Raw genomic sequence first — 56,505 nt, 5'->3', positions numbered from 1 at the left:
GGACCGGCCCGGGCGCCGCCGCGCGGACCGTTCGCCGGATCTCGGCCACCAGGCCCGGCCGGCTCCCCGCCGGGCCGCCCAGCAGCACCAGATCCGGGTCGACGATCGTGCAGATCGCGGCCACGGCCCGCCCGAGCGTCGCGCCGAGCAGCCGTAGCCGTTCGGCGGCCACGGCGTCGCCGTCCGCCTGGCCGAGCGTGGTCAAGATCGCGTCGACGTCCAGCGAAGGCGCGTCCGGCCTGCCGAAACCCTGGTCGGCGAGCGCCGAGGCGAGCGTCGACCCCGAACTGTCCAGGTACCCGATCTCGCCCGCGAGCCCGTGCGCGCCTCGCACGAGCTGGTCGCCGACATAGAGACTGACGCCGAGCCCCGCGCCGACGTAGACGTAAGCGAAGCTCTTCGCCTCCCGCGCGGCGCCTTCACGCCGTTCGGCGAGCGCGGAGAAGTTGACGTCGTTGTCGAGCAAAACGTCACGCCCGATATCCCCGGCGCGGAGCCGCCCCTCGGGAAACGGCGACCCCGGCAGCTCGACGACCTCGTGGGTGACGGGGTCGACAGGGTTGGCCACCGAGATCGCGGTCGCCCGCACCGGCCCCGACCCGGCTCCGCCCGCCGCGGCGACGGCGTCCCGGACCGCCACGGTCATCGGCCGGTCGTCCTCCGGGGGATGGTCGCCGGTGGCCAGGACCGTCCCGGTCAGGTCGGTCGTCACCGTCCGGATGCCCTGCTGGTTGACCTCCGCGGCGACCACGCGCCCGGCGTCGGCGGCCAGTTCGTAGAAGGTCGCGATGCGACCACGACGACCCGTCTGGTCGGTGCCGGTGGCCCGCAGCGCGCCCGCTGTCTCCAGGCGGCGGACCGACTCGGAGATCGTCGGCTTCGAGATCCCGGTGGTCGCGGCGAGCTCCGCGCGCGTGGTCCGGCCGTGGACGAAAACGTGGTCGAGCATCGCGCGGTCGGTCATGGCCCGCAGCATCGCCAGGCGCGGAAGCGGCCGTTCGGGGTGGGACATCGCACCTCTTGTGGCGGGAGACGGACAGGGGTTACCGTAGCCGGGACATTCTAGTAAGGAGTCCTAACCAAAAGATCGCGAGGGACACCGATGACGACCACAGAGCTGCCCGCGAACATGTCCGAGGCCGTCTCGCGGACCAAGCACGAACTGCGTGCGAAGATCGGCGACGTCGCCGGCGCGTTCGCCGGCGTCCGCGATCGGATGCGGCGCGAGGTCGACGCCGTCGCCGCTGACCAGGACGCCTTCCCCGTCGTCCGTTATCGGGACATCGCCGACGGCACCGTGCCGCAGCGCACGCTCGACGCGGTCCGGCGCCGCGGCTGCGCCGTCGTCAAAGGCACCTTCGCGCGCGAAACGGCCGAGACCTGGGACGTCGAACTGGCCGCCTACCTGGAGCGCAACGACTTCGCCGCGACCTACCAAGGCCCGGCCGACGACGTCTTCGCCGGTCTCGCGTCGAGCCAGCCGCAGATCTACCCGGTCTACTGGTCGAAGCCGCAGATCCAGGCCCGTCAGCACGAGCACATGGTCGCGGTCCGGCGGTTCCTCAACTCCTTCTGGCGGCACGAGTCCGAGGGCCGCGTCTGGTTCGACCCCGATCGCGACACGGCCTACCCCGACCGCATCCGCCGCCGACCGCCCGGCTCGGCGTCGCTCGGCCTGTCCGCGCACACCGACTCCGGCTCGGTCGAACGCTGGCTGCTGCCCGCCTACCAGCAGGTGTTCCGCCACGTCTTCGCCGGAAACTGGCAACAGTACGACCCGTGGGACGGCGCCTACCGTACCGAAGTGGACGAATACCCGTCGACGGTCATGTGCTCGGCCTTCCGCACCTTCCAGGGCTGGACGGCGTTGTCGGAAATGCGCCAGGGCGACGGCGTGCTGCACGTGGTGCCGATTCCGTCGGCGATGGCGTACGTGCTGCTTCGCGCGCTACAGGACGACATCCCCGACGACGACCTCTGCGGCGCGGCCAACGGCCAGGCGTTGCCGGTGAACGACAAGTACCACGACGACCTGCTGCCGGCGCTGACCTCGATCCCCGACATCGAACCGGGCGACACGGTCTGGTGGCACGGCGACGTCATCCACGCGGTCGCCGACGGCACCAACCCGGACCGCTGGGGCAACGTCATGTACATCCCGGCGAGCCCGCACTGCCCGAAGAACGCGGCCTACGCCGAGAAGTGCGGCCGCGCGTTCCTGACCGGCGCGAGCCCGGGAGACTTCGCGCCCGAAGACTACGAAGTGACCTGGACCGGCCGCGCCACGGTCGACGACCTCACCGCGATCGGCCGCGACCAGCTCGGCCTGTGAACGGCGCCGCGCCGGGCCCGAAAGCCCGGCGCGGCCGGATCACGCCGGGAGCGCGGCCTCGATGGCCTTGACGACGTTCTCGTCCTCGGGCTCGGTCCGCGGCCGGAACCGCGCGAGGACCTCGCCGTCCGCGCTGACCAGGAACTTCTCGAAGTTCCACTGGACGTCGCCGGTCTCGCCGTCGGCGTCGGCGGTCTTGGTCAGTTCCGCGTACAACGGGTGCCGGCCTTCGCCGTTGACGTCGATCTTCTCGAACAGCGGGAACGTGACGCCGTAGGTCGTCGAGCAGAACGTCTGGATCTCCTCGGCGCTGCCCGGCTCCTGCCCCGCGAACTGGTTGCACGGAAAACCGACCACGGAGAAGCCCTGGCCGCCGAAGCGCTCCTGCAGCCGCTCGAGGCCGGAGTACTGCGGGGTCAGGCCGCACTTCGACGCGACGTTGACCACGAGCAGCGCCTTGCCCGCGAGCGAGCCCAGCGAGCTGTCCTGCCCGTCGAGCGTCTTGACCGGAATTTCGTGGATCCCCATGAAGGTCCCTTCAGTCGTGCTTCAACGCCCGGGCGTCGAGGTGCCCGAACGGTCCGTCGTCGGCGCGGTAGGCAGCGGCCAGCCGCTCGGCCCGCGCGCGGTCGCCGCGTCGCAGCGAATCGGCCAACGCGTCGAAGCGCTCGGTGTGGACCGCCGCGCGACGACGCGCGTAGTCCGCGGCCGAGTCCTTGGTGACCATGAACGCCCAGTCGCTCTCCAGCGCCAGCATCGCCTCGGCCACGGCCTGGTCGGCGACGGTGTCGCGGGCCGTAGTCGGCAGACCGGCAACGAGGTCGAGCAGCCGTCGCTGCAGCGCCGTGTTGGCGTCGACCATGTCCTTGACCTGCTCGCCGTCCCAGACGCGCCAGTCCTTGCCCGATCCCCACGAGGACGCCGGCAGGTCGATCGGCTCGCCGACGAGCCCGGCGTCGAGCGCGCCCTTCAACGTCGTCACCCGCACGCCGGCCTCGGGCAGCGCGCGCAGCACGCCTTCGAGCCACGCCGGGCCTTCGTGCCACCAGTGGCCGAACAGCTCCGTGTCGTACGCGGCGACCACGAGCGCCTCACGCCCGTGTTGTGCCTTCAGCGACCGCAGGCGCGTGACCACGGTGTCGACGAAGTCCTTGACGTGCAGTCCCAGCACGTCCGCGGCCAGCGACGGGTCGTACGGCGCCTTGTCCACCGGCTCGACCGTCTTGCCGGTGACGCGCGACGCCTTGAGCCCGACTTCGTGCGCCCAGGTGTGGAAGTCGCGGTACGCCGCGTGGCCGGGGTAGCCGGCCTTCGGCGACCACACGCGGTAGGTGACCTCGAGGTCTCGTCCGAAAGCGACCACGTCGCTGTCGCCGACCGGCCGCGCCGCCCACGTCTCGCCGCGCAGCGACGGCCCGTCGACCATGAACCGCCGCACGCCGGCCGCCGCGTAGTCGTTTTCCATACCGGGCGCGTAGCCGCACTCCGGCGCCCAGATCCCCTCGGGCCGCGACCCGATCCGCAACGCCGTGTCGGCGAGGCCCGCGGTCAGCGCGAACTCGCGCACCCGCGGGTCCAGCAGCGGCTGGAACGGGTGGGCCAGCGGGCCGCCGAGCAGCTCGATCGTCGAATTGTCGACCAGCGAACGAAGGAGGGGCGAGAAGCCGTGCCGCCAGCGCGTCCCCAGCTCCTCGGCCGCGCGGACGGCAGTCCGGTGTTCGGCCGCGGCCAGCTCGCGCAAGGTCGGGTCGCCCCGCCACAGCGTCGACGCGTGCTGGGCGCGCAGCTGCCAGTGACCGAGCCAGTCGTGGAACGCTCGGATGCTGTACGGGTCGTCGAGCTGCGCGGCGAGCACCGGTGTCACGCCCAGCGTCAGCACGTCCTCGCGGCCTTCGGCGGCGAACCGCTCGAGCAGGTCGACCATCGGCAGGTACGAGTGCGCCCACGCCTGGTACAGCCATTCCTCGCCGACCGGCCAGCTCCCGTGGTGCGGCAACCACGGCAGGTGACTGTGCAGGACCAGGCAGAAGGTGCCTTCGTTCATCGGCGCACCGCCACGGCGACCAGGTCGAGGCTCGCGTCGAGGTCGTCGCCGTGGATGGCGAAGCCGGTGGCCTCGATCGCGGCGACGTCGGCGAGCAGCGCGGGCGGCCACACGGCCTGGCCGGGCAGCGAGCCCATGACCACGTCGAGCTGGGCGTCGATGATCGAGCCGCCGTACCGCTCGTCCAGGGCGCGAACGGCGTCGCCGTGGTGCAGGCCGTGGAGCGATTCGACGTCGAATCCGGCGTCGGTGAGCAGCCCGGCCAGCTCGGCCGGCGCCAGCTCACGCGTGTGGAACGGGTTCAGCGGCGTGTCGCTGTCCGGGGTGAAAGTCAGCCGGTTCGGGGTCGTGACCAGCAGTTTGCCGCCCGGCGGCAACACCCGCCGGCACTCGGCGAGGAACCCGGCCTGATCCCACAGGTGCTCGATGACCTGGAAATTGGCCACGACGTCGACCGCGCCGTCCCGCACCGGCAGGAACGCCAGGTTTGCCCGCGCGACGGCGACGTCGGGGTAGCGGCGGGCGACGTGCTCGGTGGTCGGCACGTCGTAGTCCAGGGCGAGCACCCGGCGGGCCGTCGTCGCGAGGAGGCTCGCGCCGTAGCCCTCGCCGCAGCCGGCTTCGAGCACCGTCGCGTCCGCGCAGTGGGGGAGCAGGGCGAGGTACGCGGCTTCGTGGCGGCGGAACCAATAATTTTCCTCGGCGATGCCGGGGACGGTCCGTTCGCCGGTCAGGTGCAGCGCCTCGGCCCGGGTGGCTGGGGTGGTCACCTCCGCGACCCTAGCGGGTGTCACGTCCGGCCCGGCCGTCTCGTTCCGTGGGCATGCAACGGACAATCACCCGCGTTCTGCTGGTCGTCTTCGGCTTGGTCGAGGCCGTGGTCGGAACTTGGCCACTGGTCTCGCCGACCGGCTTCTACCAGGACTTTCCCGGATTCCGCACGGGCTGGGTCGCCATGGACGGGCCGTTCAACGAGCACCTCTTGCGCGACTTCGGCGGCCTCAACCTGACGCTCGCCGCGCTGCTGGTCGGAGCAGCCGTGATCGGCACCACAGCCGTGGCGCGCCTGGCCGGCGTGGCGGGGCTGCTGTTCGGCCTGCCGCACTTCCTCTACCACCTCGGCCACGTGGCGCACTTCGAGCGGATCGACCAGGTGCTGATCATCGTGACGACCGGGCTCGGCGTCGTCGTGCCGCTCGTGGTCTTGGCGATCCCGGGGCGGCGGGTCAGTACACCGGCGACACCGTGATGCCGAGCGCGCCGGGGCCGAGGTGGGCGCCGATGACCGTGCTCGCCTCGACGACCATGCTCTCGGCCATCGCCGGCACCCGGCGTTCGATCTGCCGGCCGATCTCGAGTTCGTGGTCGCTGGCACCGAAGCGGGTCACGGCGATGTCGGCGCGGAAACCGCCGGACTTCTTGACCGCGAGGTCGACCATCTTGGCCAGCGCGCGCCGCGTGCCGGGGACGCGGGCCAGTGGTGCGACCTCGCCGTCCTTGACCGTGAGCAGCGGCTTGATCGAAAACGCCGTGCCGAGCATCGCCTGCGCGGCGCCGATCCGCCCGCCGCGGCGGAGGTACTCCAGCGTGTCGACGTAGATGAACTCGGTGCTGGTGAAGCAGCGGCGTTCGGCGGCTTCGATGACCCGGGCGGCGTCGGCGCCCGCGGCGGCCGCCCGGGCCGCGGACACCGCGGCGAAGCCCAGGCTCATCCCGGTCGTGCGGCTGTCCAGGACGTGCACCGGGATGCGGACCTGCTGGGCGGCCTCCCGGGCCGCGCGGACGGTGTCGGACATGCGGCCGGAGATGTGGATGCTGACGATCGCGGTCGCGCCGGACGCGGCCGCTTCCTGGTAGGTCCAGAAGAACGCCCCCGGGTCCGGGGGCGAAGTGGTCAGGACCTGGCCGGCTCTCAGCGCGTCGATCACGTCGCCGCGGTCGAAGCGGTTTTCGTCGTCGAAGTGACCACCCAGGTTCAGCTGGATCTGGACGACTCCGATGGCCCAGCGGGAGGCGACGAGGTCGGGCAGGCAGGAGCTCGAGTCGGTGATGACGGCGATGCGCGCGGGCATGGTGGGGGAGGTTAATGCCTTACACCCACTGCGAGTAGGCCGTGGTTGGTCCGATCGGACGAACGGCAGTTCAGGCGGGGTAACCGGTCGACTACCGGGACGATAGTCCCATTAGATTGCGCATCCAGGTGAATGGCGTCACCTCGACGGGTCCTGCGCGCCGATTGGCCCTAATCTACCGGCCAGTAGAGCACTGTCCCGTGGTCTTCCGCGGGCCACGAACCGGGAGGTCGAAGCAGACCCATGACCAACATCGTCGTCCTGGTCAAGCAGGTACCGGACACCTACTCGGAGCGGAAGCTCAACGGGTCCGACCACACCCTTGACCGCGAATCCGCCGACGCCGTGCTCGACGAGATCAACGAGAAGGCCGTCGAAGAGGCGCTGAAGATCAAGGAAGCCGGCGAGGGCGAGGTCACCGTGATCTCGGTGGGCCCGGACCGCGCGACCGACGCCATCCGCAAGGCGCTGTCCATGGGCGCCGACAAGGCCATCCACGTCTCCGACGAGGCGCTGCACGGCTCCGACGCGATCGCCACCGCCAAGGTGCTCGCCGCCGCGATCTCCAAGGTCGAGGGCTTCGACCTGGTCATCGCCGGCAACGAGTCCTCCGACGGCCGCGGCGGCGCCGTCCCCGCGATCCTCGCCGAGCTGCTCGGCCTGCCGCAGGTCACCTACGCCCGTGAGGTCACCGTCGACGGCACGACCATCAAGGCCGTCCGCGAGACCGAGGACGGTCTCACCCGCCTCGAGGCGACCCTGCCCGCGGTGGTGAGCGTCGGCGAGAAGATCAACGAGCCGCGCTACCCCTCCTTCAAGGGCATCATGGCCGCGAAGAAGAAGCCGGTCGAGACGTTCACCATCGCCGACCTGGGCGTCGACGCGGGCGAGGTCGGCCTCGGCAACGCGTGGTCCACCGTGACCGAGTCCTCGCCGAAGCCGCCGCGCACCGCCGGCGAGAAGGTCGAAGACGAGGGCGACGGCGGCACCAAGGTCGCCGAGTACCTGGTCGGCCAGAAGCTCATCTGACAACGGCTCTTCGAGGAGGAATCAAGAACATGGCTGAAGTACTCGTCCTCGTCGACCACGTCGACGGTGAGGTCAAGAAGGTCACGCTCGAGCTGCTGACCGCCGCCCGCGCGCTCGGTGAGCCGTCGGCCGTCGTCGTCGGCCCGACCGGGACCGCCGCCAAGGCGAAGCAGGCGCTGGCGTCGCACGGCGCCGCCAAGGTGTATGTCGCGGAAGGCGACGACGCCGCGAACTACCTGGTCACGCCCAAGGTGGACGTGCTCGCCGCGCTCGCGCAGCAGGCGTCCCCGGCCGCCGTGCTCGTCACCGCCAGCGGTGAGGGCAAGGAGGTCGCCGCCCGCCTGGCCGTGCGCCTGGGCTCCGGCCTGATCTACGACGCCGTGGGCGTCAACGGCGACGGCGTCATCGACCAGTCCATCTTCGGTGGCGCGTTCTCGGTGAAGTCGAAGTCCGCGAAGGGCGCGCCGGTCGTCTCCATCCGCCCGGGCGCGGTCGAGGCCGAGCCGGCCGAGGGCGCGGCGGCCGAGGAGACCGTCGAGATCCCCGCCGTCGACGCGGCGAAGTCCACCCGCATCACGGGCGTCGAGCCGGTGACCGGCGGTGACCGTCCGGAGCTGACCGAGGCCTCGATCGTGGTCTCCGGTGGCCGCGGTGTCGGCTCGGCGGAGAAGTTCGACGTCGTCGAGAAGCTGGCCGACTCGCTCGGCGCGGCTGTCGGCGCGTCGCGTGCCGCGGTCGACTCCGGCTACTACCCGGCGCAGTTCCAGGTGGGCCAGACCGGCAAGACCGTGTCGCCGCAGCTGTACATCGCGCTCGGCATCTCCGGCGCGATCCAGCACCGCGCCGGCATGCAGACGTCGAAGACGATCATCGCCGTCAACAAGGACCCGGAGGCGCCGATCTTCGAGATCGCCGACTTCGGCATCGTCGGCGACCTGTTCAACGTCGCGCCGCAGCTGACCGAAGCGGTCGAGAAGCGCAAGGGCTGATTGCCTCTTCCGAAGGGCCTTCCGGGACTTCCCGGAAGGCCCTTCGCGCGTTTTCGGGACCTGAGAGGAGCCTGAGAACCCGCCATTAACTGAACGTGCACTAATCGGTCATCGGATGGCACTCTCCGCGGCTTCCAACGCGCAGGTAAACCTTGACCATGACGACGTCACAGCTCCTCGTCAGCACTGATCAGGCGGGTGCCGACCTCCCCGCGGACGCTCCCCGGTACTCCCTTCTCGTCGCCCACGCGAACGAAGAAGTGGTCGCCGCGCAGAAGCTCCGGCACCGGGTTTTCGCCGAGGAGATGGGCGCGCGGCTGCACTCGCCGGTCGCCGGTCTCGACGTCGACGAGTTCGACGAGTTCTGCGACCACCTCGTGGTCCGCGACGACAACACGGGCGAAATCGTCGGCACCTACCGGATGCTGCCGCCGGACCGCGCCGCCCAGGCCGGGAAGCTCTACGCGGACAGCGAGTTCGATCTGAGCGCCCTCGACGCGCTTCGTCCGTCCCTGGTCGAAACCGGCCGGTCGTGCGTGCACCCGGACCACCGCAGCGGCGCCGTCGTCAGCCTGGTCTGGGCCGGGATCGCCCGCTACATGCTGCTGTCCGGCCACCGCTACCTCGCCGGCTGCGCGTCGGTCCCGCTGGTGGACGGCGGGTCCTTCGCCGCCGGCGTCTGGGACGTCCTGCGCACCAAGCACTACTCGGACGAGGCCAAGCGCGTCTCGCCGCTGATCCCGTGGGACGCGTCGGCGATCGAACGTCCCGGCCGCTCGATCCTGCCACCGCTGATCAAGGGCTACGTCCGGCTCGGCGCCAAGGCCTACGGACCGCCCGCGCTCGACGCCGACTTCGGCGTCGCGGACTTCTTCGTCGTCCTGGACCTGCACAACGTCGACGAGCGGTACCTGAAGTTCTTCCTCGGGGTCCAGGTATGAGCCACGCGTGGATGCCGACGTCGCCGTGCGGCGACGGCTGCCTGACCGAGGGCGACCCGGTGGTCGGTTTCCCGCGACGCATCCTGCGCGTCACCGCGGCGATCCTCGTCGTCATGGCGGCGCTGGCCTCGGCGCCGTTGCTGCTGGTGTCGTGGGGACGTGAGCGCCGGGTGCGGCTGATCTTCCGCGGCATGCTGCGGGCGTTCGGCGTCCGCCTGGACATCCGGGGCGGCGCCGACTTCCTGACCGCGCCCGCCGGCCGTGGCGCGCTGGTGGTCAACAACCACATCTCGTGGCTGGACATCGTCGCGATCAACGCGCTGCGGCCGATGCGCGCGCTGGCCAAGAAGGAGATCGCGGGCTGGCCGGTGCTCGGCGGCCTGGTCCGCCGCGGCGGCAGCATCTTCCTCGACCGCGAACGGCTGACGACGCTGCCGGCCACGATGGCGTCGCTCGCGGACGCGCTCCGGACGGGCTCGCTGGTGAGCGTGACCCCAGAGGGCACGACGTGGTGCGGCCTGGCATCCGGCCGGTTCACGACGGCGACGTTCCAGGCGGCCATCGACGGCGGCGTCCCGGTCCGTCCGATCGCGCTGAGGTACCGCCTGGCCGACGGCCGCGAGACGAGCCGTCCCGCGTTCATCGGCCCGGAGTCGCTGATCGCGTCCCTACGCCGGGTCGCGGCGTTGCGCGGGCTGGTGCTCGAGGTCCACATCTGCCCGGAGATCGCCCCGGGCCGCGCGGAGAACCGCCGCGAACTGGCGGCGCTCGCCGAGGCGGCCGTCCATTCGGCGCTGGGGACGGTGCAGATCCCGGCCCAGCAGCGGCGCCGGAGCACCCAGCGGGTCCCACTGGCTTCGCCTCCCGCGAAGTGATCCGGGCCCTGTCGCCGCGATCCGGCGACAGGCCCGGGTCGGGAGGCTTTCGCGGTTTTGCGAACACGGGCCTGTCATCGTCATCCGATGACAGGCCCGTTCGCCAATCTTCCGCATGGAGTTCGACGGCGGCTTGCTTGGCCGGCTCGGCTCGGTCCAACCGGCTGGTTCGGACTCGCCCAGCTGACTCGGCGTGTCGGCCTGGTCGGTCGGTGGGGCGTCCGGCGCTCCCGTTCAGCTGATGGCGAGCGTGAGCTTCCCACCGGGGTGGCCGTCCTCGCTCTCGATCTGCGCGGCGGCCGCGTCCTCGAGCGCGTAGCTCTTGCCCTGCGCGATCCGGACCCCGCGGTCGGTCACCCAGCCGGCGATCCCGGTCAGCACCTCCCGCGACTGCTCGCCCCCGCTCGAGAACGGGATCCCCAGCTCGAAGGCGGCCCCGTCGGCGATGGTGACGATCCGGTCCTTCGTGCCCCGCAGCTCGACCGACCCGGGCAGCACCCCGTGCCCGGCGGCGTCGAACACGGCGTCCACCGGTCCCGGCGCGGCCTCGCGAACCCGCTCCTCCCAGCCGTCGCCGTAGAGGACGGGCACGACCCCCAGCGACTTCAGGTCGTCGAGGTTCCGGCTGCCGGCGGTGCCGATGACGGTGGCGCCCTGCGCGACGGCCACCTGCGCGGCGAAGCGCCCGACCGTGCCGCTGGCGCCGTGCACCAGCAGCGTTTCGCCTTCGCGGACCTTAAGCAGCCCGAGGACGCGAAGCGCGGTCTCGCCGGCGACCGGCAGCGCCGCCGCGTCCGCCCACGAAAGGCCGGCGGGCTTGGGCGCGAGCGTCTTCGCCAGCGCGTACTCGGCGTAAGCGCCGGTCTCGGACCAGCCGAACACCTCGTCGCCGACGGCGAAGTCCGCGCCCTCGCCGACGGCGTCGACGACACCGGCGACTTCGGCACCGGGGGTGTGCGGGAAGGAAACCTGGAAGTTCTGCTGCATGTAGCCGTTACGGATCTTCCAGTCGATCGGGTTGATCCCGGCGGCCCGGACGGCCAGCCGCACCTGCCCCGGGCCGGGTTCCGGCACCGGGACCTCGGACAGCTGCAGGACGTCCGGCCCGCCGTAGGCGGAGAAGGTGATCGCTCGCATGGGTCCTCTGCGCTCCTCGAGTTGTGACTTCGAATGTCCTCCCCAACGAGTCAACGCGCGTGGTATTCCGGCCGAACCACTCGGACGAGCAGTGTTCACTAGCCGGACGAGCAGGCCGTCGCGCCGCGCTCGCGCCTACGTTGGACGGCATGGATGCTTCGTGGTCGGATCCGCGACACGTGCTGGACGTCGTCGAACGGCTCCTTTCGGCGCCGCGGCCCCACCTGCTCGGCCGGTTTTCCGACGAGCTGGACAAGCTGATCCCGCACCACGCGGCGGCCATGCAGACCGGCGACTGCCCGCGCAGCCCGTTGAAGGTCGTCGGCGACCAGGCGATCGCGGACGCCGTGACAAGCGTCGAGCTGCAACGGCTGGTCGACCGCAGCGAGCCGGGCAAGGCCTTGGTGGTCGACGGCGTGCTGGGCGGCGTCGAGCGCCGTCTCGTCCTGTTTTCGTCGATGCCGGCGGTCGGCAAGGGCGCCGTGCTGGTCGTGGTGCCGGCGAAGGGCGAGCTGCCGACGCCCGAGCTGGAGCTGGCCGCGCAGCTGTGGCACATCCTCGGCACGGACGCGGGCCAGCGCGCGACCGACCCGGGCCCGAACGTCCTGGCCAGCAACCTCGCGGCGGCCTCGGCACGGGCCCAGGCGATCACGGACCTCGGCCAGACCCACGCGGCGACCCTGACCACGCTCCTGTCGGTGCTGCGCTCGGGACGTCTTTCCGACGTCGTCGCCCGCCGCACGGCGGCAGACCTGGCCCGCGACGCGTTGCTCGAACTGAAGGGTGTCGTCGATCGCGACCAAGCCCTGTCCGAGGAACGAGCGGCCGCCGCGTTCGCCCTGCTGAGGACCCAGCTCGCCGACCTCGTCCGCCACACCGACGTCGACGTCGACCTGGTCGACCCGGTCGGCGAAGCCTCGCTTCCGCAGGACATCGCCCACACGGCGCGGACGATGACCCGAGACCTGGTGCTCGCGGCGTTGGACCGCCCGGCGACCACGCGGCTGCGGGCGTCGTGGCGGCTGGACGGCCCGGTGCTGCGCATCACGGTCCGCGACGACAGTCCCGAAGTCGCCGACGCGATCCCGGCCCGCGGCCTGACCGAGCGGCTCACGGCCCTCGGTGGCCACTGGGAGGTCGACGCGGTGCCCGGCTGGGGGACGACGGTCACGGCGGTCCTCCCGCTGGGCGTGGCCGACCCGCCGGAGTTGCGTCCCCTCGACCGGCTCAACCCGCGCGAGGTCGAGGTCCTGACGGGGATCTCGCAGGGCCTGCGCAACCGGCAGATCGCTGAGCATTTGCAGCTCAGCGAGCACACGGTGAAGTTCCACGTCCGCAACATCCTCGACAAGCTGGACGTGACCTCCCGCGGCGAGGCCGCCGCCCTGGCCCGCGACCTGCGCCTGGAGCCGGTGGCCCACCGCACAGCCTGAACCGGCTTGACCTCCAGCGGGCTGGAGGTTGCACGCTGCTGATCATGGCCTCGACGCTCGACTCCTCGCCCCGTCGCCGCAGCGTGCTGTGGAGCGCGGACCACCGCCTGACCACGATCGCGCTGCTGCTGGTGGTCACGTTGGTCGCGTTCGAGAACATGGGCGTGGCGACGGCGATGCCGACCCTGGTCGCCGACCTCCACGGGCTGTCGCTGTACTCGTGGCCGTTCACGATCTTCCTGATTTCGAGCGTGGTCGCGACGGTGCTGTCGGGCCGGATCGGCGACCGCCGCGGCCCGGCACCGGCGTTGCTGGCGGGACCGATGCTGTTCGCGGCGGGCTTGGTCGTCGCGGGGACGGCGACCGGGATGCCGACGTTCCTCCTCGGCCGCGCGCTGCAGGGCTTCGGCTCGGGGCTGCTGCTGGTGTCGGTGTCGTTGCTGATCGCGCTGACGTTCACCGACCAGGAACGCCCGGTGATCTACGCGGCAAACGCGGCGGCGTGGGTCCTGCCGGCGGTGATCGGGCCATCCGTGGCCGGCGTGGTGACGGTCAGCATCGGCTGGCGCTGGGTGTTCCTCGGCTTGGTCCCGCTGGTGGTCGTCGGCGTGGCGATGCTGGTGGTGGTCGTCCGCCGTCTGCCTGCGCACTTGCCGTCGACGGGCGGCCGCCGCGCGGGCGTCGTCCAGGCGATCATCGCAGCCCTCGGCGTCGCGGCGTTGACGTGGGCGGCCCAGCACCAATCGCTGCTGGCCCTCGTCTACGGCACGGCCGGTCTCGTGGCCCTGAGGTACGCCCTCCGGACGCTGCTCCCGACCGGAACGCTGACCTCTCGCCGCGGCCTGCCGACGGTGGTCGCGTCCCGCGCCCTGATCGCCGGCGCGTACGCGGGGATGGAGGCGTACCTCCCCCTGACGATGACCGCGGTCCACGGCTACAGCCCAGCCCTCGCGGGACTGCCGCTGACCATCACGGCGCTGGGCTGGTCTGCCGCGTCGGCAGCACAAGGCCGGTACCTGAACTGGTCTCGCGAGGCATCGCTGCGCACGGGGTTCTGGCTGGTCGCGGCCGGTCTGGTCGTCTTCGGCCTGGTCTCCCAACCCTGGTTCCCCGCCTGGCCGGCATTCGTGGCCTGCGCGGTCGGCGGCGCGGGCATGGGGATCGCCATGCCCGCGATCTCCGTCCTCCTGCTCCGGTACTCACCCGAGGGCGAGCGGGGCTTCAACACCTCGGCGGTGCAGCTGGCCGACTGGGTCGGGTCGGCGCTGCTCATCGGTCTCGGCGGTGTCCTGCTCAGCGTCGTCGGTTCGGTTCTCGCCCCGTCGCCGGCGATGGCCCTGCTCACGGTGGCCTTGGTGGCTCTGGCGCTGCTGGGGGTCCGGCTGACCGGACGCTGGCCGTCGAAGGTGTGACAGCCCACTTCCAGGACCAGGGTGGGCTTCGTCACGCGGTGGAGCGGACTACCCTGAAGAAGCGATGACCTATCTCGACCACGCGGCGACCACTCCGATGTTGCCCGAAGCCGTAGCGGCGATGACCGAGGCGCTGTCCAACGTGGGCAACGCCTCTGCGCTGCACTCTTCGGGCCGCCGCGCCCGTCGGGTGGTCGAGGAAGCCCGCGAAACCATCGCCGACGCCCTGGGCGCCCGTCCGTCCGAGGTGATCTTCACCGGCGGCGGCACCGAGAGCGACAACCTCGCGCTCAAGGGCATCTACTGGGCCCGCCACGATGAGCAGGAGCAGCGTCGGCGCATCCTGTGCGGGGCAGCGGAGCACCACGCCGTGCTCGACACCGTCGAATGGCTCGAATCTCATTGCGGCGCCGAGATCACGCTGCTGGAGGTCGACAGCCAGGGCCGAGTCTCGCCCGACGTCCTCCGCACCGCCATCGCCGCGGATCCCGAGGCCGTCGCGCTGGTGACGGTGATGTGGGCCAACAACGAGGTCGGCACGATCAACCCGATCGCCGAACTGGCAGCGGTCTGTGCGGAGTTCGACATCCCGCTCCACACCGACGCGGTTCAGGCCGTCGGCGCCGTCCCGGTCGACTTCGCGGCCAGCGGTGCCGCTGCACTCACGTTGACCGGGCACAAGCTCGGCGGCCCGTACGGCGTGGGCGCGCTCCTGCTCGGCCGCGACGTGACCTGCGTGCCGCTGCTGCACGGCGGAGGCCAGGAGCGCAGCGTTCGCTCCGGCACTCTCGACGTCCCGGCGATCGTCGGGTTCGCGGCGGCCGTCCGAGCCAGCGTCACGACCCGAGCCGAGTACGCCAAGCGTGTCGAGGAACTTCGAGACGGACTTGTCGAAGTCGTCCAGCGCGAGGTACCCGACGCCATCCTCAACGGCGGCGACGGCGAGCGGCTGCCCGGCCATGCTCACTTCACGTTCCCCGGTTGCGCCGGCGACAGCCTCTTGATGCTGCTGGATGCCAAGGGCATCGAATGCTCGACAGGCTCCGCGTGCACGGCCGGCGTTGCCCAGCCCAGCCACGTGCTGCTCGCCATGGGCGCCGATCCGGCGGCGGCCCGGGGCTCTCTCCGATTCTCCCTCGGTCACACGTCCACTGCCGCGGATGTCGAGGCCGTCGCCGCCGAGATCGGCGGAGTCGTCACACGCGCACGACAGGCCGGCCTGGCCGGAATGCGCAAGCAGACCCAGAAGCAAGAGGTGTAAGGCAATGCGGGTTTTGGCCGCGATGAGCGGAGGAGTGGACTCGGCGGTCGCCGCCGCGCGTGCGGTCGACGCCGGGCACGACGTCGTCGGCGTGCACCTGGCGCTGTCGGCCAAACCGGGCACCTTGCGGACCGGTTCGCGCGGATGCTGCACGATCGAAGACTCGCATGACGCCCGGCGGGCCGCCGACATCCTCGGAATCCCTTTCTACATCTGGGATTTTGCGGAGCGCTTCACCGAAGAGGTCGTTGAAACCTTTGTCGGTGAATACGCCGCCGGGCGCACGCCGAATCCCTGCGTCACCTGTAACGAGAAGATCAAGTTCGAAGCTCTTCTCGAAAAGGCGATGGCTCTCGGCTTCGATGCGGTCGCTACAGGCCACTACGCGCGCCTTTCCGTGGTCGACGGCGTGCCGGAGTTGCGCCGCAGCGCGGACAGCGGCAAGGACCAGTCCTACGTGCTCGCCTCCCTCACCGCGGAGCAGCTCAGCCACGCCATGTTCCCCTTGGGCGGTTCTTGGAAGACCGAGGTCCGGGCGGAGGCCGAGCGGCGCGGTCTGTCCGTCGCCAACAAGCCTGACAGTCACGACATCTGCTTCATCCCGGACGGCGACACCAAGAAGTTCTTGGAAGACCGCCTGGGGCAGCGTCCTGGCGAGCTCGTGGACGCGGAGACCGGCGCTGTGCTCGGCCAGCACACCGGAGTGCACGGATTCACGGTCGGACAGCGCAAGGGCCTTGGGATCGAGGCTCCCGCCCCTGACGGTCGTCCTCGTTACGTCCTTTCGCTCGAGCCGGTTTCGGGCTCCGTCAAGGTCGGTTCCGCCAACGGGCTCGGGGTCAAGGTGATCGAGGCCGATCGCGCCATCTGGCCCAGCGGCGAACCGCTGACCGAACCGACCGAATGTGTGGTGCAGGTCAGGGCCCATGGAGGCATCGTCGACGCGGTCGCCGACGTGGACTCCGACGCGATGACGCTGCATCTGCGCGAACCCCTGCGCGGGGTAGCCCCGGGCCAGGTCGTCGTGCTCTACCGGCCGGATGCAGACGGCGGGGACGTCGTCCTGGGCAGCGCGAAGATCTCCGGCACGCGCTGACCGTCGGTCATTGGCGTGACTTCTTGCGAGTACGGTTCGTTCGCCGTCGGCCGGAGTGAATCGACGGCGGCTCCGTCGAGTGCACTCGGCCGGCGGGTGTCGCGACGTTCACCGTGCCGTCCGGCGTGACTTCATAGTCCCAACCGGGCTGGCTCTTCAGCCGGCGGTGCCGCGTGCAGTACGTCACCGGCTGATCTGCGGCTTCCTCGGACTGGCCGTGTGCCCGAGTCGGTTCCACCCCGCAGTTCTGCGCGGGACGGGTGCATCCGGGCTGCCGGCACTCGCGGTCCCGGACTCGGATGAACTCGTCGTGAGCCGGGTCCAGGGGATACCGCGTCGGCGACAGTTCGATCACCTGGCCGTTGCGCGGATCGGTGAGGACTCGCCGGATCGTCGTGTCGGACCCGCTGATGATGCGGCGGGCCATCGACGCCGCGATGGGTCCGCGGCCGGCCAGGGCCGCCGGCAAATCGTTCATGCCGAGGTAGGTCGCCAGGTCGACGTGCAGGAAGACCTCGGCGCGACTGTTCGGGCCACCCGTTCCGCTGAGCAGCAGATCCATGGCCACGTCCGCGCGGAGCTGGTCCAGCGTTCGAGCCTCCTCGGGCGTCTTCAACGCTCGAGCGGCTCGATCGATACGGTTGTAAGCCGCGGTCGCCTTCTCGGTGGGGACGTTGTTGACGGACAGGCTGGTCACGCCGGTGTCTTGGTGGTGCAGGGCAAGGCGTCGTTCGACGAGACTCCGGTCGGTGCGTTGCGCAGCGCCTTCCGGATCCACCTTCGCGGCCGCGTAGACCGCGGCTCGGCGGACCTGGGTGGCATTGCGTCCCAGCACGCGGCTTTCGAGTTTCGCATCGACGAGGCGTACGTGGTCTCTGGACAGCCATGCCGTCGCGTCCGTGACTTTCATGGCGCGGTACAGGTCGAGCCGGCCGTCGTCCATGAGGTTGAGCATGCGGGGAAGCCGGGCGATCAGTGCGTTCGCAGCCGAAACGATGGCGCCGGCGCGGTGTTCCGTTATGGAGAGCGCCAAAGCCACTTCCGAAGCTGCGCTGGGTGCCCGTCTCCGGCGCACGCTGAGGTTCGCGATCGCCCGTAGCTGAAGGGCTTGCAGCTTGGAGATCTCGGCGTCGGTGTGACGGATCAGATCGACGACTTGTTCGTCTTTCATGTGCTGCAACGTCTCCGGGTCGGTACGGACCGTCCTCAGTGCGGACGGAAGCTTGTCGCGGGTGTTCCGGGGATCAGCCGCAGGGGCGAGCTTGCGGAGTGGTTGTGAAGATGCCATGAACGCGACCGTACGGGGCCTGCGCAAGAAATGTCACCGAGGTTCGTAGGAATGGGTGACAAGGGGAGCGAACGGTCCTTTCGCGCCCTTCGCGACTTGACTTTTTCCCGATTGTTTCGAGATGGTCGCGTGTGTGTACGCGTGCGTCGCCGACTTGGGAAGGATCTCCGGTCATGAAAATGTCTGATGTAGACAGACGAAATGCTGTTTTGCGCCAACGTAATCGGCGCTCAGAGCTTGAGCTTGAAGCCGGTGTGACTTGGAACGAAGCCGAGGCGTTCATAGAACCGGTGCGCGCCGGTCCTCGCGACGTCCGAGGTGAGCTGGACGAGCGCGCATCCGCGTCGTCGAGATTCGTCGATCGCCCAGCGCACGAGATCCGCACCGAGTCCGGACCCCCTGTGCTCGGCGTGAATCCTGACGGCCTCGATCTGCCCGCGAAGCGCACCGCGCCTGGCGAGACCGGGAATGACCGTCAGCTGCAGCGTCCCGACCGGTTCGTCATCGAACGTCACGACTGCAAGGAACTGGTTCGGGTCGGCGTCGATGTCTGCGAAAGCCCGCTGGTAGGGCTCGAGGTCGCCGGGATCGTCACGGGTCGCGCCGAGTTGGTCGTCCGCCAGCATGCGCACGATCGCGCCGATGTCGTCGCGCCGTGCCCTGCGGATGCTGTAGTCGGTCACGGCGCCAGTATCACAGGACGCGGGTGAATCCTTGATAGCTGTGCTCGAATCCGAAGCGCGCGTAGAAGTCTCGCAAGTCGGCGCGGGCAAGACCGGAATCGAGGTGGACCCGGCTGCAGCCGCGGCGGCGGGCTTCGTCGATGCCCCAGGTCAGGAGCGCGCTGGTCACTCCGCGTCGAGCTGCGCGGATGCCTTCGAGCAGGCCGCGGGTAGCGCCTTCCCACATGAGCCCTTGCAACACCGTCAGTTGCGCGGTGCCGACAACGCCATTGTCGTCTTCGGCGACCACCAATGTGACGTGCGAGGTGTTCATGAGCTGGCGCAGCGCGGTGGCCAGCGGCTCGCCCGGTGCGCCGAACAAGCGCCCGAGCGCCTCGATGTCCGAAGCCCTGGCGCGTCTGATGACATCCATTACGCCCAGTATGCAGGAAGCCGTTCGCGGACCGTAATTTGCCACGACGCGACTACGCGCGGTACTGACGGCGATGGTGCTCAGGTCGTCGTGTAGTGGCGAACGCCGTCGACGACCTGGGCGGCCAGCTTGCCCTGAGACACCAGGAGATCGAGGTGTGCGGCTGTCTCGAGAACGGCCAGCATCTGGTTGAACGAGTCCATTTCGGACAGTTTCCGATTGCGGCGGGTCCAGCCGATCCGATGCGCGGCCTCGTATGCCGTGCTCGCACCGGCAGTGATCTGGGAGCCGACCGTCTCGAGGCGTTGCCGGTGGTGGTCCAACAGTTCGTCGACCCGTGTGTGCACGCTTTCGGATACCGGACCGTGCGCGGGAAGCATGCGTCGGTCCGGCATCGCCCGCACCAGGCGCAACGAGTCCATGAAGTCGTTGAGCGGCAGTTCGGCCGGCACCGGCTGGAAGCCGATCGAGGGCGTGATGTGCGGCAGCACGTGGTCACCCGAAAACAGCAGATCGGCGGTGTCGTCGACGAACACGACATGGCCGGCCGTGTGCCCGGGAGTGGCGACGACGTCGAACTGGCGGCCGGGCAGGATCGGGCGCGGTCCCGGCGTCAACCACTCGTCGGGCGCTTCCCAGAGATCGGCCTCCGTGTGCCGGCGGTTCGTGCCGAACTCGCGGGCCAGGGCTTCGACGACTTCGCCGGCGCCTGCCTGGGCCAAGAGTTCGACCTGAGCTTCCATCGGCAGCCGGTCGGGGTTGCCGGAAGCCTTGAGCGACGGCTCCTCGTCCAGCCCCAGGGCGATTTTGGAGCCGAATTCGCGACGAAGGACGACTGCCTGCGAATAGTGGTCACGGTGGACGTGGGTCACGAGGAACTCGCTGACGTCGGCGAGCACCGCGCCGATCCCGCCTAGCGCGTTCGCGAGTTGTTGTCGCGCGACGGTCAAAGCCCAGCCGGAGTCGACCAGGACCAGCTTTTCGCCATCAGTGACTGCGTAGACGTTGACCGCGCGCAGAGCGTCGTTGGGCAGCGGCAACGGGATCCGGTAGACGCCGGTCGAAACCTCGTAGATTCCGGGCTCGGTCCAGTTCCTGTCGCTGCTTTCCGGCAACGGTTCCACGATGACCTCCCGTCCCGGCGAGACTCCGGCGTCCCGGCCTTCATTCACCCTGAGCCGTGCCGGGCTCGCTGTCCACCGGGAGGAGCTGAGACACCGGTCACTCGCTCAGTCGGTGTCCTGCTTCAAGGCGGTGTCGATCGTGAGGGCCGCGGCGACCACCATGCTGGCCAGCGGATCCGGTAGCGGGTGAGGGATCTCCACGACGTAGTTGTCGGCGGTAGTGAAGGCGGCTTTGAGAAACCCGCCCCAGGTCTTGGTCACCCGGGCAACCTCGGTGCCGGCGTGGTCGCGGATCGAGAAGTTCCAGGCGCGCCAGTTCTCGGCGAAGATCCCGCCGACCGAATGGCCGTCGACGACGAAGCCGAAACGGATCTTCCCGAAGACGTTCTCCTGGACGATCTCGCCGATCGGGGTCTCGTCGGCCCTCGTGACCAGGAACCGTGACTTGAACACCTTGGCGGGGCGGGTCACCTTGAGCACGGTGCTGTGGTTGGCGTCCCGGACCTCGAACTTGTGGGTCAGGAACTGGTCGTAGTTCGTCAGCAGCCGGATCGCCTTCTTCAGCGTGCTCTGGCCCACCTCGACTACTCCGCCGAGCCGGTTGCCGTTCTGGTCGAAGACACCGAACTCGTTGGCCATCTCGATCAGCTTGGCGCGCTGGTTGACCACCAGAACCGGCTCGGTGAACAGCGTCCCACTGCCCGTGCGTGCAGCACCTCGGCCGCGCGTCGCGCGGTTGACCTGGTCCTGGATCCGGGCCGGGTCGTGCGCCCGCTCGATGTCCAGCTCGATCGGCGCCGAGTCGCTCGGTGGCGGTGCCTGGTAGGCCGGTCGGGTGTTGGCCGTCCAGGCCTGGCCGTCCCACCAACGGTGCAGACGGGGGTCCCGCGCGTCGGGGTACCAGCCCGGCTGCGGTGGCGAACTCGTCATGGCGGGTGAGCCTATCCGCGCGGACCGCGTCACGGTGTCGGTAAAGGCAAATGCGGCGTATGTCTGCCTCGGGACGGCGAGACGCGGTAGCCCGGTCGGCGCCGCCGGCGGGTGGTCGACCAGAATCGGACGTCGTGAACGAGCGAGCTTGGCCCAGCGGTGCCGCGACGGCGATCGGTTCGATGCCGGGCACCGACCCCGCGGAAGCCGCGGCGATCGTGTTCGGCGAGCTGCCGGACTTCCCGCACCTGCCGGAGCTGCCCGCCCGCGGCGTCGGCGCGGACATGCTCGGCCGGACCGCGGCGCTGCTGGTGGACTTGGCCGTCGACGTCGTGCCGAGCGGCTACCGCGTGGTCGCGCGGCCGGGACACGAGCACCGACAGGCCGTCGACCTGCTTCGCTGGGATCTCGACGCCGTGCAGGAGGCGCGGGAGAAGGCGGGAGCCACCCCGCCGGTCTTCAAGGTCCAGCTGGCCGGGCCGTGGACGCTCGGTGCCGGGATCGAGCTTCCCCGCGGTCACCGGGTGCTCACCGACCGCGGTGCTTTGAGGGACTTCACGTCCTCCCTGTTGGACGGCCTCGCCGGCCACATCGCCGAGGTCCAGGCCAGGACCGGCGCGCCAGTGGTCGTCCAGTTCGACGAGCCGTCGCTGCCCGCAGTGCTGGCCGGTGGCCTGTCGACGCCGTCCGGCTACGGGAACGTCTCCGCGGTGCCGGCGCCCGAGGCGCGTGACCTGCTCTCGACGGTGATCGAGGGCGCGAAGGCGATCACCGGCCAGCCAGTGGTCCTGCACTGCTGCGCCGCGAAACCGCCGCTCGGCCTGCTACGCGAAGCCGGTGCGGACGCTCTCGCCTTCGACCTCGCCGCGCTCGACGGCGCATCTGCTGCGTTCCTCGACGAGATCGGCGAAGTCTGGGACGGCGGGGCGACGCTGTTCCTCGGCGCGGTCCCGTCGACGGCGCCTGCGTCACCGGTGACTTTGAAGGACGTCGGTGAGCCGGCGTTCCGGCTGGCGGACAGGCTCGGCTTCAACCGCAGCGTCCTCGCCGAACGCGCGGTGCCGACCCCTGCCTGCGGCCTCGCCGGCGCGACGCCGGATTGGATGCGCCGCGCCCTCTCGCTGACGCGAGACCTCGGCAAGGCCTTCGTCGAGCCGCCGGAAGGCTGGTGACGGAATCCGGCAACTCGCCGACGTCCGCCTCACCGGGCAAGTAGCGTGGCGGCGTAGCCGATCGAACGAGGACCATTCCTGACCATGCGCCTGTTCCGCCGCAAGAACGCCGACCCGCCCGACCCGCGCACCGCGTGGCCCGAGCAGCACGTGCCGGACGACCCGGCGGCCGCGGCGGAGGCGTTCTGGCAAGGCTGGTACGACCTCCTGCCGATGGTCAGCGCGGCGCTCGGTGAGGGCGAGCCGCACCGGGTCGAGCACGAGCTCTGCCAGCTGGTCGAGGCGCTGCACCCGCGGCTGCACTTCTCGCTCGAACGTGGTCGTCGATCGATCTACGCGCTGGTCGTGACCGGCCAGGAGGACCCCGAGCTGCGGCCGTTCACCGACGCGTGGCGCGCCGCCGCTCCGCCGGACGACGCGATCTGGGAGTACCACGACTCGGTCCCGCCCGTGCCCGACCCGACCGAAGTCACCGTCAACCTCGGCGAGCACCGGATCGCGCTGGCCGATGTCCGGGTCGTCGCGCAGGTCGACGAAGACGAGCACGTCGTCGACGTCGCCGTCTTCCACCCGGGCTTCGCCGACCTCGACGACGCCGCGCGGCAGACCATGACGTTCCTGCCGCTGGACGCGACATTGGGTGAACGGCTCGCCGCCGAACGACTACGGCGCGTGGAGACCGCGGCGGCCGAGCCGGCCGGTGCGATCACCCTTCTGGAGCTTCGTGAACTGGTCCGGGGCCTGGGCACCGACGGGCACGAAAATGTCGGACCCCCCGACTAGGGTTACCACCCGTGAGCAGCACCGAACTTCCCCAGGACCCGGCCGCCGCCCCGGTGGCCGCCGAGGACGTCACGGACGTCCCGGCCGACGTGCGCGAGCGGCACGGCGCCCTCGCGGAGGAACTGCGCGACCACCAGTTCCGCTACTACGTCCTGGACTCGCCGATCGTGTCCGACGGGCAGTTCGACGAGCTCCTGGGTGAGCTGCAGCGGATCGAGGACGAGTACCCGGGCCTGGTCACGCCGGAATCGCCGACCCAGCGCGTCGGCGGCACGTTCTCGACCGAGTTCACCGCGTACGACCACCTCGAGCGCATGCTCAGCCTGGACAATGTCTTCGACAAGGACGAGTTCCTGGCATGGTGCGAACGCGTCGAGAAGGAGGTCGGGCGCACCGAGTTCCTGGCCGAGCTGAAGATCGACGGCCTGGCGATCAACCTCTTGTACGAAAACGGCCACCTCACCCGCGCGCTCACCCGAGGTGACGGCCGTACGGGCGAAGACGTCACGCTGAACATGCGCACGCTCGACCAGGTGCCCGAGACGCTCACCGGCACCGACCAGTTCCCGGTGCCGGCTCTGGTGGAGGTCCGCGGCGAGGTCTACTTCCGCGTCGAGGACTTCCTCGAGCTGAACGCGAAGATGGTCGAAGCGGGTAAGCCGCCGTACGCAAACCCGCGGAACACCGCGGCCGGCTCGTTGCGGCAGAAAGACCCGAAGATCACTCGCGAACGTCGGCTCCGGCTGATCTGCCACGGCCTCGGCAAGCGCGACGGTTTCGAACCACAGCGTCAGTCGGAGGCGTACGACGCGCTGGCCGCGTGGGGCCTGCCGGTGTCGCCGCACAGCAAGGTCCTGACAACGGCCGAGGAGCTCACCGAGCACATCACCTACTGGGGTGAACACCGGCACGACGCCGAGCACGAGATCGACGGCGTCGTGATCAAGGTCGACCGCGTGGCGCTGCAGCGGCGGCTGGGCACGACGTCGCGCGCGCCGCGGTGGGCGATCGCGTACAAGTACCCGCCGGAAGAGGCCATCACGACGCTGCTGGACATCCAGGTCAACGTCGGGCGGACCGGACGGGTGACCCCGTTCGCGGTCACCGAGCCGGTGAAGGTCGCGGGGTCGACCGTCGCGCGGGCCACCCTCCACAACCAGGAGGAGGTCAAGCGCAAGGGCGTGCTGATCGGCGACCGGATCGTCATCCGCAAGGCCGGTGACGTCATCCCCGAGGTCCTCGGGCCGGTCGTCGACGCGCGCACCGGCGACGAACGCGAGTTCGTCATGCCCACGCACTGCCCCGCCTGCGGCACCGAGCTCGCGTACCAGAAGGAAGGCGACAAGGACATCCGCTGTCCGAACAGCCGCTTCTGCCCCGCGCAGCTGCGGGAGCGGCTCTTCAGCCTGGCCGGGCGCGGCGCGTTCGACATCGAAGTGCTCGGGTACGAAGCCGCGGTCGCGCTGCTCGACGCGCGCGTCGTCGCCGACGAGGGCGACATCTTCGACCTCGACGAAGACAGCCTCGCCGAGGTCGAGCTGTTCCGGACCAAGGCCGGCGAGTTGTCGGCGAACGCGCGAAAGCTGCTCGCCAACCTCGACGTCGCCAAAGATCGACCGCTCTGGAAGGTGCTGGTCGCTTTGTCGATCCGGCACGTCGGTCCGACCGCGGCGCAGGCGCTCGCCCGCGAGTTCGGCTCGATCGACCGCATCGAGCAGGCGACCGAGGAAGAGCTGGCGGACGTCGACGGCGTCGGCCCGACGATCGCGCGCGCCACGCAGGAGTGGTTCGAGGTCGGGTGGCACCGCGAGATCGTCGAAAAGTGGCGACGCGCCGGCGTGCGGATGGAGGAAGAGCGCGACGAGTCGATCCCGCGCAACCTCGAGGGCCTGTCGATCGTGGTGACGGGGTCGCTCGACGGCTTCTCCCGCGACGAGGCCAAGGAGGTCATCATGGCCCGCGGCGGCAAGGCGGCCGGATCGGTCTCGAAGAAGACCGCCTTCGTCGTCGTCGGGGACTCGCCTGGTTCGAAATACGACAAGGCCGTGCAGCTGAAGGTGCCGGTGCTGGACGAGGGCGGGTTCCGCGTCCTGCTGGAGCAAGGACCCGAGGCTGCGCAGGAGGTGGCGCTGCCGGCCGAAGACGAATCTGGGGAGACGGATGAGTGATGTCGAGATCCGGCCACCGCGGCCCGACGAGTACGCCGCGGCAGGCGAGGTCACGGTGCAGGCCTACGACGGCGATGGTCACTTGGCCGGCGACGTCGGGTACGACGCGGAGCTGCGGGACATCGCGCGGCGGGTCGAGCTGGCCGAGGTGCTCGTCGCCGTCGATGCGGCGGGGGAGGTGCTCGGCACGGTGACCGTCGTGCAACCCGGCTCGCCCTATGCCGAGATTTCGCGTCCCGGCGAGCTGGAGTTCCGGATGCTGGCCGTGGCGCCGTCGGCCCGCGGGCGGGGCATCGGCGAGGCGCTCACCCGGGCCGTGCTCGACCGCGCGCGGGCGCTGGGCATTCGCAAGGTCGTCCTCAGCAGCCTCGAAGGGATGCGCAGCGCGCACCGGCTCTACGACCGTCTCGGGTTCGCGCGCCTGGCCGAACGGGACTGGCGGCCGTACCCGCACATCAGCCTGATCGCCTACCGGATCGACGTCTGACCTGGGCGTTGCCGTAACTCGGCAACGCGAGTCAGCCGTCGAGGACGACCGCGACGATCCCGGCGAGGTGGGCGAGCCGGGCGACCTCGGCGGCGCGGAAGGCCGGGCCGCCCGGTCGCGCGACCAGGAGCGCCTTGCCCGGCTTGCCGAGCGGGGTCGCCGCCAGCTCGGTGCCGAGCTCCTTCCATGTCTCCGGGATCCAGGCTTCTTCGCCGTCGAGCACCGTCGCGCGCTCGAGTGGCAGCCACGGCAGGTCGGTGATCGGGGTCTCGGGCGCGGCGCTCGACGACGCCAGCCGGAGCGCGCCGGTCTCCGAGTGTTCGACGATCATCGCCCAGCCGGCGCGCACGATGCGGGGCACGCCTTCGGCCAGGATGTCGAGGCCGGACTTCGGCTGCGCGGCGATTTCTTCGACGAGTTCGAGCTCGCGGTGCGTGTCGAGCACGCCCGCGTAGGGGCGGACCGCGTCCACTTCGACGCCGTCGACGCTTTCCGCCGCCGTGATGAGCGCGTCGGGCAGGCGACCGGACGGGAGCTCGACCACGAGGTCGTCCACCGCCATTCCGGTGCCCCGCTCGACGACGTCCACGCTGAGGATGTCGGCGCCCACCGTGCCGAGCGCCGTGGCGACCGCGCCGAGGGTCCCCGGGCTGTCCGGGAGGATGACCCGGATCAGGAACGACACCACGCGCCCCTCTCGCCTCTGGCGTCCCAGCCTTGCCGTGGGACGCTCGATGCCGGTCGCCGATTGTGACAGACCCACCCGGTCCGCGGGCCTGCTGTCCGCCGGGCGGGAGTCGAGCGTCGCCGGACGGCACCCGGCCTGCGCCGGGCGTAACCCAGTCGAGTCCGCCCGCGCCGTCACCATAGACTTGCAGCTTCCGAGACAACCCGCACAGCACAACCCGGGAGTCACCCGCGTGCCCAACATTTCCCGAGACGAGGTCGCGCACCTCGCGAAGCTGGCCAGGCTGGCCGTGACCGACGACGAGCTCGACGTCTTCGCCGGCCAGCTCGACCAGATCCTGGACTCGGTGGCCAAGGTGAGCGAGGTCGCCGCCGACGACGTGCCGCCGACGTCGCACGCCGTGCCGCTGACGAACGTCTTCCGGCAGGACGTCGTCCGTCCCGGGCTGACGCAGCAGCAGGCGCTGGCCGGTGCGCCGGCCGCCGAGGACGGACGGTTCCGGGTGCCGCGGATTCTGGGGGAAGAGCAGTGACCGAGCTCATCAAGCTGACCGCCGCCGAACTGGCGGAAAAGATCCACGCGCGTGAGGTGTCCGCAGTCGAGGTCACGCAGGCCCACCTGGACCGGATCGCCGAGGTCGACGACCACATCCACGCGTTCCTGCACGTCGACACCGAGGGCGCGCTGGCCGCGGCCAAGGCCGTCGACGAGGGCATCGCCGGTGGCGGCGCGCCCGCGTCGGCGCTGGCCGGCGTGCCGCTCGCGCTGAAGGACGTCCTCACCACCGAGGGCATCCCGACGACCTGTGGTTCGAAAACGCTCGAAGGCTGGATCCCGCCGTACGACGCGACCGTGACGCGCAAGCTGCGCGAGGCCGGTGTCGTGATCCTCGGCAAGACGAACATGGACGAGTTCGCCATGGGCTCGTCGACGGAGAACTCGGCGTACGGCCCGACGCACAACCCGTGGGACCACGCTCGCATCCCGGGCGGGTCGGGCGGTGGCTCGTCGGCGTCGATCGCGGCGTTCGAAGCCGCCATCGCCATCGGGACCGACACCGGTGGGTCGATCCGGCAGCCCGGGTCCGTCACCGGCACCGTCGGGGTCAAGCCGACCTACGGCGGGGTGTCGCGGTACGGGCTCGTCGCGTTTTCGTCGTCGCTCGACCAGGCCGGCCCCTGCGCGCGGACGGTGCTCGACGCCGCCCTGCTGCACGAGGTCATCGCCGGGCACGACCCGCTCGACGCGACCTCCATCGACGCGCCGGTGCCGCCGGTGGTCGCCGCCGCCCGCCAGGGCATGACCGGTGACCTCAAGGGCGTCAAGGTCGGCGTCGTGAAGGAGTTCGGCGGCGACGGCTACCAGCCGGGCGTCGAGCGGTCGTTCCAGGCCGCGGTCGAGCAGCTGCGCGCGCTCGGGGCCGAGGTCGTCGAGGTCTCGTGTCCGCATTTCGTCTACGCGCTGCCCGCGTACTACCTGATCGCGCCGAGCGAGTGCTCGTCGAACCTCGCCCGGTTCGACGCCATGCGCTACGGCCTGCGCGTCGCCGACGACGGCACGCACAGCGCCGAAGAGGTCATGTCGCTGACCCGCGAGAAGGGCTTCGGCGCCGAGGTCAAGCGGCGCATCATGCTGGGCACCTACGCGTTGTCGTCCGGCTACTACGACGCCTACTACGGCTCGGCGCAGAAGGTGCGCACGCTGATCACGCGTGACTTCGCCGCCGCGTTCGAAAAGGTCGATGTCCTCGTTTCGCCCACGACGCCGACCACGGCGTTCAAGATCGGCGAGCGCGTGGACGACCCGATGGCGATGTACCTCGCCGACCTGTGCACGATCCCGTCGAACCTGGCCGGCAACGCCGCCATGAGCGTGCCGAGTGGTCTCTCCGAGGACGACGGCCTGCCGGTCGGTCTGCAGATCATGGCCCCGGCGCTCGCCGACGACCGGCTCTACCGGGTCGGTGCCGCCTACGAGGCCGCCCGCGACGCCGCGGCCGGCGGGGCGCTCATCCACAAGGTCCCGGAGCTGGGAGGAACGAAGTGACTGCCGTGGCCGAGTTGATGGACTACGCCGACGTCATCGAACGCTTCGACCCGGTCCTCGGGCTCGAAGTGCACGTCGAGCTGAACACGAACACGAAGATGTTTTGCGGCTGCCCGAACGAGTTCGGCGGCGAGCCGAACACGAAGGTCTGCCCGACCTGCCTCGGCCTGCCCGGGGCGCTGCCGGTCGTCAACGGCAAGGCCGTCGAGGGCGCGATCCGCATCGGCCTGGCGCTGAACTGCGAGATCGCCGAGTGGTGCCGGTTCGCCCGGAAGAACTACTTCTACCCGGACATGCCGAAGAACTTCCAGACGTCGCAGTACGACGAGCCGATCGCCTTCAACGGCTACCTCGACGTCACGCTCGACGACGGCGAGGTCGTGCGCGTCGAGATCGAGCGCGCGCACATGGAAGAGGACACCGGCAAGTCGCTGCACGTCGGTGGCGCCACCGGCCGGATCCACGGTGCCGAGCACTCGCTGCTGGACTACAACCGGGCCGGCGTTCCGCTGATCGAAATCGTCACCAAGCCGATCGAGGGCACCGGCGAGCGGGCTCCCGAGGTCGCGCGCGCGTACGTGACGGCGTTGCGTGACCTGCTTCGCGCGCTCGACGTGTCCGACGTCCGGATGGACCAGGGCTCGCTGCGGTGCGACGCGAACGTGTCGCTGATGGCGAAGGACGCGACCGAGTTCGGCACCCGCACCGAGACGAAGAACGTCAACTCGCTGCGCAGCGTCGAGCGCGCCGTTCGCTACGAGATGACGCGGCAGGCGGCGATCCTCGCCGAGGGCGGTTCGATCAAGCAGGAGACGAGGCACTTCCAGGAGGCCGACGGCTCCACGTCGTCGGGCCGGACCAAGGAGACCGCCGAGGACTACCGGTACTTCCCGGAGCCCGACCTGGTCCCGATCGCGCCGTCGCGCGAGTGGGTCGAACAGCTGCGCGGCACGCTGCCGGAGATGCCGTCCGAGCGGCGGAAGCGGATCCAGCAGGAGTGGTCGCTTTCCGACGAAGCCCTGCGTGACCTGCTGAACGTCGGTGCTGTCGACCTCGTCGCGGCCACGGTCGAGGCCGGCGCGTCGCCGGACGAGGCGCGTGGCTGGTGGGTCAACACCCTGGCCCAGGAGGCGAACACGCGCGAGGTCGAGCTGGCCGACCTGACGATCACGCCGAAGCAGGTGGCCGAGGTCATCGGGCTGGTTTCATCCGGTGAGCTGACGAACAAGCTCGCCAAGGAGGTCGTCCAGGGCGTGCTCGCCGGTGAGGGCGAGCCGCGCGAGGTCGTCGAGAAGCGCGGGCTGAAGGTCGTCTCGGACGACTCGGCCCTGCTCGCGGCAATCGACGAGGCCCTGGCGTCGCAGCCGGACGTCGCGGACAAGATCCGCGGCGGCAAGGTCGCCGCGGCGGGCGCGATCGTCGGCGCGGTCATGAAGGCGACCAAGGGGCAGGCCGACGCCAAGCGGGTCCGCGAGCTGATCATCGAACGCGTCGGTTCCTGACCGTTGTCCTTTTCCGTCAAGAGCGTCACCTGGCGCGAGTGGCTCGGCCTGGCGGCCGGGCTGCTCGCGCTGGGCTCGACGTTCCTCCCGTGGACGACGCTGAGCACGAACAAGCCGGACATCGAGGTCGTGCTGTCGACGTTGCCGCGGGGTGACGTCGTCCGGGACGCGTGGAATTCGAGCTTCTTCGCCTGGTGCCCGCCGCTGGCGCTGGTGCTGGCCGGGGTGGTCGTGGTCGTCTTCGGACGAATCCGGAAGGCGCGGGTCAGTGGCCTGCCGCACCTGTGGCTGGTGGTCGCCGCCGCGGCGCTGCTGCTGATGGCGATCGGCTGGGCCACGCTGGACTGGGAGTTCGACGCCGACCAGCGTGGCATCTTCGACGCCGCCGGGATCGCCATCGGCGCCGGGTTCGGGCGGTTCCTCGGGGTGCTCGCCGCGCTCGTGTCGGGCGTGGCCGCTTTCTTGGACATGCGGGCCGCACGGGCTGAAAGCCGGCAGCCGCGGAAGCGTCAGCCTCGGAGCCAGCGCCGCTGACCGGTTCTCGGTGAACTGGCTTGGGCGGTCGCGGCGGGTCGGTGTCCGGGTTTGCTGCCTCGGTGACTGAGTCGTCCGTTCCGGTTGTGGGACTGTGGTGACAACGTTGACATCGTCGGCGGCCATTGCGCGAGAAAGCGCTTTCTGCGACGGTCGAGGCGAAGGGCGCCGGAGGTTGCGGGCGGCCAGTCGGAGGCGTCGGTGACCGGGAAACCCATGACGGTGATCGCCGGCCGCCGCAGCGCGTTGCTCGGCGCCGCGCTGTCGAACTGGGCCGGCCACGCGGTGATGTGCTGCGGCGGAATGGTTCGGCAGCAACGAGGTCCGCGCGGCGATCGACGGAGATCGCGGTGGAGCCGGGCCGGGGTTCGGTGGTTGCCGCGCGAGGGTGGTGCGTGCGGCAGAAGCCGCACGGGTGCGACGAGGTGCGAGAGGTGGCCGCGCGGTGCGGTGAGGTACGGCGGTGGCCGTGTGGGTGCTCCGGCGAGTGTGCGGGCGCGGGCGTCGCAGGTGTTCTGGTGGGCGTGAGTCGGGCTGTCGAGGAGGTTCCGGTTGGCTCAAGGAAAGCGCTTGCGGACTGCCATCGTCGGGGTTGGGGCCATTGCCGGCAGCCATCGGGCCGCCTTTCAGGCCCATCAGGACGTTGTCGACCTCGTGGCTGTCGCCGATATCGATGAAGCTCGGGCCCTCGCCTTCTGTGCCGAGACCGACCAAGCCAAGCCCTACCGGGATCTCGATACCTTGCTCGCGGAGCAGGAACCCGACCTCGTCTCGATCTGCACGCCGCCCGGGCTGCACGTCGAACAGACCAAACAGGTCCTCGACGGCGGCGCGTGGGTCTGGTGCGAGAAGCCCCCTTGCCGTTCGCTCGCCGAATACGACGACATGACCTCCGCCGAACGAGACGGCGGCCCCTACGTCTCCTTCGTCTACCAGCAGCGGTCCGGCTCTGCCGCCGCCCACTTCCGGACGTTGCTCGAAGACGGGGAACTCGGCCGTCCTCTCGTCGCGCATTGTCAAACCACCTGGTACCGCGACCACGCCTACTACGCGGTCCCCTGGCGCGGACGGTGGGCGACCGAAGGCGGTGGGCCCGCCATGGGCCACGGCATCCACCAAATGGATCTGCTGCTCCACCTCCTCGCCGGCGAAGCGAACGAGTGGGCCGAAGTCCAGGCCATGACCGCGCGGCTCGTGCACGACGTCGAGACCGAGGATGTCTCCACCGCTCTCGTCCGGTTCGAGTCCGGGGCGCTGGCCACCGTCGTCAACAGCGTTCTCTCGCCCGATGAAGTGAGCCGGATCCGGATCGACTGCGAACGCGCCACCGTCGAGCTCACGCACCTCTACGGCCACGTCGCCGAAAACTGGCGATACACCCTCGCACCGAAGGTCGGGCCTATCGAGACCGGACCGAAAGAGGACGTCGGCAGCTCGCACGCCGCCGCGCTGGCGCCCGTCCTCGACGCCTACCGGGCCGGTCAGCGGCCTCCCTGCAGCGGGGCCGATGGGCGGCGGGTGCTCGAGTTCGTCGCCGCTCTCTACAAGGCCGCCGCGACCGGGCGGGCCGTGCGTCGCGGGGAGATCGGGCCCGGGGACCCCTTCTACGCGGGGATGGCCGGATGAGCGCCGACATCACCGTCACGCACCGGCACGGGGACCGCGTGGTCGTCGAAGCGGCCGGGGTGCCGCTCATGTCCTATGTGTACAAGCCCGACCCCGTCGCCTACGAGTCGCGCAAGCCCTACACCCACCCGCTGCGCACCCTGCGCGGGCGGCGCGTCAGCGGGTACCGGCCCGCCGACCACCGGTGGCACAAGGGCCTGCAGATGACGTCGAGCCACCTCTCCGGCGAGAACTTCTGGGGCGGCCACACCTACGTCCCGGGCCGGTGGTACCAGGACCTGCCCGACCGCATCGGCTCGATGCGGCACGACGGGTTCACCGGCTTCACCGTCGGCGGCGACCGGCTCACCTTCACCGAACGGCTCACCTGGGTGACGCACCGCGGCGACGAATGGGCGCGTGAGCGACGTGACATCGTCGTCCACTCCGTCGAACCCGACGAGGGCGCCTGGGCCATTGACTGGGGCATCGAGCTGACCAACGTCCGCGACGCGCCGCTCGTGTTCGGCAGTCCGACCACCGCCGGTCGCGAGCAGGCCGGGTACACCGGGCTGCACTGGCGGGGCCCGCGCGACTTCAGCGGCGGCCGCGTCCTCGGGCCCGGTGACCTCGGCGGCGACGACATGATGGGCACCCAGGCGCCGTGGCTCGCCTTCGTCGGCGAGCACGACGACGTCGACGCCCACTCGACGCTCGTCTTCGCGCACTCGCCGGAAAACGACCACGCGATCCACGAGTCGCACTGGTTCGTCCGGTCCCAGGACACGCCCATGGTGGCCTTCTCGTGGGCGTTCTTCGAAGAATTCGCCCTGCCGCCGGGGGAGAGCTTCACCTACCGCTACCGGGTCGTCGTCGCCGATGGAGCGTGGGACCGCGATCGGGTGACCGACTACCTCGACAGGCACGGATGGTCATGAACGAATTCACACTTCCCGGTGGAATCGGTATTTCTCACTTACGCGCCTACGAGTGGGAAGCCGAAGATGGTGTTCCCGGCGGCAGCCCACACGTCCACCTCGCCTGCACCGAGGCCTACGTCGTCACGACCGGACGTGGCGCCGTCCAGACGCTGAGCACCGGCGGCTACGCGGAGACGCCGCTCGAGGCCGGCGTGATCGCGTGGTTCGCGCCCGGGACCGTCCACCGGATGGTTCAGGGTGGCGGCTTGCGCGTCACCGTCCTCATGCAGAACAGCGGTCTGCCCGAGGCCGGCGATGCCGTGTTCACGTTCCCGTCCGACGTGCTCGCCGACCCGGCCGCCTACGCCGAGGCTGCCGCGTTGCCGAAAACCGACGACGCCGCCCGAAAGCGCCGTGACCTGGCCGTTCGCGGCTACCTGCCGCTGCGCGAAGCGCTGCTGGACGGCGACGCGGAGCCGCTGCGGGCGTTCCACCGGGCGGCCGTCGCGCTCGTGTCGCCGAAAATCGGAGACTGGGTACCGCGCTGGCAAGCCGGGGCCCTGAAGGCCGCCGAACTGACCGGCGCGCACCTCAAGGCCCTCGCCGACGGCGACGGGAGCCACCTCGAGCAGTCGGGTGTGCGGGTCGCGACGCCGTCGGACCCGGACGGCTACGGCATGTGCGGGCGTCGCGCGGAATACGACATCGACCAGGAGGGTCGTCAGCGATGAACCAGAAGAGCATCGGAGTGCTGCTCAACGGGGTCACCGGCCGGATGGGCTACCGGCAGCACCTGCTCCGGTCGGTGCTGGCGATCCGCGAGCAAGGCGGGGTCGAGCTGCCGGACGGCACCCGCGTCCAGCTCGAGCCGATCCTCGCCGGACGCAACGCGGCGAAACTCCGCGAACTCGCCGAACGGCACGGCCTGACCGCGTGGACGACCGACGTCGAATCGGCGATTTCCGACGTCGGGATCTACTTCGACGCGCAGCTGACGTCGGCGCGCGAGCCGTCGGTGCGGGCGGCCATCGCCGCGGGCAAGCACGTCTACGCCGAGAAGCCCCTGGCCGAGACGCTGCCGGCGGCGCTGGAGCTGGCCGGCCTCGCGCGCGACGCCGGGATTTGTCACGGCGTCGTCCACGACAAGCTGTTCCTGCCCGGCCTGCGGAAGCTGCGGCGGCTGGTCGACGGCGGGTTCTTCGGCCGCGTCCTGTCCGTGCGCGGCGAGTTCGGCTACTGGGTCTTCGAGGGCGACTGGCAGGAGGCGCAGCGCCCGAGCTGGAACTACCGCGCCGAGGACGGCGGCGGGATCGTGCTCGACATGTTCTGCCACTGGAACTACGTCCTCGAGAACCTCTTCGGCCGCGTCGAGGCCGTGACCGCGAAAGCGACCACGCACATCCCGCGTCGCTGGGACGAGCAGGGAGACGCGTACGCCGCGACGGCCGACGACGCCGCGTACGGCATCTTCGAGCTCGAGTCGGGGGCCATCGCGCAGATCAACTCGTCGTGGTCGACGCGGGTCTTCCGCGACGAACTCGTCGAGTTCCAGGTCGACGGCACCGAGGGCAGCGCCGTGGCCGGTTTGCGACGATGCCGCGTCCAGCACCGCTCGGCGACGCCGAAGCCCGTCTGGAACCCGGACCTGCCGGCCACCGAGCCCTTCCGCGACCAGTGGCAGGAGGTCCCGGACAACGCCGAATTCGACAACGGCTTCAAGGCCCAGTGGGAGGAGTTCGTCCGGGACGTGGTCGCCGGACGGCAACACCGCTACGACTTCTTCTCGGCCGCGCGCGGGCTTCAGCTCGCCGAGGCCGGGCTGACGTCGTCAGCGGAAGGGCGCCGCGTGGAGCTCAAGCCGCTGAGCTGATGGTCGCGAATCGGCGAAACTCCGGCGTCAGTCCTTGCCGTTGCCGCCGCCGGAGGTCGCCGGGGTGATCAGCACGACGCGGTCGTCGCTCGACACCGGCGTGCCGCCGTCCTTGTTGACCGTGCCGGCCACCGCGAGCTGGGGGTTGATCATGCTCATGCCGGCCAGCCGCCCGAACGTCTCCGGCGGCTTGCCGGTCTTGCCGTCCAGGCTCACCGACGGCTTGCCGCTGATCGCGCCGTCCGCCGTCACCGGCAGGTTCTGCAGGTTCCCGGCCAGCGACGTGGCGACGCCGAGGAGGCCGTTCGCGTCGACGAAATCCGCGCAACCCGCGACCCCGGGCTTCTCCGGCCATGTCCACGCCGGCGTCGTCAGCGGCTGGCCGGCCTGCACGCGGTAGAGGACGTCCTTGTCGGCGAGCCGGTCGGTGACCCAGACGCGGCCGCCGTCCGCGGACGTGCACAGCCCGCCCGGCGCGTGCAGCCCGGCCGCCACGACCAGGGAACCGTTCGGGTTGCCCGCCGCGGCCTTGCCGGACGTGTCGATCCGCAGGACCTTCCCGGCGAGCGAGTTCGGGTCGGCGGCGGCGCTCGGGTTGCCGCCGTCGCCGGTCGCGACGAGCAGCGCGCCGCGGTTGTCGGCGCTGATCGTGCCGCGGTTGCCGGTCGCGCCCTTCGGGATGCCGGTGAGCACGGGCTTCGCCGCTTGGCCCTTGGCGAAGCGCACGACGCGGTTGTCGGTGGCCGTGGTCACATAAGCGAACACGAGCTGGTCTTCGACGTACGACGGCGACAGCGCGAGGCCGGTCAGGCCGCCGTCGCCGGCCGCCTGGACGTCGAGCTTCGCGAAGTCCGTGGCGTCCTTGCCCGCCGTCGCGAGCAGCACGCGGCCGCTCTTGCGCTCGCCCGCCAGCGCGCTCGGCGTGGAGCCGTCACCCGGCAGGCCGGCCACCGCCGCGACGGTGTCCAGGCAGGTCGCGATGACCGCCGGGTCGAAGTCCTTGCAGCCCTGCGGCGGCGGGACGGGGGTGTTCGACTGGCCGGGCCGCACCTGCTTGCCGTCGCCGCCGGAGTCCGCGCCGGGGCCCTGGACCTCGGGCGGCGACTCGGGGCTGGGCACGGGCGCCGGGCTGAACGTCTGGCCCGCCGCGGTGTCGTCGAACCGCGCGCACCCGGCGGGCAGCAGGACGCCGCAAGCCAAGATCGCCAGCAGGGCCGACCGGTACCGAGTGCGCATGATCCCCCAGCCTAGGGGCCGCCGCGTGAACCATGGGTGAGTACACCTGGATTACGTTGGGGATCATGACGCTGACCGTGCTGGTCCCCGACGACGAGGGCATGACCGTGCTCGCCGAGGTGCCGCGGGTCCTGCCCGTGCGCCACCAGTGGGGCGAACCCGTGCCCGCGGAAGCCGCGAAGGCCGAGGTGCTGATCCCGGGCAAGCACCCGCCGGGCGAGGAGCTCTGGCGCACGCTGCCGAACCTGAAGCTCATCCAACTGCTGTCCGCCGGCGCCGAGGACTGGGTCGGGAAGGTGCCCGACGGCGTCCTGCTCTCGACGTGCCGGGGCGCGCACGGCGGGAGCACCGCCGAGTGGGTCGTCGCCGCGCTGCTGTCGATGTACCGGAAGCTGGACGTCTTCGGCGCGGCGCAGCGCGAGGGCCGGTGGGAGCGGCAGAGCACCGACACGCTGCAGGGCAAGCGGGTGCTCATCATCGGCGCCGGCGACCTCGGGCAGCACCTGCGGCGCCGGCTCGAGCCGTTCGACGCGCGGTGCACGATGGTCGGGATGACCGCGCGGGAGGGCGTCCACGGCGTGAAGGAGCTGCCGTCGCTGCTCGGGCTCCACGACGTCGTCGTGCTGATGGTGCCGCTGACCTCGCGCACGCGCGGGATGGTCGACGCGGCGTTCCTCGCCGAGATGCGCGACGGCGCGGTGCTGGTCAACGTGGCCCGCGGCGCCGTCGTCGACACCGACGCCCTGGTCGCCGAACTGACCACGGGACGGTTGCGCGCCGCGCTCGACGTCACCGACCCCGAGCCGCCGCCTCCGGGGCACCCGCTGTGGACGGCGCCGGGGCTGCTGCTGACGCCGCACGTCGGCGGGGCCGTGCGCGGCGTGCGGGGGCGGTCGTACGCCGTCGCGGCGGCGGAGATCGCGCGGTACGCCGGGGGCGAGTTGCCGGACAACCTGGTCCACGGCGAGTACTGAGCTCGCCAGGGTGTCGCGGATCCCCTACCCTTCGCGCGTGAGCAGTGGAGACGACTTTTCGCAGCAGCCCACCAGCCTCCTCTCGGACGTCCAGGACGACGGGCCCGACGACACCCCACGCCAGGGCGGGCTGGGCCTCGGCCTGCTGATCCTGCGGGTGGGGCTCGGCGCGACGATGGGCGCGCACGGCCTGCAGCACCTGTTCGGCCTGTTCGGCGGCCCGGGCATCGGCGGGTTCGCGCGGGTCCTGGAGACGTTCGGGTACCACAAGCAGACGACGTTGCTGTCGTGGATCACCGGGATCGTCGAGCTGGGCGGCGGGGTGCTGGTGGTCGTCGGGCTGTTCACGCCGCTGGCCGCGGCGGGACTGCTCGGCGTCGCGGCGAACGCGGTGTACGCGAAGGTCCACGGCGGGTTCTTCGAGGGGCAGGGGCAGGGCTTCGAGTTCGAGCTGCTGCTCGGGATCTCGGCGCTGAGCCTGCTGTTCACCGGGGCCGGGCCGATTTCGCTGGAGCGGAACACGCCGTGGCGGAAGCGGCCGTTGCCGCTGGGGCTGGTTTCGCTGCTGCTGGCCGCGGCGGCGGCTGTGGTGGTCATCGTTTTGACGCGGTAGCGGCCTGGGGACAACTCGGGCCGCGCCGCCGGAAACTGTCGGTGGGCTCGGTTAGCGTTGAAAACGGGGGTCCCCGGGGCTGTGGACAACTCGGGTTCGCGGGCCTGGCCTGGGGACAACTCGGGTTCGCGGGCCGGAACTGTCGGTGCTTGCCGGTAGCGTTGAAACCGGGGGTCCCCCTCGTGGTTGGGGGCCCGAAAAGCCGAAAGGCCGCCCCGGGAACGGGACGGCCTTCGCAGCTCGAACCTGGCTTACTTGTTCACGTCCCGGACCGCGCCGGTGTCTGCCGACGTCGCCATCCGCGCATACGCGCGCAGCGCCGCCGTCACCGGGCGCTGGCGCTCCTTCGGCTGCCACGGCCGCTCGGATGCCTCCATCTTCGACCGGCGCTCGGCCAGGACCTCCGCGTCCACCAGCAGCTCCAGCCGGCGCTCGTGGATGTCCAGGAGGATCCGGTCGCCGTTCTCCACCAGGGCGATCAAGCCGCCCGCCGCGGCCTCCGGGGAGATGTGGCCCACCGAAATGCCCGATGACCCGCCCGAGAAGCGGCCGTCCGTGATCAGGGCGCACTTCTTGCCCAGGCCCGACCCCTTCAGGAACGCCGTCGGGTGCAGCATCTCCTGCATGCCCGGGCCGCCCGCGGGACCCTCGTAGCGGATCACCAGCACCTCGCCCGGCTGGATCTCCTTCTTGAGGATCGCCGACACCGCCTCCTCCTGGCTCTCCAGCACCCGCGCCGGGCCCTCGAAGTGCCACAGGTCCTCGTCGATGCCCGCGGCCTTGATCACCGCGCCGTTCTCCGCGAGGTTGCCGCGGAGGATCGCCAGGCCGCCGTCCTTCGTGTACGCGTGCTCGACGTCGCGGATGCAGCCCCCGGCAGCGTCGGTGTCCAGCGACGACCAGCGGTTCGACGTCGAGAACGCCTGCGTCGTGCGCACGCCGCCCGGCGCCGCGTGGAACAGTTCAAGAGCGACAGGCGAGGGCGACGAAGCCCGGATGTCCCACGTGGAAAGCCACGAGTCGAGGTCGTCGGAGTGGACCGAACGGACGTCGGTGTTCAGGAGCCCGCCGCGGTACAGCTCGCCCAGGATCGCCGGGATTCCGCCCGCGCGGTGGACGTCCTCCATGTGGTAGTCCGAGTTCGGCGCCACCTTCGACAGGCACGGCACGCGGCGGCCGATCGCGTCGATGTCGGCGATCGTGAAGTCGACCTCGCCCTCCTGCGCGGCGGCGAGGATGTGCAGCACCGTGTTCGTCGAGCCGCCCATCGCCATGTCGAGGGCCATCGCGTTCTCGAACGCCGCCTTCGACGCGATCGAGCGCGGCAGGACCGAGTCGTCGTCGTTTTCGTACCAGCGGCGGCACAGCTCGACGACCGTGCGGCCGGCCTCCTCGAACAGCGCGCGCCGCGCCGCGTGCGTCGCCAGCGTCGAGCCGTTGCCCGGCAGTGACAACCCCAGCGCCTCGGTGAGGCAGTTCATCGAGTTCGCGGTGAACATGCCGGAGCACGAGCCGCACGTCGGGCACGCCGAGCGCTCGACGACCGACAGCCCGTCCTCGTCGACCTCGGGGCTGGCCGACGCGGCGATCGCCGTGATCAGGTCGGTCGGGGCCTGCGCGACGCCGCCGACGACGACCGCCTTACCGGCCTCCATCGGGCCGCCCGACACGAACACCACCGGGATGTTGAGCCGCATCGCGGCGTTGAGCATGCCGGGAGTGATCTTGTCGCAGTTGGAGATGCACACGAGCGCGTCGGCCTGGTGCGCGTTGACCATGTACTCGACCGAGTCGGCGATGATCTCGCGCGAGGGCAGCGAGTAGAGCATGCCGGAGTGACCCATCGCGATGCCGTCGTCGACGGCGATGGTGTGGAACTCGCGCGCGACGCCGCCCGCTTCCTTGACCGCGTCCGCGACGATCTCGCCGAGGTCCTTGAGGTGCACGTGGCCGGGCACGAACTGCGTGTAGGAGTTGGCGATCGCCACGATCGGCTTGCCGAAGTCGCTGTCGGTCATGCCGGTGGCGCGCCAGAGCGAGCGCGCGCCCGCCGCGTTGCGGCCGTGGGTGGTGGTCCGGGAACGGAGAGGCGGCACGGAAAACTCCCAGGTCAAAGGATGGCCGGCGAAACTGGTAGAACCAATTTACGCCGCTGGGCGAAGCCCGTCCGCCGAGGGGTTACTCCGCCGGCGACGCCTTGGTCTGGCCGGGCTTGATGTCGTCGGGATCCAAGAGCCCGCTGGGATCCGCGACGAGACCTTCGCTGACCAGCGAAAGCACCGGCAGGTGCCGGGTCCGCACGGTCGGCAGCGGCACCTTCGTGTCGTCCTTCAGCACCGCCTGCACGCGCGACTTCTTCGTGATCGCCAGGCCCTTCAGCGCCGACCACGGGACGTCGCGGTGGCCGAACATCGTGCGGGTCGCCAGTCCTTCGCGGGTCGCGATCGTGCGGGTCCGGATCACGAACACCGCGAGCGCGATGGGGAAGAGGTACAGCCACTGCAAGTACGGGATGTCCCCGAGCGCGACCGGCGTCACGCAGATCGTCAGGAGGGCGATCGCCATGAACGACGTGCGGGGGATGCGGAAGACGGCCTTCCGGCCCTCGTCCTGCTCTTTTTCGGCCACCCGGAAATGGTGCACCGCCGCGCGGACCGGCCCGAACCCGGGTCGCGCGGGTGTGACCCGTGTCCACGATGCGGACTGATCATCCCGCAGAGTTGACACCTGAGAGACCTTCGGACTAGCGTCAGCGTCGTGACACCGCTGACCGGCCTCGTACTTCCCAAGCGCGTCGACGCTTAGGGAAGACTTTCCGCTGCGTCGACGCGCGAACCCTCGTGCGACCTTACGGTCGGCGAGGGTTTTTTGTTGCCCTAGGGAAGAGATTCCCCGCCCCACCGCACCGATAGAGCTCAAAAAAGACCCGAACGAGTGACACCGAGACCCACGAGGCAGATCCGATGACCAGTGCCACGTCGCGCAGCGACGCGAAACCCGGGCCGACGCCCGGAACGCCCGGAGCACGTCCGAAGCCGGCGCCACCGGCGGGAACCCCGGTGCGCGTCACCGGCGCGCAGTCCCTCGTGCGCTCGCTCGAGGCGGTCGGCGCCGAGGTGGTCTTCGGCATTCCGGGCGGCACCATCCTGCCCGCCTACGACCCGCTGCTGGACTCGACGAAGGTCCGTCACGTCCTGGTCCGCCACGAGCAGGGCGCCGGCCACGCCGCCACCGGCTACGCGCAGGCCACCGGCAAGGTCGGTGTCTGCATGGCGACGTCGGGCCCGGGCGCGACCAACCTGGTCACCCCGCTGGCCGACGCGAACATGGACTCCGTCCCGGTCGTCGCCATCACCGGGCAGCAGTCCCGGGCGCTGATCGGCACGGACGCGTTCCAGGAAGCCGACATCTGCGGCATCACCATGCCGATCACCAAGCACAACTTCCTCGTCACCGACCCCGTGGACATCCCGCGGACGATCGCCGAGGCGTTCCACCTGGCGTCCACGGGCCGACCCGGCCCGGTCCTGGTGGACATCCCCAAGGACGTGCTGCAGGAGATGACCTCGTTCTCCTGGCCGACGGAGCTGCGGCTGCCGGGCTACCGCCCCACGCTGCGCCCGCACGGCAAGCAGGTCCGCGAAGCCGCGAAGCTCATCGCGAAGTCGCGCCGCCCGGTGCTCTACGTCGGTGGCGGCGTCATCAAGGCGGAGGCGCACGAGCAGCTGAAGCAGCTCGCCGAGCTGACCGGCATCCCGGTCGTCACGACGCTGATGGCGCGCGGCGCGTTCCCCGACTCGCACCCGCAGCACCTCGGCATGCCGGGCATGCACGGCTCGGTCGCCGCGGTCGCGTCGATGCAGCGCGCCGACCTGCTGGTCGCGCTCGGCGCCCGGTTCGACGACCGGGTCACCGGCCAGCTGTCGTCGTTCGCGCCGGACGCCGCGATCGTGCACGCCGACATCGACCCGGCCGAGATCTCCAAGAACCGCAAGGCCGACGTGCCGATCGTGGGCGACTGCAAGGAGATCATCGGCGAGCTGATCGCCGCCGTCACCACGGAGTTCGAGCACGGCAGCAAGCCCGACCTCGCCGACTGGTGGACGCTGCTGGACGACTGGCGCAAGACCTACCCGGCCGGTTACGAGTGGCCGGACGACGGTTCGCTGTCGCCGCAGTACGTCATCGAGCGGATCGGCGAGCTCGTCGGCCCGGACGCGGTGTACGCCGCCGGCGTCGGCCAGCACCAGATGTGGGCCGCGCAGTTCGTCAAGTACGAGAATCCGCGCACCTGGATCAACTCCGGCGGTCTCGGCACGATGGGCTTCGCCGTGCCGGCCGCGATGGGCGCGCAGTTCGGCGTCCCGGACACCCCGGTGTGGGCGATCGACGGCGACGGCTGCTTCCAGATGACCAACCAGGAGCTGGCCACCTGCGCCATCGAGGGCGCGCCGATCAAGGTCGCCGTCATCAACAACGGCAACCTGGGCATGGTCCGGCAGTGGCAGAACCTCTTCTACTCGGAGCGGTACTCCAACACCGACCTCGGCACGCACAAGCACCGCATCCCGGACTTCGTGCTGCTGGCCGAGGCGCTCGGCTGCGCCGGCCTGCGCTGCGAGACGAAGGAAGACGTCGACGCCACCATCCGCCGCGCGATGGAGATCAACGACCGCCCCGTCGTGATCGACTTCGTCGTGGGGAAGGATGCCCAGGTGTGGCCGATGGTCGCCGCGGGCACCGGCAACGACGAGATCATGGCGGTCCGGGGCATCCGGCCGCTGTTCGACGACGACGAGGTTTCGGTCGAGACGACCGAAGCCGCCGCGGAAGGTGAGCGCTGACGATGAGCGTCCACACCCTGAGTGTCCTGGTCGAGAACAAGCCCGGTGTGCTCGCGCGCGTCTCGGGCCTGTTCTCCCGCCGCGGGTTCAACATCGAGTCCCTCGCCGTCGGGCCCACGGAAAACCCCGAGGTGTCCCGCATGACGATCGTGGTCGCCGTGGAAGAGCTACCGCTCGAACAGGTGACGAAGCAGCTCAACAAGCTGGTCAACGTGATCAAGATCGTCGAGCTGGAGCAGTCGACCGCCGTGCAGCGTGAACTGCTGCTCGTGAAGGTTCGCGCCGACAACACCGTGCGCAGCCAGGTCCTCGAAACCGTCCAGCTCTTCCGGGCCAAGGTGGTGGACGTCTCTCCTGAGGCGCTCACCGTCGAGGCCACCGGGACGTCCGACAAGATCGGTGCGTTGCTGCGGATGCTGGAGCCGTATGGCATCCGCGAGCTCGTGCAGTCCGGCATGGTCGCGGTGGGCCGAGGCGCCCGTTCGATCACCGCCACCTCCCCGCGTTGAGAATGTAAGTCAGGAAAGGAAGCAGTACCCCCATGGCAGTGGAAATCTTCTACGACGACGACGCCGACCTCTCGATCATCCAGGGGCGCAAGGTCGCTGTCATCGGCTACGGCAGCCAGGGCCACGCCCACTCGCTGAGCCTGCGCGACTCCGGCGTCGACGTCCGCATCGGCCTGCCCGAGGGGTCCAAGTCGCGGGCGAAGGCCGAGGAGCAGGGCCTGCGCGTGCTCACCCCGGCCGAGGCGTCGGCCGAGGCCGACCTGATCATGATCCTGGCGCCGGACACCAAGCAGCGCTTCATCTACGAGCAGGACATCGCGCCGAACCTCAAGGACGGCGACGCGATCTTCTTCGGGCACGGCTTCAACATCCGCTACGACCTGATCAAGCCGCCGGCGAACGTCGACGTCGCGATGGTCGCCCCGAAGGGCCCGGGCCACCTGGTCCGCCGCCAGTTCGTCGACGGCAAGGGCGTCCCGGCGCTCATCGCCGTGGAGCAGGACGCCTCCGGCAACGCCCAGGCGCTCGCCCTCTCCTACGCCGCCGCCATCGGTGGCGCGCGCGCCGGCGTCATCAAGACGACGTTCAAGGAAGAGACCGAGACCGACCTCTTCGGTGAGCAGGCCGTGCTCTGCGGTGGCGCGTCCGCGCTGGTGCAGACCGGTTTCGAGGTGCTCACCGAGGCCGGCTACGCCCCGGAGATCGCCTACTTCGAGGTGCTGCACGAGCTGAAGCTGATCGTCGACCTCATGTACGAGGGCGGCATCGCCCGCCAGCGCTACTCGATCTCCGACACCGCCGAGTACGGCGACCTGACCCGCGGCCCGCGCGTCATCTCGCCGGCGGTCAAGGAAGAGATGAAGAAGATCCTCGGCGAGATCCAGGACGGCACGTTCGCCCGCGAATGGGTCGCCGAGGACGAGGCCGGCCGGCCGAACTTCACCAAGCTCGAGGAGCAGGGCAACCAGCACCCGATCGAGGCGACCGGCAAGAAGCTGCGCGACCTGATGTCGTGGGTGGACCGGCCGATCACCGAGACCGCCTGAGTCACACCAGCCGAAGGGGACGTCCGTTGCGGGCGTCCCCTTCGGTGCGTTCGGTGGTCGTTTCGCTACGCTTGCGACATGAGTGAGCAGCCGGTCGACGACAAGGCGCACATCCGGCACCACCTCGACTTCACGAAGGCGGAGTGGATCCGGGCGGAGCCGGAGGGCGTCACCCTCGACGACTGCGTCGAGTACGCCTTCATCGAGCACACCGACGGCGTCACCTACACCGCCATGCGGCAGTCGGCGAAGCCGGACGGCGTCATCCTCGTCTTCACGCCGTCGGAGTGGGACGCGTTCGTCAAGGGCGTCCGCGACGGCGAGTTCGACCTGCCCGAGGACCTCGCGGAGGCCTAAAGCTTCGCGGCCAGCTCGGGGATCGTGCCGAGGTCGCCGGCGATGCCGAGGTGGTCGCCGTAGTCGCGGGACTCGACGACCAAGCCGTCGCGGATGCGCATGGCGAAGATGTTGGCGATCCGTACCGGGCGGCCGGCGTACTCGCCCTGGTAGGCGAATTCGGCGATCAGCACCTCGGGATCGGTGCCCTCGTAGGTGACCAGGTCGGTCGCCTCGAAGTCGACGCCCATCCCCGCGGCCTGCTTGAAGTGCGCCCGCAGCTCTTCGCGCGTCCGGACCACGGCCGAGCCCGGCTGGAACGGGTGCGTGACGTGCGTTTCCTCGGCGTACAGCTCCGCCAGCTCTTCGCCGCGCTTGTCCGAGACGCCGTAGACGAGCCGCTCGAACACCCCGCGCCGGCTCGCCGGGTCGCTCGACGTCCGTGGCCCGATCGGCGACAACTCACGCGGCGGTGCCTGCTCGTACGCCTTCGCGAGCTGGTCGACGCCGTCACGGATCGCCGCGAGGCGCAGGTAGTCGTGGTAGTCGCGGGAGTGGACGATCAAGCCGCCCGAGACGCGCAGCACCTGGATGTTGGCCGTCGCGATCGTGCGGCCGGTTTCGACCGACTCGGCGTCGTAGTCGTATTCGGCGACGATGACCTCGGGGTCGGTCGTCTCGTGGACGACGACGTTCTTGCGCGTGAGCCGCAGCGCGCCGGCGAGGACGCCGGTGAACCGCTCGTGGACCGCCGCGCGGCCGGTGATGCGCGTCGGCCGCGGCACGGCCTGCGGGTGCTCGACGACGGTGTCTTCGGCGTAGAGCGCGGACAGGTCGGCGAAGCGTCCTTCGCTGATGCCGTCGGACAACGCGGTGAAGACGTCGCGAGGTGTGGTCATGGATCCTCCCAGTGGGCAAAACGGAGTCTGTAGTCCGTCTATAACGATACGGACTACAGACTCCGGTTGTCTAGCGAAGGAGGGCCCGGGCGGCCGGCTGCTCGCACACCTCCGCCCACGTCGCCGGGGTGCTGTCGAAGCGCGCGTCGCGCGCGCCGACGTCCGCGCCGTTTTCGACCAGGGCGCGGATGACGTCGAGGTGCCCGGACTGCGCGGCGAGGTGCAGGGCTGTGACGCCTTCGCCATGGTTCGGCCCGCCGAACGTGCTCCGGTGGTTCACGTCGGCGCCGAGGTCCAGGAGCGTCCGGACGGCGGCGAGCCTGCCCTGCGCCGCCGCCCACGTCAGGGCCGTGCCGCGGTAGACGTCGGCGTTCACGTCGGCGCCCCGCGCGACCAGCGCTCGCAGAGCTTCGACGCGGTCGTTGCGGGCGGCCCAGGACAGGGCTTCGTCCACGACCTCGGCGGGGTCATCGGTCGGCTGCCAGGCCGGGAAACCGCTGTGGGGCCGGTAGAAACCCCGGTGGGCGCCGGGATTGCCCGACGTCAGGAGCTCGTCGATGAAGGCGGTGTCGCCGAGCCCGGCCGCGACGCGCAGGTTGCCCGGCGCCCGGCTGTGCTTCGCGAGCGTCTCGGCGGCTTCGCGGTGGCCCCAGAACAGGGCGACGACCAGGGGAGTGCCGCCGTCGCCGCGGGCCGGGACGTCGACCGGGGCGCCGCGCTCCAGCAGCAGGCCGAGCAGGTGCGGCAGGTTGCTGTAGGCGGCCTGGTGCAGGGGTGTCCAGCCGTGGACGTTGCCGCGCGCCGGGTCGGCGCCGTGGTCGAGCAGGAGCCGGCTGAGCCGTTCGTCGCACGTCGCGCCGGCCATGCCGAGCAGGTCGTTGCCGTTGGTGCCGCGGGCGGTGACGAGCCCGGGGAACTCGTCGAGGAGCTTTCCGAGGCCGTCGAGGTCCCTGGCTTCGACCGCCCGGTACGCGCGGGCGAACGGCTCGCCGCTGTCCACAAGGGACTTGACGTGCGCGCGGAGTGCTTTCCAGGAAACGAATCCGTGTTCCCGGGCGACGACCGCGCGGGCGCCGTCACGAGTGAATGGCTGTTCCCAGCGGTCGAACGGCTCGCGTGCGCCGGGCGTCTCGTCCTCGGCCGAGGCGAGCAGGCCGAGCGCGCGCTCGGCGTAGTACTCGACGTCCTGGTGGTACGGGTGCTGCAGGGTTTCGCCGTGTTCGGTGACGCGCCGGACGTACGCGCGCAGCTTCGGCCAGCTCGGGAAACCGTGGTCGCGGGCGATCCGGAACTGCGCTTCGGCGAGCTGGACGCCTTCGGCGCGCGCGAGCTCTTTCGCGCGCTTGCGGAGTTGTTCGAGGTTGAGTCCACCGGGCACGGTCGTGCCTCCTTTCCTCATCGCCCGTGGTCCGCCGGCACCGGGCAGGAAAGAAGGTGCGTAGCTGGTGGTGCGGTGAAACGGGGGTGGGCTCGGCCCTTTCCGCGGACGGGACGCGGCCCCTGCCGCGCCCCGCCAGCCTACCCCGGTCAGGGCCGGAGATCGGCCAACCGGCGGTAGGACTTCTCCGTGCGGGCCAGCACCTGGACGCAGACGTGGTCGGCGCCCGCGTCGAGGTGGGCGCGGATCCGGTCCGCGACCGCCTGTTCGCCGGTCACGACGATGGCGTCGACCAGGCGGTCGCTGCCGCCGTCGGCCAGGTCGTCGTCGGTGAAGCCGAGCCGGCGCAGGTTTTGCTGGTGGTGCGGGGCCTGCCGGACGTACAGGCCGACGTGCTCCCGGGCCACGTCCCGGGCGTCCGCGTCGAGCACCACCGCCTGCTCGACGGCGAGGTACTTGCCCGGTCCGAGCCGCTCGCGCGCCATCGCGGTGTGCTCCGGCGGGACGAAGTACGGGTGGGCGCCGTCGGCGCGTTCGGCCGCCAGGTCCAGCAGTTTCGGGCCCAGCGCCGCGAGCACCCGGCGCGGGCGGGGCGACGGCTGGGGCAGGCCCGGCAGCTCGGCCGCGTCCATCCCGTCGAGGTACTCGCGCAACGCCGTCAGCGGCCGCGCGCCCGGCCGGTGCCCGCCCAGCCCGGCGACGAACCGGCCCGGGTACGCCTCGCCCAGCGCCCGGACGGCGCCTTCCGCGGCGAGAGGGGAGCGCTGGTCGAACCGCGCGACCCCGGTGGCGACCGTCAGCTTCGACGTCGCCGCGAGCAGCAACCCCGCCTGCGTGAACGCTTCCCGGCCGGCGAACTCGCCGAACCAGATCGCGTCGAAGCCGAGTTCCTCCACCTCGGCGGCGGTTTCGCGCAGCTCGGTGCTCGAGGCGCCGTCGAAGAACCGCCAGATTCCCACGCTCATCGGAGCACCTCCGGGGCCAGGTCGAGCAGGGCGTCCACAGTGGATTCGAACGAAGCCGCGGACGGGGTCAGCAGCACGTGGTCCGCACCCGCGTCCAGGAGTTCGCCGAGGCGTTTCGCGATGGTCGCCGCGTCGCCCCACAGGACGAGGTCGTCGACGAACCGGTCGCTCGGCCCGGCGATGTCGGCTTCGGTGTAGCCGAGCCGTTTCCAGCCCGCGAGGTACACGGTGACGGAGTACTCCCGCGACTGCGCCACCCGACGCCGCACGCTCTCCCGGGCGTCCTCACGGCTGCCGAGCAGCACGGTCTGCTGGGGGATCAGCAGCTTGTCCGGTCCGAGGATTTCCCGTGCGTACGGCGTGTGCGAGACGGGCTGGGCGAACGGGTGCGCGCCGTCGGCGTGGTCGCGCGACAGCTCCAGCATCCGCGGCCCCACGGCGGCCAGCACGCGCGGAAACGCCACCGGCGAAGGGCTTTCGGCCGCAGCTTCGTCCATTTCGGACAGGTAGTCCCGCATCCGGTCGATCGGCCGGTAGTCCTCGCCGAGCTTCGCCGCCTGGAACGCGTGCCCGACGCCGATGCCGAGCACGAACCGGCCCGGGTGGGCCTGGGCGAGCGTCGCCCCGCCCTTGTACGCGGTCGTTCCGCGCCGCAGCCAGGTGTTCGCGATGCCGGTGCCGAGCACGACGTCCGGCACCGTGGCCAGCAGGTCGCCGAAGTGGGCGAACACCTCGCGGGTGCCGGGTCCTTCGCCGCTCCACACCGAGCCGTAGCCGGCTTCGGCGAGCCGCCGGGTGGCCGCGCGTTCGACGTCCGGGGGTGGTGCCAGGGGCGCGCTGGGCAGCCAGGCGCCGACCGCGCCGAGCCGCGCCCGCGTGTCTTCGATCAAGGTCATCCTCGTTCCCTCCAGTAATGTGAGGCTGCCTCCGGTTAATATACGGAGGTAGCCTCCGATTGGCTACCCGGTAGGGTCGGAAGGGCGATGACCGAAGTCAAGCCGATGCGCGCGGACGCCCGCCGCAACTACGAGCGCCTCCTCGAAGAGGCGCAGCGCGCCTTCGCCGAGCACGGCGTCGAGGCGTCGCTGGAAGACATCGCGCGCCGCGCCGGGGTCGGCATCGGCACGCTCTACCGGCACTTCCCGACGCGCGACGCCTTGCTCGAGACGCTGCTGCGGGCCCGGTTCGACGGCCAGGCCGAGCGCGCGCGGGAACTGCTGGCCCACCCGGAGCCGCTGAACGCGCTGCAGGCCTGGCTGGCCGGGCTCGGCGACGCGACCGGCACGTTCCGCGGCCTGGTGGAGCTCACCGCCGACGCGCTCAGCGACGAAACGTCCCGGTTGTACGAATCGTGTCACGCGATGCGGGAAGCCGGTTCCCATCTGGTGGAACGCGCGAAGCGGGAAGGCGAACTTCGCCCCGACGTCACCACGCACGAGCTCCTTCTGTTGCTGCACGCGGCATCCTGGGCGGGCGGGCACCTGCCGAGCCCCGGGGGCATGCAACGCCTCCTGGCTCTTGTTTTCGAGGGATTACGGGTGAGTTAACACCGGGAGAAGCCAGCGGACGGTCCTGCGGGTTAAACTCCGCCTCGACCGGGGCACAACGGCGTGCTGAGACCCTTTGTCGACACAGAGCGTCCTGGAAATGACCAGATAGTGGGAGCCGCATCGTGAGCAAGCCCAGCAAACCCGTCGTCCTCATCGCGGAGAAGCTCGCCCCCTCCGTGCTGAGCGTCTTCGGTGACGAGGTGGAGGTCCGGCACGTCGACGGCACGGACCGATCCGCGCTGCTCGAGGCGGTGAAGAGCGCCGACGCGCTGCTGGTCCGCTCCGCCACCCAGGTCGACGCCGAGGTCCTCGGCGCCACGACGCACCTGAAGGTCGTCGCCCGCGCCGGCGTCGGCCTGGACAACGTCGAGGTGCCCGCCGCCACCGAGCGCGGCGTCCTGGTCGTCAACGCGCCGACGTCCAACATCGTTTCCGCCGCCGAGCACGCCGTCGCGCTGCTGCTGGCGGTCGCGCGCCGCGTCCCGGCCGCCAGCCAGAGCCTGCGCGGCGGCGAGTGGAAGCGCAGCTCGTTCTCCGGCGTGGAGCTGCAGGGCAAGACGATCGGCGTGGTCGGCCTCGGCAAGATCGGCCAGCTGTTCGCCCAGCGCCTCGCCGCGTTCGACACGAAGATCATCGCCTACGACCCCTACGTCTCGGCCGCGCGCGCGGGCCAGCTCGGCATCGAGCTCGTCACCCTCGACGAGCTGCTGTCGCGCGCCGACGCCATCTCCATCCACCTGCCGAAGACGCCGGAGACCAAGGGCCTCATCGACGCCGAGGCGCTGAAGAAGACCAAGCCGGGCGTCATCATCGTGAACGCCGCCCGCGGCGGGCTGATCGTCGAAGAGGACCTGGCCGACGCGCTGCGCTCGGGTCACGTCGGCGGTGCGGGCATCGACGTCTTCGTCACCGAGCCGACCACGTCCAGCCCGCTGTTCGAGCTGGACAACGTCGTGGTGACCCCGCACCTGGGCGCGTCGACGGCCGAGGCGCAGGACCGTGCGGGAACGGACGTCGCCCGGTCGGTGCTGCTGGCCCTGCGCGGCGACTTCGTCCCGGACGCGGTGAACGTCTCCGGCGGTGGCGCGGTCGGCGAGCACGTCCGCCCGTACCTGCTGCTGACCCAGAAGCTCGGCCAGCTGCTCACGGCCCTGAACCCGAAGGCGCCGACGTCGGTGACCGTCCAGGTCAAGGGCGAGCTGAGCAGCGAGGACACCGGCGTGCTGCAGCTGGCGGCGTTGCGCGGGGTGTTCACCGGCGTGGTCGAGGACCAGGTCACGTTCGTCAACGCGCCGCAGCTCGCGGAGAAGCTGGGCGTGCAGGTCGAGCTGGAGACCGAGTCGGAGAGCCCGAAGTTCCGCAGCCTGGTCACCGTGCGCGCGGTGCACGCGGACGGCCAGGTGCTGACGGTGTCCGGTTCGGTCACCGGCAAGGACGAGGTCGAGAAGCTCGTCGAGGTCAACGGCCGCGGGTTCGACCTGCGCGCCGAGGGCACGGTCCTGCTGGTCGAGTACGGCGACCGCCCGGGCGTGATGGGCCGCGTCGGCACGCTGCTCGGCGAGGCCGGCATCAACATCGAGGCCGCGCAGATCAGCCAGACGACCGACGGCTCCGACGCCGTGATGCTGCTGCGCGTCGACCGCCACATCGACGCGCACCTGCTGGAGCCGATCGGCGCCTCGGTCGGGGCGCACACGATCCGTGCGGTGGACTTCAACTGAAGTAACACTTTCGAAGGCCCCTCGTCACCCGACGGGGGGCCTTCGTGCGCCAATCACATTCACGTAACGGAGTCCTTTGCCTACGTAAGTAGGTGATTTGGGGCATTAAGTTCTCCCCGCGAGGTTGAACCACGCGTCGTCGAGGGCACGGCGCTGTGCCGCGCTTCACCGTCGGGGGTGTCCGGAGCGGCAGGCAGGTTCGGGTCCAGACCTCGGGTAAGGGGCCGACTGATGAGCAGATCCCGCCTACCCGCGCGCGCGACCACGGCGGCCTTCGCCGTGGTGCTCGCCGCCGCGCTCGGGGCGCCGGTCGCGACAGCGGCGGATGCGCCGCTGGCCGATCCAGTGGCGCCGGCGAAGATCGACGACGCCAAGCTGCAGGGCAAGGTTTCGCCCCGGCTCGGTGCCGCGCAGGGCCGCGTCACCGCGTTCGTCGAGCTGGCCAAGAAGCCCGCCGTCGACGCGTTCACGTCCGCGCAGCCGCAGGGCAAGGAGGCCGCCAAGCGGGCCGCCCGGGTCGCGAAGGACGACACCGCGGCCGCGGTGAACTCGGTGCTGGGCCAGCTGCGCTCGGCCGATGCCAAGCCGCAGGTCGTCACCCAGACCGCCAACGCGGTCCCCGGCGTGGTCGTCACGGCCGACGCCGCGAAGCTGCGGGAAGTCGCCAAGCGCGCGGACGTCGTTTCGGTGCGCACGGTCGTGCCGAAGACCCGCACCAACGCCAGCGCCGAGCAGCTGACCAACACGCTCGCCGCGTGGCAGCAGACCGGCAGGTTCGGCGACGGCGTCCGCGTCGGCGTCATCGACGACGGCATCGACTACACCCACGCCGACTTCGGCGGCCCGGGCACCAAGGCCGCGTACAACGGCGTCGACCGCACCAAGCCGACCCCGCTCTTCCCGAGCGCCAAGGTCGTCGGCGGCACCGACCTCGTCGGCGACGACTACGACGCCGCGACGCCCGGCAAGACCACCCCGGCGCCGGACCCGAACCCGCTCGCCTGCGGTGAGCACGGCACGCACGTCGCCGGCACCATCGGCGGCTTCGGCGTCACGGCGGACGGCAAGACCTTCAAGGGCGACTACAAGAAGCTGGACGCCAAGAAGGTCGACGCGATGCAGATCGGCCCCGGCACGGCGCCGAAGTCGCTCCTCTACGCCATCAAGGTGTTCGGCTGCGCGGGCTCGACGAACGTCACCTCGCAGGCGCTCGACTGGGCGCTCGACCCGGACGGCGACGGCGACTTCACCGACCACCTCGACATCGTCAACCTCTCGCTGGGTTCCGACTTCGGCGCGCCGGACGACCCGGATTCGCTGTTCGTGCGCAAGCTCGCCGCGAACAACGTGCTCCCGGTGATCTCCGCGGGCAACGGCGGCGACATCAACGACGTCGCCGGCTCCCCGGGCAACACCCCCGAGGCGCTGACCGTCGCCTCGACGCGCGACGCGGGCGTCCTGCGCGACGCCGCCGAGGTCAAGGCACCGACGACCGCCGCGGGTCAGAAGACCGGGCAGTACAGCCAGAACTACACCGGTTACGACACGCTCGACCTGACCGCTCCGGTCGTCGCGCTGTCCGCGTCGAACGCCGCGGGCTGCGCGCCGTACTCCGCCGCGGACAAGGCGAAGGCGGCGGGCAAGTTCGTCTTCCTGGAGTGGGACGACAACGACTCGACCCGCGCCTGCGGTTCGGCCGCGCGCGCCAACAACGCGCAGGCCACCGGGGCGAAGGGCGCGCTGCTTTCGTCCACTTTGGAGCACTTCAGCGCGGGCATCGCGGGCAACGCGGCGATCCCGGTGTTCCAGTTCACCGGCTCCGCGACCAAGACGCTGCGCGCGGCGCTGACCGCGGGCACGCTGCAGGTCCGGCTCTACGGCGCCGGGCGCGCCTCGATCCAGACCTACGACAAGACCATCGTGGACACCCCGAGCTCGTTCACCTCGCGCGGCACCCGCGGCCCGGCCGTCAAGCCGGACGTCGCCGCGCCCGGTGACACGATCACCTCGGCGTTCCGCGGCAGCGGCAACGGCCGGACCGTCCTTTCGGGCACGTCGATGGCCGCCCCGCACACCGCGGGCATCACGGCGCTGGTCCGCCAGTCCCACCCGGACTGGTCGGTCGAGGAGGTCAAGGCGTCGGTCATCGACACCGCCGGCCACGACGTCTCCGACGGCGCCGGCCACACCTACGCGCCGCAGCGCGTCGGCAGCGGCCGGATCGACGCCAAGGCGGCGCTGGACAACCAGGTGCTCGCCTACGTCGTCGACGACCCGGGCGCGGTCAGCGTCAGCTTCGGCACGGTCGAGGCTTCCGGGCCGGTGACGCTGTCGAAGACGATCAAGCTCGTCAACAAGGGCGTCACGGCCGCCGAGTACTCCGTGGCCTACCAGGCGGTCAACGCGCTGCCCGGCGTCGAGTACACAGTGGACAAGCCGACGGTGAAGCTGACCCCGCGCGGCACCGCCAAGGTCAAGGTGACGCTGAAGATCACCGACCCGAAGGCGCTGCGCAAGGTCATGGACCCGACCATGCAGGCCACCCAGGCCGGCCTGGCGCGGCAGTTCGTCGCCGACGCTTCCGGTCGTGTCGCCTTCACGCCGGTGAGCGGGGCGAAGGTGCCGCTGCGCGTGTCGGTCTACTCGGCGCCGAAGCCGGTGTCGACGATTTCGACGCCGCAGTCGGTGAAGTTCGCGCCGGACGCCACCCAGGCCGTGCTCAACCTGACCGGCAAGGGCGTCGACCAGGGCACCGGCGCGCAGCGGTACCGCTCGCTGATCAGCGTGCTCGAGCTGCAGGCGGAGTCCCCGCAGCTGCCCGAGTGCGACGCGGACGTGGTCACCGACTGCACGGTGAACAAGACGGCCAAGGGCGGCGACCTCCGCTACATCGGCGCGGCGTCCACCGCGCCGCTGGCGAAGGAGCAGGGCGAGCCGGAGAACGCGATCCTCGCGTTCGGCCTGTCCACGTGGGGCGACTGGGCGAACATCGGCAGCAACACCTCGCCGTTCGTCGACATCGACACCACCGGGGACGGCACGCCGGACTTCGAGACCTACGTGACCAAGGCGACGTCCACGGACGTGCTGCTGGCCGTCACGGTCGCGCTGACCCCGGGCTTCCCGCAGGTGGACGTCCAGGCCGTCAACGGGCAGCTCGGCGACGTGGACACGAACGTGTTCGACACGAACGTGGTCACGCTGCCGGTTTCGCTGGCCGCGCTGGGCATCGACGCCAACGCCGAGTCCCACCGCATCTCCTACACGGTGGGTGTGAGCGGTTTCTACGTCGCGCCGGGCACGACGAACGGGCTGATCGACTACGTCGGCACGCCGCTTTCGTTCGACGCGCTGGCGCCGGGCTACTCGGTGCAGGGTGGCGGCGACGCCGCGCTGGGCTACGTCGCGAAGCCGGGAACGGCGCTGGTCGTCAACCGCGACGCCGCTTCGGCCGCGGCCGACAAGGCCCTCGGGCTGCTCGCCATCGAGCACCACAACGCCGCGGGGAACCGGGCGAACGTGGTCAAGGTGGACGCCGCCCAGGGCGCCCGGCCGGGGAACGAGCGTCAGCCGATCGGGGCTGGTCACCGCTAGTCCCGGCCAAGATCGATCAGTGCAGGAACAGGGGCGTTCCCGGCGGGTTTCCGCCGGGGACGCCCCGCTGCTGTTCCCCCGATCGGGTGTCTCACCCTGCGGGAGGATGCGGCATAAGGGTGGTGCGGCTACGGCCGTTTGTCTACGGCCGGTAACCTTCCGGCTGCTGGCGTTTTGTTGCGGTGGGCCATCGGTGCATCCGGTGGCCTCGTCGACGGAGGTGTGTGGATGCGGCTCGCGGTGATCCCAGGAGACGGGATCGGGCCCGAGGTGGTCTCCGAGGCGCTGAAGGTGCTCGGCGAAGTAGTACCGACGGCGGAGATCACGAACTACGACCTCGGCGCCGCGCGGTGGCACGCGACCGGTGAGCTGCTCCCGGAGTCGGTGCTCGGCGAACTCCGCCAGCACGACGCGATCCTGCTGGGCGCGGTCGGCGACCCGACGGTGCCGAGCGGCATCCTCGAGCGCGGCCTGCTGCTGCGCCTGCGGTTCGAGATGGACCACCACGTCAACCTGCGCCCGGCGCGGCTGTACCCGGGTGTCCGGGGCCCGCTGGCCGACGCCGGCGACGTCGACATGGTCGTCGTGCGCGAGGGGACCGAAGGCCCGTACGCGGGTACTGGTGGTCTGCTGCGCAAGGACACCGAGCACGAGATCGCGACGGAGGTCAGCGTCAACACGGCGTTCGGCATCCGCCGCGTGGTCGCGGACGCGTTCAACCGCGCCGAGGCCCGGCCCCGCAAGCACCTGACGCTGGTGCACAAGACCAACGTGCTCGAGTACGCGGGTTCGCTGTGGTCGCGGATCGTCGAAGAGGTCTCGCTGGAGCACCCGGAGGTGACGGTCGCGTACTCCCACGTGGACGCGGCGACGATCCACCTGGTGACGGACCCGTCCCGGTTCGACGTGATCGTGACGGACAACCTGTTCGGCGACATCATCACGGACCTGGCGGCCGCGGTGACCGGTGGGATCGGGCTGGCGGCGAGCGGGAACCTGGACATCACGCGCCGGAACCCGAGCATGTTCGAGCCGGTGCACGGGTCGGCGCCGGACATCGCCGGGCAGGGGCTCGCGGACCCGACTGCCGCGGTGCTGTCGGTTTCGCTGCTGCTGGACCACTTGGGTCAGAAGGAGGCGGCTCGGCGGATCGAGGCTTCGGTGGCTTTCGACCTGGCTACCCGGGACCAGTCTTCGCCGGGGGCCACCACGGCCATCGGGGATCGGTTGGCGGCGCTCGTTTCTTCCAACGTGCGGACGGCCGGCTGAGTTTTTCGCTTCGGAAAAGCCCCGCGCCTCGACTGGTGCGGGGCTTTTTCGTGTCCGGGGTTGCGGCTTTTGCGCCGTGCCGGGCGGTCGTGTTTTGGGTGGGTCCCGGCTGCGTTGGTGTCGTGAATGACTCATTCACCTCCTCCGATGACGGGGTCCCGGCAAAGTCGGGTGGGGCGATGCTCCGCCCGGCACCACTGCCCGCGGAACGCCGGGCCGAAGAGGCGCTTCGGCGGGACGCCGAGCTTCGGTGGTCATGAACGACTCGTTCATCGCATCCGGCGAGGTGAACGGCTCGTTCATGCCATCCGCCGCCTGAACGACTGCGCCTCGTCTCGCCTCGCCACGAAGGCCGACGCGAAAGGCGAGAGGCCCTCGAGAACCGGCACCGACGAGAACCCAGACTCCCCCGCACCCCGATCCGAAGCCAGAACACGGCGGGCAGCGCCGGGTCAAGGCATCTTTCCCGCCTTGACGCGGTGTTGCCGGCCGTAGTCACCATGACAGCTTCGGGGTGCCGGAAAGGCTTTGGCAGGGCAGTTGCCCCCGCGCCACCTCACGCGACCCGAATGCACGTCCCCAAGCCCCACCCCGCCCCACACGCTATGACCCATTCCAGTCACCTGACGCCAGGGCTCCACCAGCCGGGCGGGCGATGCTCCGCCCGGCACCACCGCCCACGGAACGCTGGACCGAAGAGGCGCTTCGACAGGATGCCGAGCTTCGGTGGTCATCAAC

Annotated in this window: 51 protein-coding genes (1 of these 51 running past the window's edge); 32 read left to right on the top strand and 19 right to left on the bottom strand. The window is 70.5% G+C overall.

All coding sequences use genetic code 11. The annotated features are described in order from the left end of the window. Window positions 1–1,012: the 5' portion of an ROK family transcriptional regulator gene (locus ACERZO_RS43650; protein ID WP_372671864.1), read on the bottom strand. It extends 107 nt beyond the left edge of the window; 1,012 of the gene's 1,119 nt are visible here — the first part of the coding sequence; it begins with the start codon at window positions 1,010–1,012; its stop codon lies beyond the left edge, outside the window. Between the two features lie 90 nt (window positions 1,013–1,102). Between ACERZO_RS43650 and ACERZO_RS43645 the strand changes: the two genes are divergently transcribed. Next, a complete protein-coding gene (locus ACERZO_RS43645) occupies window positions 1,103–2,332 on the top strand; it encodes a YbiU family protein (RefSeq protein ID WP_372671863.1) in 1,230 nt (409 codons plus the stop codon). A gap of 39 nt (window positions 2,333–2,371) precedes the next feature. Here the strand turns inward: ACERZO_RS43645 and ACERZO_RS43640 are convergent, their stop codons facing one another. The 3 genes from ACERZO_RS43640 to ACERZO_RS43630 are packed head-to-tail and all read right to left on the bottom strand — an operon-like array spanning window position 2,372 to window position 5,146. After that, window positions 2,372–2,860 carry a glutathione peroxidase gene (locus ACERZO_RS43640; RefSeq protein ID WP_372671862.1) on the bottom strand — a complete coding sequence of 163 codons (489 nt, stop codon included), beginning with the start codon at window positions 2,858–2,860 and terminating at the stop codon, window positions 2,372–2,374. 10 nt (window positions 2,861–2,870) lie between these two features. Beyond that, window positions 2,871–4,376, bottom strand: a complete 1,506-nt coding sequence (locus tag ACERZO_RS43635) for a 1,4-alpha-glucan branching protein domain-containing protein (protein WP_372671861.1) — start codon at window positions 4,374–4,376, stop codon at window positions 2,871–2,873. Continuing rightward, complete coding sequence (locus ACERZO_RS43630; protein WP_372671860.1) at window positions 4,373–5,146, bottom strand: class I SAM-dependent methyltransferase; 774 nt, start codon at window positions 5,144–5,146, stop codon at window positions 4,373–4,375. Before ACERZO_RS43630 ends, ACERZO_RS43635 begins: the two co-directional genes overlap by 4 nt. Before the next feature lie 53 nt (window positions 5,147–5,199). Between ACERZO_RS43630 and ACERZO_RS43625 the strand changes: the two genes are divergently transcribed. Then, window positions 5,200–5,625: a hypothetical protein gene (locus tag ACERZO_RS43625; RefSeq protein ID WP_372671859.1), complete on the top strand. Its 426-nt coding sequence runs from the start codon at window positions 5,200–5,202 to the stop codon at window positions 5,623–5,625. On the opposite strand, the gene ACERZO_RS43620 is transcribed toward ACERZO_RS43625, so the two are convergent. After that, complete coding sequence (locus ACERZO_RS43620) at window positions 5,603–6,448, bottom strand: DegV family protein (RefSeq protein WP_372671858.1); 846 nt, start codon at window positions 6,446–6,448, stop codon at window positions 5,603–5,605. The two genes, ACERZO_RS43625 and ACERZO_RS43620, sit on opposite strands and share 23 nt — an antisense overlap. 243 nt (window positions 6,449–6,691) lie before the next feature. On the opposite strand from ACERZO_RS43620, the gene ACERZO_RS43615 reads away from it, so the two are divergent. The 4 genes from ACERZO_RS43615 (at window position 6,692) to ACERZO_RS43600 (ending at window position 10,282) form a co-directional block, all read left to right on the top strand. Continuing rightward, window positions 6,692–7,477 carry an electron transfer flavoprotein subunit beta/FixA family protein gene (locus ACERZO_RS43615; RefSeq protein WP_372671857.1) on the top strand — a complete coding sequence of 262 codons (786 nt, stop codon included), beginning with the start codon at window positions 6,692–6,694 and terminating at the stop codon, window positions 7,475–7,477. A gap of 29 nt (window positions 7,478–7,506) precedes the next feature. Continuing rightward, window positions 7,507–8,466, top strand: coding sequence for an electron transfer flavoprotein subunit alpha/FixB family protein (locus ACERZO_RS43610; protein ID WP_372671856.1), 960 nt, complete (start codon window positions 7,507–7,509; stop codon window positions 8,464–8,466). Window positions 8,467–8,624: 158 nt separating this feature from the next. Further along, window positions 8,625–9,407 (top strand): GNAT family N-acetyltransferase, encoded by a 783-nt coding sequence (locus ACERZO_RS43605; RefSeq protein ID WP_372671855.1) that lies wholly within the window; start codon window positions 8,625–8,627, stop codon window positions 9,405–9,407. Next, window positions 9,404–10,282 (top strand): lysophospholipid acyltransferase family protein, encoded by an 879-nt coding sequence (locus ACERZO_RS43600; RefSeq protein ID WP_372671854.1) that lies wholly within the window; start codon window positions 9,404–9,406, stop codon window positions 10,280–10,282. Before ACERZO_RS43605 ends, ACERZO_RS43600 begins: the two co-directional genes overlap by 4 nt. A gap of 234 nt (window positions 10,283–10,516) precedes the next feature. Here the strand turns inward: ACERZO_RS43600 and ACERZO_RS43595 are convergent, their stop codons facing one another. Further along, window positions 10,517–11,419: an NADP-dependent oxidoreductase gene (locus ACERZO_RS43595; protein ID WP_372671853.1), complete on the bottom strand. Its 903-nt coding sequence runs from the start codon at window positions 11,417–11,419 to the stop codon at window positions 10,517–10,519. 149 nt (window positions 11,420–11,568) lie between these two features. On the opposite strand from ACERZO_RS43595, the gene ACERZO_RS43590 reads away from it, so the two are divergent. From ACERZO_RS43590 to mnmA, 4 genes are all read left to right on the top strand, one after another. Beyond that, a complete protein-coding gene (locus ACERZO_RS43590) occupies window positions 11,569–12,852 on the top strand; it encodes a helix-turn-helix transcriptional regulator (protein WP_372671852.1) in 1,284 nt (427 codons plus the stop codon). Between the two features lie 44 nt (window positions 12,853–12,896). Next, window positions 12,897–14,264 carry an MFS transporter gene (locus tag ACERZO_RS43585; RefSeq protein ID WP_372671851.1) on the top strand — a complete coding sequence of 456 codons (1,368 nt, stop codon included), beginning with the start codon at window positions 12,897–12,899 and terminating at the stop codon, window positions 14,262–14,264. A gap of 64 nt (window positions 14,265–14,328) precedes the next feature. Then, window positions 14,329–15,525, top strand: coding sequence for a cysteine desulfurase family protein (locus ACERZO_RS43580; RefSeq protein ID WP_372671850.1), 1,197 nt, complete (start codon window positions 14,329–14,331; stop codon window positions 15,523–15,525). Between the two features lie 4 nt (window positions 15,526–15,529). Next, window positions 15,530–16,621 carry a tRNA 2-thiouridine(34) synthase MnmA gene (gene mnmA, locus ACERZO_RS43575; RefSeq protein ID WP_372671849.1) on the top strand — a complete coding sequence of 364 codons (1,092 nt, stop codon included), beginning with the start codon at window positions 15,530–15,532 and terminating at the stop codon, window positions 16,619–16,621. 7 nt (window positions 16,622–16,628) lie between these two features. On the opposite strand, the gene ACERZO_RS43570 is transcribed toward mnmA, so the two are convergent. The 5 genes from ACERZO_RS43570 to ACERZO_RS43550 form a co-directional block, all read right to left on the bottom strand. Then, window positions 16,629–17,909 carry a DUF222 domain-containing protein gene (locus tag ACERZO_RS43570; RefSeq protein WP_372671848.1) on the bottom strand — a complete coding sequence of 427 codons (1,281 nt, stop codon included), beginning with the start codon at window positions 17,907–17,909 and terminating at the stop codon, window positions 16,629–16,631. Between the two features lie 230 nt (window positions 17,910–18,139). Continuing rightward, the gene (locus tag ACERZO_RS43565) at window positions 18,140–18,592 is read right to left on the bottom strand and encodes a GNAT family N-acetyltransferase (RefSeq protein WP_372671847.1); all 453 of its coding nucleotides are present in this window, start codon (window positions 18,590–18,592) and stop codon (window positions 18,140–18,142) included. A gap of 10 nt (window positions 18,593–18,602) precedes the next feature. Beyond that, the gene (locus ACERZO_RS43560; protein ID WP_372671846.1) at window positions 18,603–19,004 is read right to left on the bottom strand and encodes a GNAT family N-acetyltransferase; all 402 of its coding nucleotides are present in this window, start codon (window positions 19,002–19,004) and stop codon (window positions 18,603–18,605) included. 80 nt (window positions 19,005–19,084) lie between these two features. Further along, complete coding sequence (locus ACERZO_RS43555) at window positions 19,085–20,128, bottom strand: MBL fold metallo-hydrolase (RefSeq protein ID WP_372671845.1); 1,044 nt, start codon at window positions 20,126–20,128, stop codon at window positions 19,085–19,087. A gap of 105 nt (window positions 20,129–20,233) precedes the next feature. Then, on the bottom strand, window positions 20,234–21,058 hold the full coding sequence (locus ACERZO_RS43550; protein ID WP_372671844.1) for a phospholipid scramblase-related protein: 825 nt from the start codon (window positions 21,056–21,058) through the stop codon (window positions 20,234–20,236). Window positions 21,059–21,192: 134 nt separating this feature from the next. Here ACERZO_RS43550 and ACERZO_RS43545 point away from each other — a divergent pair, with 134 nt between their 5' ends. From ACERZO_RS43545 to ACERZO_RS43530, 4 genes are all read left to right on the top strand, one after another. After that, window positions 21,193–22,230, top strand: a complete 1,038-nt coding sequence (locus ACERZO_RS43545) for a methionine synthase (RefSeq protein ID WP_372671843.1) — start codon at window positions 21,193–21,195, stop codon at window positions 22,228–22,230. 84 nt (window positions 22,231–22,314) lie between these two features. Then, a complete protein-coding gene (locus ACERZO_RS43540) occupies window positions 22,315–23,013 on the top strand; it encodes a hypothetical protein (RefSeq protein ID WP_372671842.1) in 699 nt (232 codons plus the stop codon). 11 nt (window positions 23,014–23,024) lie between these two features. Then, window positions 23,025–25,181 carry an NAD-dependent DNA ligase LigA gene (ligA, locus tag ACERZO_RS43535; RefSeq protein WP_372671841.1) on the top strand — a complete coding sequence of 719 codons (2,157 nt, stop codon included), beginning with the start codon at window positions 23,025–23,027 and terminating at the stop codon, window positions 25,179–25,181. Continuing rightward, window positions 25,174–25,668: a GNAT family N-acetyltransferase gene (locus ACERZO_RS43530; RefSeq protein ID WP_372671840.1), complete on the top strand. Its 495-nt coding sequence runs from the start codon at window positions 25,174–25,176 to the stop codon at window positions 25,666–25,668. The genes ligA and ACERZO_RS43530 overlap by 8 nt, the downstream gene beginning before the upstream one ends. Before the next feature lie 31 nt (window positions 25,669–25,699). Here ACERZO_RS43530 and ACERZO_RS43525 read toward each other — a convergent pair whose 3' ends face one another. Next, the gene (locus tag ACERZO_RS43525) at window positions 25,700–26,353 is read right to left on the bottom strand and encodes an amino acid-binding protein (RefSeq protein WP_372671839.1); all 654 of its coding nucleotides are present in this window, start codon (window positions 26,351–26,353) and stop codon (window positions 25,700–25,702) included. A gap of 235 nt (window positions 26,354–26,588) precedes the next feature. Between ACERZO_RS43525 and gatC the strand changes: the two genes are divergently transcribed. The 8 genes from gatC (at window position 26,589) to ACERZO_RS43485 (ending at window position 34,833) form a co-directional block, all read left to right on the top strand. After that, on the top strand, window positions 26,589–26,888 hold the full coding sequence (gene gatC, locus ACERZO_RS43520) for an Asp-tRNA(Asn)/Glu-tRNA(Gln) amidotransferase subunit GatC (RefSeq protein ID WP_284743223.1): 300 nt from the start codon (window positions 26,589–26,591) through the stop codon (window positions 26,886–26,888). Then, a complete protein-coding gene (gene gatA / locus ACERZO_RS43515; RefSeq protein WP_372671838.1) occupies window positions 26,885–28,402 on the top strand; it encodes an Asp-tRNA(Asn)/Glu-tRNA(Gln) amidotransferase subunit GatA in 1,518 nt (505 codons plus the stop codon). Before gatC ends, gatA begins: the two co-directional genes overlap by 4 nt. Continuing rightward, window positions 28,399–29,904: an Asp-tRNA(Asn)/Glu-tRNA(Gln) amidotransferase subunit GatB gene (gene gatB, locus ACERZO_RS43510; protein ID WP_372671837.1), complete on the top strand. Its 1,506-nt coding sequence runs from the start codon at window positions 28,399–28,401 to the stop codon at window positions 29,902–29,904. Before gatA ends, gatB begins: the two co-directional genes overlap by 4 nt. A gap of 3 nt (window positions 29,905–29,907) precedes the next feature. Next, window positions 29,908–30,438, top strand: coding sequence for a hypothetical protein (locus tag ACERZO_RS43505; RefSeq protein ID WP_372671836.1), 531 nt, complete (start codon window positions 29,908–29,910; stop codon window positions 30,436–30,438). A 552-nt stretch (window positions 30,439–30,990) separates the two neighbouring features. Then, the gene (locus tag ACERZO_RS43500) at window positions 30,991–32,064 is read left to right on the top strand and encodes a Gfo/Idh/MocA family protein (protein WP_372671835.1); all 1,074 of its coding nucleotides are present in this window, start codon (window positions 30,991–30,993) and stop codon (window positions 32,062–32,064) included. Continuing rightward, a complete protein-coding gene (locus ACERZO_RS43495; RefSeq protein ID WP_372671834.1) occupies window positions 32,061–32,981 on the top strand; it encodes a PmoA family protein in 921 nt (306 codons plus the stop codon). The genes ACERZO_RS43500 and ACERZO_RS43495 overlap by 4 nt, the downstream gene beginning before the upstream one ends. Then, window positions 32,978–33,694, top strand: a complete 717-nt coding sequence (locus ACERZO_RS43490) for a cupin domain-containing protein (protein WP_372671833.1) — start codon at window positions 32,978–32,980, stop codon at window positions 33,692–33,694. The genes ACERZO_RS43495 and ACERZO_RS43490 overlap by 4 nt, the downstream gene beginning before the upstream one ends. Then, a complete protein-coding gene (locus ACERZO_RS43485) occupies window positions 33,691–34,833 on the top strand; it encodes a Gfo/Idh/MocA family protein (RefSeq protein WP_372671832.1) in 1,143 nt (380 codons plus the stop codon). Before ACERZO_RS43490 ends, ACERZO_RS43485 begins: the two co-directional genes overlap by 4 nt. A 27-nt stretch (window positions 34,834–34,860) precedes the next feature. Here the strand turns inward: ACERZO_RS43485 and ACERZO_RS43480 are convergent, their stop codons facing one another. After that, entirely contained in the window at window positions 34,861–36,069 is a 1,209-nt protein-coding gene (locus tag ACERZO_RS43480) for a PQQ-dependent sugar dehydrogenase (protein ID WP_372671831.1), read from the bottom strand. A gap of 65 nt (window positions 36,070–36,134) precedes the next feature. On the opposite strand from ACERZO_RS43480, the gene ACERZO_RS43475 reads away from it, so the two are divergent. Together ACERZO_RS43475 and ACERZO_RS43470 are read left to right on the top strand one after the other, a co-directional pair. Further along, complete coding sequence (locus tag ACERZO_RS43475) at window positions 36,135–37,043, top strand: 2-hydroxyacid dehydrogenase (RefSeq protein ID WP_372671830.1); 909 nt, start codon at window positions 36,135–36,137, stop codon at window positions 37,041–37,043. A gap of 37 nt (window positions 37,044–37,080) precedes the next feature. Beyond that, on the top strand, window positions 37,081–37,656 hold the full coding sequence (locus ACERZO_RS43470; protein WP_372671829.1) for a DoxX family membrane protein: 576 nt from the start codon (window positions 37,081–37,083) through the stop codon (window positions 37,654–37,656). Between the two features lie 251 nt (window positions 37,657–37,907). On the opposite strand, the gene ilvD is transcribed toward ACERZO_RS43470, so the two are convergent. Both ilvD and ACERZO_RS43460 read right to left on the bottom strand, forming a co-directional pair. Next, window positions 37,908–39,752 (bottom strand): dihydroxy-acid dehydratase, encoded by a 1,845-nt coding sequence (gene ilvD / locus ACERZO_RS43465; RefSeq protein ID WP_372671828.1) that lies wholly within the window; start codon window positions 39,750–39,752, stop codon window positions 37,908–37,910. 82 nt (window positions 39,753–39,834) lie between these two features. Beyond that, the gene (locus tag ACERZO_RS43460) at window positions 39,835–40,284 is read right to left on the bottom strand and encodes a PH domain-containing protein (protein WP_372671827.1); all 450 of its coding nucleotides are present in this window, start codon (window positions 40,282–40,284) and stop codon (window positions 39,835–39,837) included. Between the two features lie 335 nt (window positions 40,285–40,619). Here ACERZO_RS43460 and ACERZO_RS43455 point away from each other — a divergent pair, with 335 nt between their 5' ends. The 4 genes from ACERZO_RS43455 (at window position 40,620) to ACERZO_RS43440 (ending at window position 44,412) form a co-directional block, all read left to right on the top strand. Further along, entirely contained in the window at window positions 40,620–42,500 is a 1,881-nt protein-coding gene (locus ACERZO_RS43455; protein WP_372671826.1) for an acetolactate synthase large subunit, read from the top strand. A gap of 2 nt (window positions 42,501–42,502) precedes the next feature. Next, a complete protein-coding gene (gene ilvN, locus ACERZO_RS43450; protein WP_003080760.1) occupies window positions 42,503–43,009 on the top strand; it encodes an acetolactate synthase small subunit in 507 nt (168 codons plus the stop codon). Window positions 43,010–43,041: 32 nt separating this feature from the next. Continuing rightward, window positions 43,042–44,055, top strand: coding sequence for a ketol-acid reductoisomerase (gene ilvC, locus ACERZO_RS43445; protein WP_043780773.1), 1,014 nt, complete (start codon window positions 43,042–43,044; stop codon window positions 44,053–44,055). Window positions 44,056–44,133: 78 nt separating this feature from the next. Next, window positions 44,134–44,412, top strand: a complete 279-nt coding sequence (locus tag ACERZO_RS43440; protein ID WP_086670329.1) for a DUF397 domain-containing protein — start codon at window positions 44,134–44,136, stop codon at window positions 44,410–44,412. Here ACERZO_RS43440 and ACERZO_RS43435 read toward each other — a convergent pair. From ACERZO_RS43435 to ACERZO_RS43420, 4 genes are all read right to left on the bottom strand, one after another. Continuing rightward, a complete protein-coding gene (locus tag ACERZO_RS43435) occupies window positions 44,409–45,290 on the bottom strand; it encodes a nuclear transport factor 2 family protein (protein WP_372671825.1) in 882 nt (293 codons plus the stop codon). The two genes, ACERZO_RS43440 and ACERZO_RS43435, sit on opposite strands and share 4 nt — an antisense overlap. Window positions 45,291–45,360: 70 nt before the next feature. Beyond that, window positions 45,361–46,689 carry an ankyrin repeat domain-containing protein gene (locus ACERZO_RS43430; protein ID WP_372671824.1) on the bottom strand — a complete coding sequence of 443 codons (1,329 nt, stop codon included), beginning with the start codon at window positions 46,687–46,689 and terminating at the stop codon, window positions 45,361–45,363. A 128-nt stretch (window positions 46,690–46,817) separates the two neighbouring features. Beyond that, window positions 46,818–47,633, bottom strand: a complete 816-nt coding sequence (locus tag ACERZO_RS43425; RefSeq protein WP_372671823.1) for a TIGR03620 family F420-dependent LLM class oxidoreductase — start codon at window positions 47,631–47,633, stop codon at window positions 46,818–46,820. Then, complete coding sequence (locus ACERZO_RS43420; protein WP_372671822.1) at window positions 47,630–48,529, bottom strand: TIGR03620 family F420-dependent LLM class oxidoreductase; 900 nt, start codon at window positions 48,527–48,529, stop codon at window positions 47,630–47,632. The genes ACERZO_RS43425 and ACERZO_RS43420 overlap by 4 nt, the downstream gene beginning before the upstream one ends. Window positions 48,530–48,616: 87 nt before the next feature. Between ACERZO_RS43420 and ACERZO_RS43415 the strand changes: the two genes are divergently transcribed. From ACERZO_RS43415 to ACERZO_RS43400, 4 genes are all read left to right on the top strand, one after another. Then, window positions 48,617–49,180 (top strand): TetR/AcrR family transcriptional regulator, encoded by a 564-nt coding sequence (locus ACERZO_RS43415; RefSeq protein WP_372671821.1) that lies wholly within the window; start codon window positions 48,617–48,619, stop codon window positions 49,178–49,180. Between the two features lie 125 nt (window positions 49,181–49,305). Further along, window positions 49,306–50,904: a phosphoglycerate dehydrogenase gene (serA, locus tag ACERZO_RS43410; RefSeq protein WP_372671820.1), complete on the top strand. Its 1,599-nt coding sequence runs from the start codon at window positions 49,306–49,308 to the stop codon at window positions 50,902–50,904. 231 nt (window positions 50,905–51,135) lie between these two features. Continuing rightward, the gene (locus ACERZO_RS43405; RefSeq protein WP_372671819.1) at window positions 51,136–54,498 is read left to right on the top strand and encodes a S8 family peptidase; all 3,363 of its coding nucleotides are present in this window, start codon (window positions 51,136–51,138) and stop codon (window positions 54,496–54,498) included. A gap of 228 nt (window positions 54,499–54,726) precedes the next feature. Beyond that, window positions 54,727–55,767, top strand: a complete 1,041-nt coding sequence (locus tag ACERZO_RS43400; RefSeq protein WP_372671818.1) for a 3-isopropylmalate dehydrogenase — start codon at window positions 54,727–54,729, stop codon at window positions 55,765–55,767. The last annotated feature ends 738 nt before the right edge of the window (window positions 55,768–56,505 follow it).

Origin of the sequence: Amycolatopsis kentuckyensis, from assembly GCF_041679295.1 — a bacterium.
GTDB lineage: Bacteria > Actinomycetota > Actinomycetes > Mycobacteriales > Pseudonocardiaceae > Amycolatopsis > Amycolatopsis kentuckyensis_A.
Note: the sequence above shows the minus strand (reverse complement) of the source record. Positions and strands in the feature narration are given on the sequence as shown.

Bases quoted from the DNA above. Each gene is read 5' to 3' on its own strand.
- ACERZO_RS43645 (WP_372671863.1), top strand. From the start codon at position 1,103: ATGACGACCACAGAGCTGCCCGCGAACATGTCCGAGGCCGTCTCGCGG.
- ACERZO_RS43640 (WP_372671862.1), bottom strand. From the start codon at position 2,860: ATGGGGATCCACGAAATTCCGGTCAAGACGCTCGACGGGCAGGACAGC.
- ACERZO_RS43635 (WP_372671861.1), bottom strand. From the start codon at position 4,376: ATGAACGAAGGCACCTTCTGCCTGGTCCTGCACAGTCACCTGCCGTGG.
- ACERZO_RS43625 (WP_372671859.1), top strand. From the start codon at position 5,200: ATGCAACGGACAATCACCCGCGTTCTGCTGGTCGTCTTCGGCTTGGTC.
- ACERZO_RS43620 (WP_372671858.1), bottom strand. From the start codon at position 6,448: ATGCCCGCGCGCATCGCCGTCATCACCGACTCGAGCTCCTGCCTGCCC.
- ACERZO_RS43615 (WP_372671857.1), top strand. From the start codon at position 6,692: ATGACCAACATCGTCGTCCTGGTCAAGCAGGTACCGGACACCTACTCG.
- ACERZO_RS43610 (WP_372671856.1), top strand. From the start codon at position 7,507: ATGGCTGAAGTACTCGTCCTCGTCGACCACGTCGACGGTGAGGTCAAG.
- ACERZO_RS43605 (WP_372671855.1), top strand. From the start codon at position 8,625: ATGACGACGTCACAGCTCCTCGTCAGCACTGATCAGGCGGGTGCCGAC.
- ACERZO_RS43600 (WP_372671854.1), top strand. From the start codon at position 9,404: ATGAGCCACGCGTGGATGCCGACGTCGCCGTGCGGCGACGGCTGCCTG.
- ACERZO_RS43595 (WP_372671853.1), bottom strand. From the start codon at position 11,419: ATGCGAGCGATCACCTTCTCCGCCTACGGCGGGCCGGACGTCCTGCAG.
- ACERZO_RS43590 (WP_372671852.1), top strand. From the start codon at position 11,569: ATGGATGCTTCGTGGTCGGATCCGCGACACGTGCTGGACGTCGTCGAA.
- ACERZO_RS43585 (WP_372671851.1), top strand. From the start codon at position 12,897: ATGGCCTCGACGCTCGACTCCTCGCCCCGTCGCCGCAGCGTGCTGTGG.
- ACERZO_RS43580 (WP_372671850.1), top strand. From the start codon at position 14,329: ATGACCTATCTCGACCACGCGGCGACCACTCCGATGTTGCCCGAAGCC.
- mnmA (WP_372671849.1), top strand. From the start codon at position 15,530: ATGCGGGTTTTGGCCGCGATGAGCGGAGGAGTGGACTCGGCGGTCGCC.
- ACERZO_RS43570 (WP_372671848.1), bottom strand. From the start codon at position 17,909: ATGGCATCTTCACAACCACTCCGCAAGCTCGCCCCTGCGGCTGATCCC.
- ACERZO_RS43560 (WP_372671846.1), bottom strand. From the start codon at position 19,004: ATGGATGTCATCAGACGCGCCAGGGCTTCGGACATCGAGGCGCTCGGG.
- ACERZO_RS43550 (WP_372671844.1), bottom strand. From the start codon at position 21,058: ATGACGAGTTCGCCACCGCAGCCGGGCTGGTACCCCGACGCGCGGGAC.
- ACERZO_RS43540 (WP_372671842.1), top strand. From the start codon at position 22,315: ATGCGCCTGTTCCGCCGCAAGAACGCCGACCCGCCCGACCCGCGCACC.
- ACERZO_RS43530 (WP_372671840.1), top strand. From the start codon at position 25,174: ATGAGTGATGTCGAGATCCGGCCACCGCGGCCCGACGAGTACGCCGCG.
- ACERZO_RS43495 (WP_372671834.1), top strand. From the start codon at position 32,061: ATGAGCGCCGACATCACCGTCACGCACCGGCACGGGGACCGCGTGGTC.
- ACERZO_RS43490 (WP_372671833.1), top strand. From the start codon at position 32,978: ATGAACGAATTCACACTTCCCGGTGGAATCGGTATTTCTCACTTACGC.
- ACERZO_RS43485 (WP_372671832.1), top strand. From the start codon at position 33,691: ATGAACCAGAAGAGCATCGGAGTGCTGCTCAACGGGGTCACCGGCCGG.
- ACERZO_RS43480 (WP_372671831.1), bottom strand. From the start codon at position 36,069: ATGCGCACTCGGTACCGGTCGGCCCTGCTGGCGATCTTGGCTTGCGGC.
- ACERZO_RS43475 (WP_372671830.1), top strand. From the start codon at position 36,135: ATGACGCTGACCGTGCTGGTCCCCGACGACGAGGGCATGACCGTGCTC.
- ACERZO_RS43455 (WP_372671826.1), top strand. From the start codon at position 40,620: ATGACCAGTGCCACGTCGCGCAGCGACGCGAAACCCGGGCCGACGCCC.
- ilvN (WP_003080760.1), top strand. From the start codon at position 42,503: ATGAGCGTCCACACCCTGAGTGTCCTGGTCGAGAACAAGCCCGGTGTG.
- ilvC (WP_043780773.1), top strand. From the start codon at position 43,042: ATGGCAGTGGAAATCTTCTACGACGACGACGCCGACCTCTCGATCATC.
- ACERZO_RS43440 (WP_086670329.1), top strand. From the start codon at position 44,134: ATGAGTGAGCAGCCGGTCGACGACAAGGCGCACATCCGGCACCACCTC.
- ACERZO_RS43435 (WP_372671825.1), bottom strand. From the start codon at position 45,290: ATGACCACACCTCGCGACGTCTTCACCGCGTTGTCCGACGGCATCAGC.
- ACERZO_RS43430 (WP_372671824.1), bottom strand. From the start codon at position 46,689: ATGAGGAAAGGAGGCACGACCGTGCCCGGTGGACTCAACCTCGAACAA.
- ACERZO_RS43425 (WP_372671823.1), bottom strand. From the start codon at position 47,633: ATGAGCGTGGGAATCTGGCGGTTCTTCGACGGCGCCTCGAGCACCGAG.
- ACERZO_RS43420 (WP_372671822.1), bottom strand. From the start codon at position 48,529: ATGACCTTGATCGAAGACACGCGGGCGCGGCTCGGCGCGGTCGGCGCC.
- ACERZO_RS43415 (WP_372671821.1), top strand. From the start codon at position 48,617: ATGACCGAAGTCAAGCCGATGCGCGCGGACGCCCGCCGCAACTACGAG.
- ACERZO_RS43405 (WP_372671819.1), top strand. From the start codon at position 51,136: ATGAGCAGATCCCGCCTACCCGCGCGCGCGACCACGGCGGCCTTCGCC.
- ACERZO_RS43400 (WP_372671818.1), top strand. From the start codon at position 54,727: ATGCGGCTCGCGGTGATCCCAGGAGACGGGATCGGGCCCGAGGTGGTC.